Annotated in this window: 49 protein-coding genes (1 of these 49 cut by a window edge); 26 read left to right on the plus strand and 23 right to left on the minus strand. The window is 68.3% G+C overall.

The genetic code is table 11. The features are described from left to right. Both H0X91_RS13390 and H0X91_RS13395 read left to right on the plus strand, forming a co-directional pair. Window positions 1-906, plus strand: a 906-nt coding sequence (locus H0X91_RS13390) for a DMT family transporter (RefSeq protein WP_230877940.1), incomplete at its 5' end; no start/stop codon positions are given. A gap of 283 nt (window positions 907-1,189) precedes the next feature. Continuing rightward, entirely contained in the window at window positions 1,190-1,564 is a 375-nt protein-coding gene (locus H0X91_RS13395) for a COG4315 family predicted lipoprotein (protein WP_006479101.1), read from the plus strand. 128 nt (window positions 1,565-1,692) lie between these two features. Here H0X91_RS13395 and H0X91_RS13400 read toward each other — a convergent pair whose 3' ends face one another. Together H0X91_RS13400 and H0X91_RS13405 are read right to left on the minus strand one after the other, a co-directional pair. Further along, complete coding sequence (locus H0X91_RS13400; protein ID WP_006482837.1) at window positions 1,693-3,210, minus strand: CoA-acylating methylmalonate-semialdehyde dehydrogenase; 1,518 nt, start codon at window positions 3,208-3,210, stop codon at window positions 1,693-1,695. Between the two features lie 49 nt (window positions 3,211-3,259). After that, the gene (locus H0X91_RS13405) at window positions 3,260-4,615 is read right to left on the minus strand and encodes an aspartate aminotransferase family protein (RefSeq protein WP_058903087.1); all 1,356 of its coding nucleotides are present in this window, start codon (window positions 4,613-4,615) and stop codon (window positions 3,260-3,262) included. Between the two features lie 105 nt (window positions 4,616-4,720). On the opposite strand from H0X91_RS13405, the gene H0X91_RS13410 reads away from it, so the two are divergent. Beyond that, entirely contained in the window at window positions 4,721-5,671 is a 951-nt protein-coding gene (locus H0X91_RS13410) for a LysR family transcriptional regulator (RefSeq protein ID WP_006494919.1), read from the plus strand. Between the two features lie 18 nt (window positions 5,672-5,689). On the opposite strand, the gene H0X91_RS13415 is transcribed toward H0X91_RS13410, so the two are convergent. From H0X91_RS13415 to H0X91_RS13425, 3 genes are read right to left on the minus strand one after another with little or no spacing between them, the layout of a single operon-like run. Next, complete coding sequence (locus H0X91_RS13415) at window positions 5,690-6,931, minus strand: MFS transporter (protein ID WP_048985517.1); 1,242 nt, start codon at window positions 6,929-6,931, stop codon at window positions 5,690-5,692. Continuing rightward, complete coding sequence (locus H0X91_RS13420) at window positions 6,928-7,263, minus strand: hypothetical protein (protein WP_006482655.1); 336 nt, start codon at window positions 7,261-7,263, stop codon at window positions 6,928-6,930. The genes H0X91_RS13415 and H0X91_RS13420 overlap by 4 nt, the downstream gene beginning before the upstream one ends. 37 nt (window positions 7,264-7,300) lie before the next feature. Beyond that, complete coding sequence (locus tag H0X91_RS13425; RefSeq protein WP_249189473.1) at window positions 7,301-7,789, minus strand: MarR family winged helix-turn-helix transcriptional regulator; 489 nt, start codon at window positions 7,787-7,789, stop codon at window positions 7,301-7,303. Window positions 7,790-7,942: 153 nt separating this feature from the next. Between H0X91_RS13425 and H0X91_RS13430 the strand changes: the two genes are divergently transcribed. After that, window positions 7,943-8,434, plus strand: coding sequence for a 2,4'-dihydroxyacetophenone dioxygenase family protein (locus H0X91_RS13430; protein ID WP_034202382.1), 492 nt, complete (start codon window positions 7,943-7,945; stop codon window positions 8,432-8,434). Window positions 8,435-8,542: 108 nt separating this feature from the next. On the opposite strand, the gene H0X91_RS13435 is transcribed toward H0X91_RS13430, so the two are convergent. Further along, window positions 8,543-9,691: an epoxide hydrolase family protein gene (locus H0X91_RS13435; RefSeq protein ID WP_058903085.1), complete on the minus strand. Its 1,149-nt coding sequence runs from the start codon at window positions 9,689-9,691 to the stop codon at window positions 8,543-8,545. Window positions 9,692-9,769: 78 nt separating this feature from the next. Continuing rightward, window positions 9,770-10,717, minus strand: a complete 948-nt coding sequence (locus tag H0X91_RS13440; protein ID WP_058903084.1) for a GlxA family transcriptional regulator — start codon at window positions 10,715-10,717, stop codon at window positions 9,770-9,772. Between the two features lie 132 nt (window positions 10,718-10,849). Between H0X91_RS13440 and H0X91_RS13445 the strand changes: the two genes are divergently transcribed. Continuing rightward, a complete protein-coding gene (locus H0X91_RS13445) occupies window positions 10,850-11,650 on the plus strand; it encodes an SDR family NAD(P)-dependent oxidoreductase (protein ID WP_034203351.1) in 801 nt (266 codons plus the stop codon). Here H0X91_RS13445 and H0X91_RS13450 read toward each other — a convergent pair. From H0X91_RS13450 to H0X91_RS13460, 3 genes are all read right to left on the minus strand, one after another. Next, the gene (locus tag H0X91_RS13450; RefSeq protein WP_196433088.1) at window positions 11,632-12,996 is read right to left on the minus strand and encodes an MFS transporter; all 1,365 of its coding nucleotides are present in this window, start codon (window positions 12,994-12,996) and stop codon (window positions 11,632-11,634) included. The two genes, H0X91_RS13445 and H0X91_RS13450, sit on opposite strands and share 19 nt — an antisense overlap. Window positions 12,997-13,090: 94 nt before the next feature. Next, window positions 13,091-14,443 (minus strand): MFS transporter, encoded by a 1,353-nt coding sequence (locus tag H0X91_RS13455; protein WP_034202385.1) that lies wholly within the window; start codon window positions 14,441-14,443, stop codon window positions 13,091-13,093. 186 nt (window positions 14,444-14,629) lie between these two features. Then, window positions 14,630-15,589, minus strand: coding sequence for an MBL fold metallo-hydrolase (locus tag H0X91_RS13460; protein ID WP_006482658.1), 960 nt, complete (start codon window positions 15,587-15,589; stop codon window positions 14,630-14,632). A 177-nt stretch (window positions 15,590-15,766) separates the two neighbouring features. On the opposite strand from H0X91_RS13460, the gene H0X91_RS13465 reads away from it, so the two are divergent. Further along, complete coding sequence (locus H0X91_RS13465) at window positions 15,767-17,422, plus strand: IclR family transcriptional regulator (RefSeq protein WP_058903081.1); 1,656 nt, start codon at window positions 15,767-15,769, stop codon at window positions 17,420-17,422. 795 nt (window positions 17,423-18,217) lie between these two features. Here H0X91_RS13465 and H0X91_RS13470 read toward each other — a convergent pair. Next, entirely contained in the window at window positions 18,218-18,700 is a 483-nt protein-coding gene (locus H0X91_RS13470) for an Lrp/AsnC family transcriptional regulator (protein WP_006479115.1), read from the minus strand. 284 nt (window positions 18,701-18,984) lie between these two features. On the opposite strand from H0X91_RS13470, the gene H0X91_RS13475 reads away from it, so the two are divergent. The 4 genes from H0X91_RS13475 to H0X91_RS13490 all read left to right on the plus strand — a co-directional run bounded on the left by H0X91_RS13475 (window position 18,985) and on the right by H0X91_RS13490 (window position 23,551). Further along, window positions 18,985-19,641, plus strand: coding sequence for a LysE family translocator (locus H0X91_RS13475; RefSeq protein WP_006481932.1), 657 nt, complete (start codon window positions 18,985-18,987; stop codon window positions 19,639-19,641). Between the two features lie 116 nt (window positions 19,642-19,757). Then, a complete protein-coding gene (gene kch / locus H0X91_RS13480; RefSeq protein ID WP_006481934.1) occupies window positions 19,758-20,933 on the plus strand; it encodes a voltage-gated potassium channel protein in 1,176 nt (391 codons plus the stop codon). 61 nt (window positions 20,934-20,994) lie between these two features. Then, window positions 20,995-21,426, plus strand: coding sequence for a YqaA family protein (locus tag H0X91_RS13485; protein WP_048985523.1), 432 nt, complete (start codon window positions 20,995-20,997; stop codon window positions 21,424-21,426). A gap of 139 nt (window positions 21,427-21,565) precedes the next feature. Continuing rightward, window positions 21,566-23,551, plus strand: a complete 1,986-nt coding sequence (locus H0X91_RS13490) for a methyl-accepting chemotaxis protein (protein ID WP_058903079.1) — start codon at window positions 21,566-21,568, stop codon at window positions 23,549-23,551. Between the two features lie 35 nt (window positions 23,552-23,586). Here the strand turns inward: H0X91_RS13490 and H0X91_RS13495 are convergent, their stop codons facing one another. Further along, window positions 23,587-25,239 carry an acyl-CoA synthetase gene (locus H0X91_RS13495; protein ID WP_034202390.1) on the minus strand — a complete coding sequence of 551 codons (1,653 nt, stop codon included), beginning with the start codon at window positions 25,237-25,239 and terminating at the stop codon, window positions 23,587-23,589. Between the two features lie 168 nt (window positions 25,240-25,407). Between H0X91_RS13495 and H0X91_RS13500 the strand changes: the two genes are divergently transcribed. The 7 genes from H0X91_RS13500 to H0X91_RS13530 all read left to right on the plus strand — a co-directional run bounded on the left by H0X91_RS13500 (window position 25,408) and on the right by H0X91_RS13530 (window position 35,178). Next, the gene (locus H0X91_RS13500) at window positions 25,408-26,151 is read left to right on the plus strand and encodes a Crp/Fnr family transcriptional regulator (RefSeq protein WP_006481933.1); all 744 of its coding nucleotides are present in this window, start codon (window positions 25,408-25,410) and stop codon (window positions 26,149-26,151) included. A 185-nt stretch (window positions 26,152-26,336) separates the two neighbouring features. Continuing rightward, window positions 26,337-29,504, plus strand: coding sequence for an efflux RND transporter permease subunit (locus H0X91_RS13505; protein WP_034202391.1), 3,168 nt, complete (start codon window positions 26,337-26,339; stop codon window positions 29,502-29,504). Window positions 29,505-29,540: 36 nt separating this feature from the next. Further along, window positions 29,541-30,770 carry an efflux RND transporter periplasmic adaptor subunit gene (locus tag H0X91_RS13510; RefSeq protein ID WP_058903078.1) on the plus strand — a complete coding sequence of 410 codons (1,230 nt, stop codon included), beginning with the start codon at window positions 29,541-29,543 and terminating at the stop codon, window positions 30,768-30,770. A gap of 5 nt (window positions 30,771-30,775) precedes the next feature. After that, window positions 30,776-32,281, plus strand: a complete 1,506-nt coding sequence (locus H0X91_RS13515; RefSeq protein WP_058903594.1) for an efflux transporter outer membrane subunit — start codon at window positions 30,776-30,778, stop codon at window positions 32,279-32,281. Between the two features lie 33 nt (window positions 32,282-32,314). Continuing rightward, complete coding sequence (locus H0X91_RS13520) at window positions 32,315-33,010, plus strand: heavy metal response regulator transcription factor (RefSeq protein WP_006485649.1); 696 nt, start codon at window positions 32,315-32,317, stop codon at window positions 33,008-33,010. Beyond that, window positions 33,007-34,491, plus strand: coding sequence for a heavy metal sensor histidine kinase (locus H0X91_RS13525; RefSeq protein ID WP_034202394.1), 1,485 nt, complete (start codon window positions 33,007-33,009; stop codon window positions 34,489-34,491). Before H0X91_RS13520 ends, H0X91_RS13525 begins: the two co-directional genes overlap by 4 nt. A gap of 99 nt (window positions 34,492-34,590) precedes the next feature. Continuing rightward, window positions 34,591-35,178, plus strand: a complete 588-nt coding sequence (locus H0X91_RS13530; protein WP_006485658.1) for a LysE family translocator — start codon at window positions 34,591-34,593, stop codon at window positions 35,176-35,178. Window positions 35,179-35,190: 12 nt separating this feature from the next. Here H0X91_RS13530 and H0X91_RS13535 read toward each other — a convergent pair whose 3' ends face one another. Further along, window positions 35,191-36,036, minus strand: coding sequence for a helix-turn-helix domain-containing protein (locus H0X91_RS13535; protein WP_196433089.1), 846 nt, complete (start codon window positions 36,034-36,036; stop codon window positions 35,191-35,193). A 232-nt stretch (window positions 36,037-36,268) separates the two neighbouring features. Further along, the gene (locus H0X91_RS13540) at window positions 36,269-36,826 is read right to left on the minus strand and encodes an inclusion body family protein (protein WP_006485654.1); all 558 of its coding nucleotides are present in this window, start codon (window positions 36,824-36,826) and stop codon (window positions 36,269-36,271) included. A gap of 363 nt (window positions 36,827-37,189) precedes the next feature. On the opposite strand from H0X91_RS13540, the gene H0X91_RS13545 reads away from it, so the two are divergent. The 3 genes from H0X91_RS13545 to H0X91_RS13555 all read left to right on the plus strand — a co-directional run bounded on the left by H0X91_RS13545 (window position 37,190) and on the right by H0X91_RS13555 (window position 39,619). Beyond that, window positions 37,190-37,744: an AidA/PixA family protein gene (locus H0X91_RS13545; protein ID WP_006485650.1), complete on the plus strand. Its 555-nt coding sequence runs from the start codon at window positions 37,190-37,192 to the stop codon at window positions 37,742-37,744. A gap of 122 nt (window positions 37,745-37,866) precedes the next feature. Then, complete coding sequence (locus H0X91_RS13550; protein ID WP_196433090.1) at window positions 37,867-38,421, plus strand: inclusion body family protein; 555 nt, start codon at window positions 37,867-37,869, stop codon at window positions 38,419-38,421. 403 nt (window positions 38,422-38,824) lie between these two features. Beyond that, window positions 38,825-39,619, plus strand: coding sequence for an SDR family NAD(P)-dependent oxidoreductase (locus H0X91_RS13555; protein WP_006485656.1), 795 nt, complete (start codon window positions 38,825-38,827; stop codon window positions 39,617-39,619). Between the two features lie 38 nt (window positions 39,620-39,657). Here H0X91_RS13555 and H0X91_RS13560 read toward each other — a convergent pair whose 3' ends face one another. From H0X91_RS13560 to H0X91_RS13580, 5 genes are all read right to left on the minus strand, one after another. Then, window positions 39,658-40,032 carry a hypothetical protein gene (locus H0X91_RS13560; RefSeq protein WP_048985535.1) on the minus strand — a complete coding sequence of 125 codons (375 nt, stop codon included), beginning with the start codon at window positions 40,030-40,032 and terminating at the stop codon, window positions 39,658-39,660. A gap of 222 nt (window positions 40,033-40,254) precedes the next feature. After that, window positions 40,255-41,325: an AI-2E family transporter gene (locus H0X91_RS13565; protein WP_006485660.1), complete on the minus strand. Its 1,071-nt coding sequence runs from the start codon at window positions 41,323-41,325 to the stop codon at window positions 40,255-40,257. Between the two features lie 138 nt (window positions 41,326-41,463). Continuing rightward, window positions 41,464-42,573 (minus strand): NADH:flavin oxidoreductase/NADH oxidase, encoded by a 1,110-nt coding sequence (locus H0X91_RS13570; protein WP_006485651.1) that lies wholly within the window; start codon window positions 42,571-42,573, stop codon window positions 41,464-41,466. 141 nt (window positions 42,574-42,714) lie between these two features. Continuing rightward, entirely contained in the window at window positions 42,715-43,401 is a 687-nt protein-coding gene (locus tag H0X91_RS13575) for a type 1 glutamine amidotransferase domain-containing protein (RefSeq protein WP_006481723.1), read from the minus strand. A gap of 340 nt (window positions 43,402-43,741) precedes the next feature. Then, window positions 43,742-44,770 (minus strand): substrate-binding domain-containing protein, encoded by a 1,029-nt coding sequence (locus H0X91_RS13580; protein WP_058903073.1) that lies wholly within the window; start codon window positions 44,768-44,770, stop codon window positions 43,742-43,744. A gap of 187 nt (window positions 44,771-44,957) precedes the next feature. Between H0X91_RS13580 and H0X91_RS13585 the strand changes: the two genes are divergently transcribed. Both H0X91_RS13585 and H0X91_RS13590 read left to right on the plus strand, forming a co-directional pair. After that, window positions 44,958-46,520 (plus strand): glycoside hydrolase family 68 protein, encoded by a 1,563-nt coding sequence (locus H0X91_RS13585; RefSeq protein WP_006481721.1) that lies wholly within the window; start codon window positions 44,958-44,960, stop codon window positions 46,518-46,520. Window positions 46,521-46,721: 201 nt separating this feature from the next. Further along, window positions 46,722-48,359: a glycoside hydrolase family 32 protein gene (locus H0X91_RS13590; RefSeq protein ID WP_058903072.1), complete on the plus strand. Its 1,638-nt coding sequence runs from the start codon at window positions 46,722-46,724 to the stop codon at window positions 48,357-48,359. A gap of 66 nt (window positions 48,360-48,425) precedes the next feature. Here H0X91_RS13590 and H0X91_RS13595 read toward each other — a convergent pair whose 3' ends face one another. After that, window positions 48,426-49,175 (minus strand): SDR family oxidoreductase, encoded by a 750-nt coding sequence (locus H0X91_RS13595; protein WP_006481722.1) that lies wholly within the window; start codon window positions 49,173-49,175, stop codon window positions 48,426-48,428. Window positions 49,176-49,297: 122 nt separating this feature from the next. Continuing rightward, complete coding sequence (locus H0X91_RS13600; RefSeq protein WP_080322727.1) at window positions 49,298-50,212, minus strand: LysR family transcriptional regulator; 915 nt, start codon at window positions 50,210-50,212, stop codon at window positions 49,298-49,300. A gap of 165 nt (window positions 50,213-50,377) precedes the next feature. Here H0X91_RS13600 and pdxR point away from each other — a divergent pair, with 165 nt between their 5' ends. The 3 genes from pdxR to H0X91_RS13615 all read left to right on the plus strand — a co-directional run bounded on the left by pdxR (window position 50,378) and on the right by H0X91_RS13615 (window position 52,826). Then, window positions 50,378-51,862, plus strand: a complete 1,485-nt coding sequence (gene pdxR, locus H0X91_RS13605; RefSeq protein WP_196433091.1) for a MocR-like pyridoxine biosynthesis transcription factor PdxR — start codon at window positions 50,378-50,380, stop codon at window positions 51,860-51,862. 96 nt (window positions 51,863-51,958) lie between these two features. Continuing rightward, a complete protein-coding gene (locus H0X91_RS13610) occupies window positions 51,959-52,396 on the plus strand; it encodes a carboxymuconolactone decarboxylase family protein (RefSeq protein ID WP_006479143.1) in 438 nt (145 codons plus the stop codon). Between the two features lie 10 nt (window positions 52,397-52,406). Beyond that, window positions 52,407-52,826: a cupin domain-containing protein gene (locus tag H0X91_RS13615; RefSeq protein ID WP_006485809.1), complete on the plus strand. Its 420-nt coding sequence runs from the start codon at window positions 52,407-52,409 to the stop codon at window positions 52,824-52,826. A gap of 109 nt (window positions 52,827-52,935) precedes the next feature. Here H0X91_RS13615 and H0X91_RS13620 read toward each other — a convergent pair whose 3' ends face one another. Together H0X91_RS13620 and H0X91_RS13625 are read right to left on the minus strand one after the other, a co-directional pair. After that, window positions 52,936-54,135 (minus strand): porin, encoded by a 1,200-nt coding sequence (locus tag H0X91_RS13620; protein ID WP_006494947.1) that lies wholly within the window; start codon window positions 54,133-54,135, stop codon window positions 52,936-52,938. 479 nt (window positions 54,136-54,614) lie between these two features. After that, window positions 54,615-55,682: a squalene/phytoene synthase family protein gene (locus tag H0X91_RS13625; protein ID WP_058903069.1), complete on the minus strand. Its 1,068-nt coding sequence runs from the start codon at window positions 55,680-55,682 to the stop codon at window positions 54,615-54,617. Window positions 55,683-56,052: 370 nt separating this feature from the next. Here H0X91_RS13625 and H0X91_RS13630 point away from each other — a divergent pair, with 370 nt between their 5' ends. Then, a protein-coding gene (locus H0X91_RS13630; RefSeq protein WP_058903068.1) for a glycerophosphodiester phosphodiesterase crosses the window boundary here: on the plus strand, window positions 56,053-56,662 show its 5' portion. The gene runs 548 nt beyond the window's last position; only the first 610 of its 1,158 coding nucleotides appear in the window; the start codon lies at window positions 56,053-56,055; its stop codon lies beyond the right edge, outside the window.

Consider the following 56,662-nt stretch of genomic DNA (forward strand, 5'->3'; position numbering starts at 1 on the left):
GTCGTCGCCCCCCGGCCGCACGCGGCCATCTACGTGAAGCTCACGCTCGTCGCGCTGTTCTGGGGCGGCACGTTCATCGCAGGCCGGATCCTCGCCGCGACGATGTCCGCGACCTCGGCGGCCACCGGACGCTTCGCGATCGCCGCGCTGCTGCTGGTCGTGCTGACCTGGCAGGTCGAAGGCGGGCTGCCGACACTCAGCGGACGCCAGATCGTGACGACGTTCGGCCTCGGCGCGACCGGCATCTTCCTGTACAACGTGTGTTTTTTCGCGGCGCTCGCGCGGATGCCGGCCGGGCGCACCGCGCTGTTCGTCGCACTGAATCCGGTCGCCACCGCCGTGCTGCTGTCGGTCGTCGTGCGCGAACGCCTGTCGCTGTCGCGCTGGGCCGGCATCGCGGTCGCGCTGTGCGGCGCGCTGGTCGTGATCAGCCGCGGCGATTGGCTGCGCGTGCTGACCGATCTCGGCAATACGTTCGGCGCCGGCGAACGCTTCATGCTGTGCGCGGTGCTGAGCTGGGCCGCCTACACCGTGATCGGCCGGCGCGCGCTCGACGGGCTGTCGCCGCTCGCGGCCACCACGTACGCGGCGCTCTGGGGCCTCGCGCTGCTGCTCGTCGCGCACCTGTTCGACGCGACGGCGACTGGCGGCACGCCGCTGACGTGGCAGGCCGTCGCATCGATGCTCTATCTCGGCGCCGTCGGCACGGTGATCGCGTTCGTCTGGTATTCGCAGGGCATCCGCCTCCTCGGGCCGGCCCGCGCGGCCGTGTTCACCAACCTGGTGCCGGTGTTCGGCGTGCTGCTGTCGGTCGTGCTGCTCGGCGAGCCGCTGTCGCCGTCGATGCTGGCCGGCGGCGCACTCGTGATCGCGGGCGTCGCACTGACCAATCGCGCGAACCGCTGATGCGTCGGCGTGCGCCGCGTTCGGGGACGGATGCCGAATACCGGATGCAGGCGCCCGCCATGCCGTTGCGTGCTGCATACGTCGGGCCGATACGCCCCCCGATCTTCTCGCAGCCCCGCCAAAAACCGCCTATCGTGAATGAAGCGCCCCCGTTTGCCGCCGTTCGACCGTGCGTCGCCCGCCGCGGCAACGGCCTTGCGTTCCGGCGCCATTCACCGCGGTCGTCGCGCACGCTCGCCCGTGCACGCGATCGCGCCCGCCCACCGACTACCAGGAGGCACACATGAAAGCTGCGCTGCTCGTCAGCTCCGTCCTGCTCGCCATGGCGTCCGCCTCGGCCTCGGCCCAAGGTTCGATCACGAAAGTCGAGAACGGCGCGCTCGTCGCCGCCAACGGCATGACCGTCTACGCATTCGACAAGGACAAGCCCAACGCCGGCACCAGCGCCTGTACAGGCCCATGCGAAACCCTGTGGCCACCCTACAAGGCCAGCGCGACCGACGTACCGGTCGGGCCCTACACGATCGTCAAGCGCGACGACGGCAGCCCGCAATGGGCGTACAAGGGCAAGCCGCTGTACTTCTTCTCGAAGGACATGAAACAGGGCGAGCGCAACGGCGACAACTTCAAGAACGTGTGGCACGTGGTCGCGCCGTAAGCCTTCTTTCGCCGCCTTCCGCGCATTTCGCGAGGACGTAAAAAAGCCCGCCCCAGATCGTCGATCGGGGCGGGCTCCGGCCGCTTCGCACGTCGCACCGGCCGCATGCAGCCGGTGCGCGCGTGGGCTCAGCGGCTCGACGGGAAGCTGAACACCGTCCCCTCGCGCACGCCGGCCGACGGCCAGCGTTGCGTGATCGTCTTGCGCTTCGTGTAGAACCGCACGGCGTCCGGACCATAGGCATGCAGGTCGCCGAACAGCGAACGCTTCCAGCCGCCGAACGAGTGGTATGCGACCGGCACCGGCAGCGGCACGTTGATGCCGACCATGCCGATCTGGATGTTGTCGCCGAAATAGCGCGCAGCCTCGCCGTCGCGCGTGAACAGGCACGTGCCGTTGCCGTACTCGTGCGCATCGATCAGCGCCATCGCCTCGTCGAGCGACTTCAGGCGGATCACGCCGAGCACCGGCCCGAAGATCTCGTGCTGGTAGATCGGCATGCCGGGCTTCACGTTGTCGAACAGGCACGGGCCGAGGTAGTAGCCGCCGTCATGGCCGTCGACCTTCACGCCGCGACCGTCGACGACGAGCGTCGCGCCGGCTGCCACGCCCGCTTCGACGAAACCCGTCACCTTCTCGAAATGCTGCTTCGTGACGAGCGGGCCCATGTCGACGCCCGCGCCGCTGCCCGGGCCGACCTTCATCTTCTCGATCTCGGCCTTCAACCCCGCGACGACCTTGTCGCCCGTTTCGTCGCCGATCGCGACGACGAGCGGAATCGCCATGCAGCGCTCGCCGCACGAGCCGTACGCGGCGCCCATCAGCGCGTTCACCGCATTGCCGATGTCCGCATCCGGCATCACGACCGCGAAGTTCTTCGCGCCGCCGAGCGCCTGCACGCGCTTGCCGTGCGCGCAGCCGGTCGAGTAGATGTATTCGGCGATCGGCGTCGAGCCGACGAAGCTCACGGCCTTCACGCGCGGATCGGTCAGGATCGTGTCGACCGCTTCCTTGTCGCCATTCACGACGTTCAGCACGCCCGGCGGCAGGCCGGCCTCGAGCGCGAGCTCGGCCATGCGCAGCGTGGACGACGGCGTACGCTCGGACGGCTTCAGCACGAACGTGTTGCCGCAGGCGACGGCCATCGGCCACATCCACAGCGGCACCATCACCGGGAAGTTGAACGGCGTGATGCCGGCCGCGACGCCCAGCGCCTGGAACTCGCTCCACGAATCGATCGCGGGGCCGACGTTCTTGCTGTGCTCGCCTTTCAGCAACTCGGGCACGTAGGTCGCGTATTCGACGTTCTCGATCCCGCGCTGCAGTTCGCCCATCGCATCGGCGAGCACCTTGCCGTGCTCGGCCGTGATCAGCGCGCACAGCTCGTCGGCGTGTTCCTCGAGCAGCGTCTTGAAGCGGCTCATCACGCGGGCACGCTTCAGCGGCGGCGTGTTGCGCCACGCCGGGAACGCGGCCTGCGCGGACGCGATCGCGGCTTCGACGGTCAGCTTGTCGGCGAGCGCGACGCTCTTGTGCGATTCGCCGGTGGCCGGGTCGAACACCGGCTGGACGCGGCTGCCGCCGTCGACGCGCTTGCCGTCGATCAGGTGGCCGACGGTGGAAGTCACATTGCTGTCGTGTTTCATGTTTCGGGCTCTTTCGTGAATTCGGTTATCGCTGCGGGCGAGCGGTGGCTCAGTCCACTTCGTTCAGTGCGTCGGACAGCGCGTTGACCAGGTTGTCGATCTCGCGCTTCTCGGCGATGAACGGCGGCGCGAGCTGGATCGTGTCGCCGCCGTAACGCACGTAGAAGCCCTTCGCCCAGCAGCGCATCGCGATCTCGTACGGGCGCCGTGCCGGCTCGCCCGGCAGCGCGGCGATCGTCAGGCCGGCCGCCAGCCCGTAGTTGCGGATGTCCGCGATGTGGCGCTGGCCCTTCAGCCCGTGCACGGCCGCCTCGAAATGCGGCGCGAGATCGCGCACGCGGGCCACCGCGTCTTCCTTCACCAGCAGGTCGAGCGCCGCGACGCCGGCCGCGCACGCGACCGGATGCGCCGAATACGTGTAGCCGTGCGGGAACTCGAGCATGTACTCGGGGCCGCCCGCGGCCATGAACATGTCGTAGATTTCCTTCGTCGCGATCACGCCGCCGAGCGGCTGCACGCCGTTCGTCACCTGCTTCGCGAAGTTCATGATGTCCGGCACCACGCCGAATGCGTCGGCGCCCGTCATCGCGCCGGCGCGGCCGAAGCCCGTGATGACCTCGTCGAAGATCAGCAGGATGTCGTGCGCGGTACAGATGTCGCGCAGGCGCTTCAGATAGCCCTTCGGCGGCACGACCACGCCCGCCGAACCGGAGAACGGCTCGACGATCACGGCCGCGATGTTCGACGCGTCGTGCAGCGCGATCAGCTCGAGCAGGCGGTCGGCCAGCTCGGCGCCGTGCTCGGGCATGCCGCGCGAGAACCTGTTCTCGGCCAGTTGCGTATGCGGCAGGAAATCGGCATCGAGGCCCTGACCGAACAGCTTGCGGTTCGGTCCGATCCCGCCGACCGAGATGCCGCCGAAGTTCACGCCGTGATACCCCTTCTCGCGACCGATCAGGCGCGTTTTCGTGCCCTTGCCCTTTGCGCGCCAGTACGCGCGGGCCAGCTTCAGCGACGTGTCGGCCGCTTCCGAGCCCGAACCCGTGAAGAATACGTAGTCGAGGCCGGCCGGCGTCAGCTCCTTGATCTTGTTGGCAAGTTCGAACGATTTCGGATGGCCGAACTGGAAGGCCGGCGCGTAGTCGAGCTGCGCGACCTGGCGGCTCACGGCCTCGACGATTTCCGTGCGGCCGTGACCGAGGCCCGTGCACCAGAGGCCCGACAGGCCGTCGAAGATCTTGCGGCCTTCGGCGTCGGTGTAATACGCGCCCTTGCCGGACACGATCATGCGCGGATCGGCCTTGAACTGACGGTTGGCCGTGAACGGCATCCAGTGCGCATCGAGCCAGGCGGCGTCGGTGCGGAGGTTCGTGTCGTCGTGCTGGGCGGTGGTGATGTCGGTCATGTCGGTCGGCGCGGCGCGCCCCTCCTCCTTGTGATGATGTTGCACATTGTCGGGACGACAATTAGTCTTTTGAATATCGCAATATCAATGTTCACTTGCTCAACTATGCAAGCAAAGAAACCGAAGAGCCGCGCGCTGCTCGGGCAGCTCAGCGACATGGATCTCCGTCTGCTGCGGGTCTTCAAGGGCGTCGTGCAGTGCGGCGGGATGGCGGCGGCCGAACTGGAACTGAATATCGGCATCTCGACGATCAGCCGGCACGTGAAGGATCTGGAAACGCGGCTCGGCCTCGTGCTGTGCCGGCGCGGCCGCGCGGGCTTCACGCTGACGCCCGAGGGGCAGACGGTGTACGAGGAAACGCTGCGGCTGCTCGCGTCGATGGAAGCATTTCGCAGCAGGATCGACGGCATTCACGACCGGATGGGCGGAGAACTGCACATCGCGGTATTCGACAAGACGGCCACCAACGCGAATGCCCGCCTCGGCGACGCGATCCGCCAGTTCGCCGACGAAGCGCCCGACGTCGCGCTGAACCTGCACGTCGCGTCGATCAACGAGGTCGAGCGCGGGATCATCGACGGCAGTTACCAGGTCGGGATCATTCCCGTGCACCGCAACTCGGGCAGCCTCGTGTATTCGGAGCTGTTCGACGAACGGATGCTGCTCTACTGCGGCCGCCAGCATCCGCTGTTCGATGCGCCGCACGGCAAGCTTACGTGGACGACGATCCGCAACCACGCGTTCGCCGGGCTGGGTTTCCATTCGCCGAACATGGAGCTGAGCCATCGCGCGAAGCTCACCCGCAGCGCGACCGCGTCGGACCAGGAATCGATCGCAACGCTGATTCTGTCGGGCCGCTATCTCGGCTTCCTGCCCGATCACTATGCGGAGAGTTTCGAAAACAAGGGGCTGATGCAGCCGATCGCGCCGCACCGGTTCAATTACCGTTGCCGGTTCGTGAGCCTGCTGCGGCGCTCGCCGCGGCCGTCGCGGGCGGCGCTGCTGTTCCAGTCGTGCCTCGACGCCGCGCATGCGGCGGCACGGCCGGCGGCGTAGCGGCGGCTTGCGGTCCGGTCAGGCGGCGTCGCCGCCCGTACGCGGCTGTGCCCGCTTGCGCGCGACGAAATGGGTCGCGACGAGCGCGGCCGCAAAGCCGGACGCCGCGCCGACGCCGAGCGCCCAGCGCGGGCCGAGATGGTTTGCCACCCAGCCGGCCACCGGCGCGCCGATCGGCGTGCCGCCCAACGCGACCGCGAGGCGCAGCGCCATCACGCGGCCGCGCATCGCCGGCTCGGTGGACAGCTGCATCAGGCTGTTGGTCGAGTTCATGAAGGTGATCGCGGCGATGCCCGTCAGCACCAGCGCCGCGGCGAACGACCAGTAGCCGGGCGCCAGCGCGGCGAACGTGCAGCCGAGCCCGAACAGCGTCGCGCCGATCCACAGATGACGAAACCGCGGCTGCTCGCGGCGCGCGGCGAGCAGCGCGCCCGAGATCGTGCCGACCGCCATCATCGACGACAGGAACCCGAACCCGCGCGCATCGACGTGAAACACGCTGGCGGCCATCGTGGAAATGAACAGCTGGAAATTGAGCCCGAACGTGCCGATCAGGAACAGCATCACGAGGATCGCCGTCAGGTCCGGGCGACGCCACACGTAGCGGAACCCGTCGAGCAGGCTGCTGCGCGCGCGATCCGCCCGCACGTTCGCGCGCAGTTCGTCCTCCCGCAGCCGCGACAGCGACGCCAGCACCGCGAAGAAGCTGAGCCCGTTCGCGAGGAACGCCCAGCCGGTGCCGACCGATGCGATCAGGAACCCGGCCGCCGCCGGGCCGACCATCCGCGCGGCATTGAACGACGTCGAATTGAGCGCGACCGCGTTCGCGAGCTCGCGGTCGCCAACCAGTTCCGCGACGAAGGTCTGCCGCACCGGCGCGTCGAACGCCGACGCGCAGCCGAACAGGAACGCGAACACATAGACGTGCTCGAGCCGCACGGCGCCGGTGACCGTCAGCACGCCGAGCACGAGCGCCAGCGCGCCCATCAGCGCCTGCGTCGCCATCAGCAGCTTGCGCTGGTCGAAGCGGTCGGCCGCGTAGCCGGTCCACGGCAACAGCAGCAGTTGCGGCCCGAACTGCAGCGCCATCACCGTGCCGACCGCCGAGGCATCGTGATGCGTGAGTTGCGTGAGGACGAGCCAGTCCTGCGCGGTGCGCTGGATCCACGTGCCGATGTTCGACACCAGCGAGCCGATCGCCCACACGCGATAGTTGAAACTGCGAAGCGAGCGAAATACGCCCGCGGCCGGCACGCTCATGGCCGCTCCCGGTCCGGCTCGTTGCCGCCGTGCAGCGCGCCGAAGCGCCGCGCGAGGAACAGGCCGAGCACCAGGATGCCGAGGCCGAGCGCCGCGGCGTCGGCCGTGCGCTTCAGGTCGAAATCGCCGACCCGGCACACGAGCGCATACGCGATGACGAGGTTCACGACGCCCCACACCACGTTCACGGTGGACGACGACAGCCCGCGGCCGGGCGGATTCGCGAACGGCGTCTGGAACGGCTCGCCGCGCAGCCCGCTGACGAGATGCGGCACGACGTTCGCGAGAAACGCACCGCCGAAGAAGTACGACACGAGAGGCAGGAAGTTCATGCGCGGATTGTCCTTGCGGCGAGTGGATCGGAGCGGTTCACTGACGCGCCGGGTCCTGGAATTCGGCGAGCCGCTGCAGCAGTTTCACGGCCGCCGCGAGCTCGGCCTGTTCCGCCGCCGACAGTTGCGCGTGCAGCGCGCGGAACAGCCAGTCGTCCTTGGCCGCGCGGTTGGCTTGCAGCACCTTGCGGAAACCGGGCGTGAGCGCGATCAGCGTCTGCCGGCCGTCGCTCGGATCGGGCGCGCCGGCGACCGCGCCGAGCGCCTCGAGCGTCGCGACCGTCACGCGCATCGATTGCGGGCGCACGCTTTCGGCACGCGCAAGCGCCGACACGGTCGCCGGGCCGTCGCGGTCGAGCCGCAGCAACACCGATTTCTGCGAGGACGTGAGGTCGTTCGGATGGGTCTGTTCCCGCAGCCGCCGCATCAGCTTGCCGACCGAGATGCGGAGTTCGCCGGCGAGACCGGCCAGCGGGAGTGGGTCGGGGGGAGACGATGGTGCGTTCATGAATTCAAGATAGCACATCGACAGTCAAACTGTACAGTTTGACTGTATATTTCACCGTGTAAGGATCGCCCCCGCCGTGCCGGCCTTCGCCGCAGCGCCGCCTCCGTTCGGCCGCGTGATCCGGCTCTGCGATAATGCGGGCTTCTTTCCGTTTCCGCTCCGCCTTCCGCCATGACGCAGCCGTCCGCCCCGCTCTCCACCGACCTGCCGCCGATCTCCTGCCTGCCCGGCGACGCGCTGCCGTGGCTGCCGATGAGCGCCGACCTGCCGGGGCTCGCGATCAAGTACCTGCACATCAATGCGGCCGAGGACACGCTGACCGCGCTGCTGAAGATGCCGGCCGGCGGCACGCTGCCGCGCCATCGTCACGACGGCGAGGTGTTCGTCCATACGCTGCAGGGTGCGTGGCGTTACCGCGAATACGACTGGATCGCGCACGCCGGCTCGACGGTGCTCGAACCGGCCGGCTCGGTGCACACGCCGGAAACCCTCGGCGCGCCGGGCGAGGACGTGATCACGCTGAACGTGATGCGCGGCGACCTCGTGCTGCTCGACGACGACGGCCGCGAAACGGCGCGCGAGAACTGCCGCGTCGCGCTGCTGCGCCAGCGCAAGCATGCGCGTACGGCGCCGGATGCGGCCACGGCGTTCGTCACGCGATAAGACACGCGGCGGCGGCGCGACGCGATTCGCATCGCGCCGGCTCCCGTCACGCCTGAACCGCGCGAGCGCCCTGCGGCCCAGGTTTCCGCCGAGCGGCCTGCCCGCCCGTTACCGGAAACGCCGGAAAAACCGCCGAATATCGTCGGCGAGCAAGTCCGGCTCCTCCAGCGCCGCGAAATGGCCGCCGCTCGGCATGTCGGTCCACTGCACCACGTCGAACACGCGTTCGAGCAAACTGCGCGGCGGACGGCTGATCTCCTTCGGAAAGCGCGCGAAGCCGACGGGCGCCGCCACGCGTTGCCCCGGCGCGAAGCGCATCGGCTGCAGCCGGTTTTCCCAATACATCTGCATCGACGAGCCAATGCAGCCGGTGAACCAGTAGAGCGATATGCCCGTCAGCAGCGTGTCGTGCGAAAACCGCCGCGCGACGTCGCCGTCGCAATCGCTCCACGTGCGGAATTTCTCGGCGATCCAGGCGGCCAGCCCGGCCGGCGAATCGTTGAGCGCGACGGCCAGCGTCTGCGGTTTCGTCGCGTGCACGTGCGCGTATCCGCCTTCCATCGCGACCCAGTCGGTGCGCTGCTTCAGGAATGCCTGCTCTTCGTCGGTCAGCGGCGCGGCCGGGTCGATCGCCGGCTCGTAGCTGCCGGGCAGGTAGTTCAGATGGACACCGTCCACCCTGTCGGCATGTTGCGCGCCGAGCGCCACCGACACGGCCGCGCCGATATCGCCGCCCTGCGCGCCGAAGCGTCGATACCCGAGGCCGGCCATCAACCCGGCCCAGCGATCGGCGACCTGAAACGCCGACATGCCGGGGGCCGCCGGCGCCGGCGAGAACAGGAAACCGGGCAGCGAGGGCACGACCACGTCGAACGCGTCGTCAGGATCGCCGCCGAATGCCGCCGGATCGCACAGCCGATCGAGCAGCGCATCGAATTCGAATACGGAGCCCGGCCAGCCGTGCGTGATGACGAGCGGATAAGGTGTCGGTCCCGCGCCACGTCGATGGATGAAATGCACGCGCTGCCCGTCCACGTCCGCGACGAACTGCGGCAGCCGGTTCAGCGCACGCTCGAGCGCACGCCAGTCGAAGCCCCCGGCCCAGTACGCGACCAGCTCGCGCAGCCATGCGCCGTCCACTCCCTGCTGCCAGGGCTCGGCGGGGGTCAGCGTCGGCGGGCGCGCGTCGCGCAGGCGCCGGCGCAGATCATCGAGCGCTTGATCAGGTATCGCAATGTCGAACGGTACGGCGTGCATCGTGTCTCCTCGCGAAGCATGTCGACGAGATTCTGCGCGCTTTTTCCGACTCGCGCCGGCGGCGGGCGGCCGCGCTCGTCAGCCCGTTTCCCGCGCGTCGCGCCGCAGCGCCTGCGGCGGCACGCCGAACCCGCGCACGAACGCCTCGCGCATGTGCCGGCGGTCGCGAAAACCGTTCTCCTGCGCGATCACGTCGAGCGGATGGCGGCTCTGTTCGATCATCAGCCGCGCCGCTTCGAGCCGCAGCCGCTCGATCGCCTTCGCCGGCGACTGTCCGGTTTCGAGCGTAAATATGCGGCTGAACTGGCGCGGGCTCAGGTGCACGGCCTCGGCCAGATCCTCGACGGTCAGCGCGCGGCCGAGGTTTTGCCGCGCGTAGTTGAGCGCGTTCTGGATCCGGTCGGATTTCGGCGCGAGATCGAGCATTTCCGAATGCTGCGACTGGCCGCCGGCCCGGCGCTGGTGCATCACCAGCTTGTGCGCGACCGACCGCGCGGCATCGGCGCCGAGATCCTTTTCCACCATGGCGAGCGCGAGATCGAGCCCGGCCGTCATCCCGGCCGACGTCCAGATCGGGCCGTCGACGATATAGATCCGGTCGTCCTCGACGCGAATCTCCGGGTAATGCCGCTGCATGTCGCGGCCGAACGCCCAGTGCGTGGTCGCGCGACGCTGCGCGAGCAGCCCGGCCTCGGCCAGCACGAACGCCCCCGTGCAGATGCCGGCGATCCGCCGCGCACGCGTACTCGCGCGGCGCAGATAGGCGACGACGCCGGCCGGCGCCGGCGCGGCGAGCGGATCGTTGACGCCCGCGACGATCCACGTGTCGACGCCGATCCGCCCGCGCAGCGCGCGCGTGGCGACCGGCAGCCCGAGCGACGAGCGCACGTCGCCGCCGTCGACCGAATAGTTGTCCATCGCGTAGAACGGCTTCTCCAGACCCATGTTCGCGTACTCGAACACCGACTGCGCGGCGAGCGCCATGATCTGGAAGCCGTCGCTGATCAAAAAGCCGATTCGGTGCATGTGCGTCCTCCGGTCCCGTGTCGATCGCTGCGATGTCCGGAATCATACCCATCTACGTCATTTGTGTCGAAGCGCTTCGAGGCCAGAATGCTTTCACGCCATCCGGCCATCCTCACCGAAACGGAGTACATCATGACGCAAGCCCATCGCGGTACCGCCCTCATTACCGGCGCGTCGTCGGGCATCGGCGCCGTCTACGCGGACCGCCTCGCGCGCCGCGGCTACGACCTGATCCTGGTCGCGCGCAGCCGCGAGCGCCTGAGCGCCCTCGCCGAGCGCATCACGAACGACACGCAGCGCAGCGTCGAGATCGTCGACGCAGACCTCAACGACCGCGCGGCGCTCGCCGCCGTCGAGGCCAAGCTGAAACAGGACGCGAGCATCACGCTGCTGGTGAACAACGCGGGCATCGGCACGCATGCGCCGCTGCTCGACAGCGACGTCGACGCGATGACGCGGATGATCGACCTGAACGTGACCGCGCTCACGCGCCTGACCTATGCGGCGGTGCCCGGCTTCGTCGCACGCGGCCGCGGCGCGGTGATCAACATTTCGTCGATCGTCGCGATTTCGCCGGAAACGCTGAACGGCGTGTACGGCGGCAGCAAGGCGTTCGTGCTCGCGTTCAGCCAGTCGCTGCATCACGAGCTCGCCGGCAAGGGCGTGCAGGTGCAGGCCGTGCTGCCCGGCGCGACGGCCACCGATTTCTGGCAGACGGGCGGCCTGCCGCTCGAGCACCTGCCGAAGGAAATCGTGATGACCGCGCACGACATGGTCGATGCGGCGCTGGTCGGGTTCGAGCGCGGCGAACTCGTGACGATCCCGTCGCTGCACGCGGGCGACGAATGGGACGCATACGAGGCCGCGCGCCGCACGATGGCGCCGCACCTGTCGGCCGATACGCCCGCGCCGCGCTACACCGCGGCGCGCTGATTGCCGGCGGGACCCGCGTCGCGCGGTGCGGCACGCACGCCCAGCAGCATCGCGACCGCGCACGCGGCCAGCAATCCGGCGATCATCAGCATCGCCGAATCCATGCTGCCGGTGCGCGTGCGGATCACGCCGACGATCCACGGCGTGATCATCCCGCTCGATACGCCGATGCTGCTGATCAGCGCAATGCCGCCTGCCGCACCGGCACCCGCGAAATACGCGGACGGCACGGCCCAGAACACCGGATGCGCGGCGAAGATCAGCATCGCCGCGATCGACAGCAGCGCCATCATCGCGACGATGCTCGGCAGATGCAGCGTCAGCAACGCGAGCGCCACCGCACCGCCGAACGCGCATGCGGCGAAATGCCGGCGGCGTTCGCGCTTGCGGTCCGAGCGCCGCGCGATCGCGATCAGGCCGGCCGCGCCGATCGCATTCGGCACGATCGACAGCAGGCTGATGTGAACCACGTCGTGAATGCCGAATTCGCGAATCATCAGCGGCATCCAGAACAGCAGCATCAGCAGCGCGGTCGTCAGCGAGAAATAGATGAACGCGAACAGATAGGTGCGCGGCTCGGCCAGCACCTGCCGCAGCGACGAAGCCGCGTGCGCGGGTGCCTCCGCGCGATCGGCAGCGAGGTCGGCCGCGAGCCGCCGCCGGTCGTCGTCGGACAGCCAGCGCGCGTGTTCGGGGCGGTCGCACAGCCAGAACCATGCCATCACGCCGAGCACGAGCGCCGGCGCGCCCTCGATCGCGAACATCCATTGCCAGCCGTGCAGACCGAGCACGCCGGACATCCCGCGCATCAGCCAGCTCGACAGCAGTCCACCGACCATCCCGGCCACCGCGACGCCCGCATAGAAGATCGACAGCACCGACGCGCGACGGCGCGCGGGATACCAGTACGTCAGGTAGAACACGACGCCCGGGAAAAAGCCGGCCTCGAAAAGCCCGAGCAGGAAGCGCAGCACGTAGAACTGTCTTGCGCTGTCGACGGTGATCATCGCGACCGACACCGCGCCCCACAGGAACATGATCCGCGCGAACGTGCGTCTTGCGCCGAAGCGGCGCAGCAACGCGTTGCTCGGCACCTCGAACAGCACGTAGCCGACGAAGAACAGCACCGCGCCGAGGCTGTACATCGCGTCGGTGAGGCCGAGATCCTGCCGCATCTGCAACTGCGCGAAGCCGATGTTGCTGCGATCGAGGATCGACACGATGTAGCAGACGAACAGGAACGGCACGATGCGCATGCCGATGCGGCGGTACAGCGCGTCGTGGTCCGACGCACAAGGGCCGGACGCTGCGGCATGCGCGGCGTCTGCCGGGAGAGGGGCTGACATAGATCGTCTCCTCCACGGAGGTCAACAGGGAGCGGGCAGGACGTGCAACGCCGGTCGCCGCCGCCCGCCGACGGCGACCGGTCGAAGCCGACGTTCAGCCGCGCCGCGCGCCCTCACCCTTCACGCCGAGCATCAGCGCCACGCCGCTCGCCACCAGCAGCGCGGCCAGCAGGTACACGGCGAGATCCATGCTGCCGGTGCGCGTGCGGATCATCCCGATCACCCACGGACTGACGATGCCGCTCGTGATCCCGATGCTGCTGATCAACGCGATCCCGGCCGCGGCGGCATTGCCGGACAGGTAGCGGGTCGGCACGGCCCAGAAGATCGGCAGCGCGGCGAAGATCAGCGTGGCCGCGATCGACAGGCACGCGAGCATCGCCGCGAAGCTGTGCAGGTGCAGCGTCAGCGCCGCGAGCGCGAGGCCGCCGCCAATCGTGCAGCACGCGAAGTGCTTGCGGCGTTCGCCGGTGCGGTCCGAGCGGCGCGCGATCAGCACCAGCCCGACCGCGCCCACCGCATTCGGCACGACCGTGTAGAGGCTCACGGCGACGACGTCGGTCACGCCGAAGTCGCGGATCATCAGCGGCATCCAGAAGTTGAGCGTCAGCGACGCGCAGGTCAGCGAGAAATAGATGAACGCGAACAGATACACGCGCGGATTCGCGAGCGCGGTCATCACGCTGCGGCCGTCGTGCGCATTGCCGTGTGCGCGGCCTTCGGCGCACAGCGCGGCAACGCGCGCCTTTTCGTCGGACGTGAGCCACGGCGCGTCCTGCGGCCGGTCGACGAGCAACGTGAACGCAACGAACGCGAGCAGGATCGCCGGCGCCCCTTCGATCGCGAACATCCATTGCCAGCCGTGCAGCCCGAGCACGCCGCTCATGTCGCGCATGATCCAGCCGGACAACAAGCCGCCGAGCACACCGGCCACCGCGACGCCCGCGAAGAACACCGAGATCGCCGCCGCACGCCGGTTCGCGGGGAACCAGTAGGTCAGGTACAGCACGATGCCGGGGAAGAAGCCGGCCTCGAACACGCCGAGCAGGAAGCGCAGCACGTAGAAATGCGACGGCTGCGACACGAACATCATCCCGGTCGACGCGAGGCCCCACAGCAGCATGATCCGCGTGAACGTGCGGCGCGCGCCGAAGCGCGCGAGCAGCATGTTGCTCGGCACTTCGCAGCACACGTAGCCGACGTAGAACACCGCGGCGCCGAGGCCGTACATCGCATCGCTGAAGCCGAGATCGTGCTTCATCTGCAGCTGCGCGAAGCCGATGTTGATGCGGTCGAGAAACGACACGACGTAGCAGAGGAACAGGAACGGGACGATCCGCCACGCGATCTTGCGGAACAGCAACGCGTCGCTGAAGGCGGATGCGGAAGTCGGCGCCGACGCGCTCGCGTGCGCGAGCGTCGCTTCGGCGGGAAGCGATTGGGGCATGTCTCTCTCCAAACGGGCCGCGCGATGTCGAGCGCGCGGCAGTCTCCGAGGGCGTGCATGCGCCCTGCTTTCTTGTGAGACCGGATACGGTTGCCGGCACCGCGGCGCGATGCCGCCGCGACTGCCGCAACCTTCAGGGAAACGGCGAGGCGATCATGTGAGCGCCGCCCCGCCGCCGTGTGCCGCTCAGTCCTGCAGCGCGGCCCACATGTCCTTGTCGCGCTGCGCGGTCCAGATGCGCGGATGCGCGATGCCGCTCGCTTCGTCGAACGCACGCGACACGTCGAACGGCAGACAGTGCTCGTAGATGAACACGTGGCCGAACTTCGGATCCATCGCTTCGCGCGTGAGCGCCATCGCCGCCTTCAGGTCGAGATTGCGCTCGACGGCCTTGCGGCCCTGCGCGAGCAGCGTCGTGACGAAATCCTTCGTGTAGTCGAGGCCCTTGTTCACTTCCGCCGGATTCAGCAGCGCGGGGCCGCGGCCCGGCACGAGCTTCTCGGCGCCCAGCGCGCGCAGCGCCTCGAGCGTGGCCGGCCACTGTTCGAGCTGCGCGTCGCCGCAATAGCACGCGGCGTCGTATTCGACGAGGTCGCCCGAGAACAACACCTTCTGCGACGGCAGCCAGACGATCGTGTCGCCCTTCGTGTGGCCCGAGCCGACGTGCATGATCTTCACTTCGAGCTTGCCGAGGAACAGCGTGATCTCGCGCTCGAACACGAGCGTCGGCCAGGTCAGGCCCGGCACCGTCTCGACGCCGGCGAACAGGCGCGGGAAGCGCTCGATCTCCGACTTCATGTCGGCCTCGCCGCGCTCGACGATCATCTCGTACGTGCCGCGGCTCGCGATCACGTGCTGCGCGCCTTCGTCGAAATACGCGGACGCGCCGAGCACGCGCACCGCGTGGTAGTGCGACAGCACCACGTGCTTGATCGGCTTGTCGGTGACGCTGCGGATCTTCGCGATCAGGTCCTGCGCCATCGCGGGCGTCGCGGTCGTGTCGACGATCAGCACGCTGTCGTCGCCGATGATCACGCCCGAGTTCGGGTCGCCTTCGGCTGTGTACGCGTAGGCGTTCTCGGACAGCTTCGTCCAGGTGACTTTCTTCTCTTCCAGATCGGCTTGGGAGGCGAATGCTTTGGCCATTGTGCGTTCCGTGGCTGCGAGCCATGTGTTGAGGGGTGTCAGCGGATCATCTGCCCGTGCCGAATATTTGTCAATGGCAAACGTGCTTGTTATTGTCTAATACGGGTAAACCTGCGGGCTGGCGCGAGAAATGGCGTCGGATACCATGCGGGGTTTCGTCAACGGAAGAATCATCGCGTGCAGAACCACGAAGTCAGCGCGGACGATGCGCCGCCCAAGGCGCAGCGCGGCATCCAGAGTGTCGAGGTCGGCGGCCGGCTGCTCGACGCGCTCGCGCGCCGGCGCAAGCCGCTCGGGCTGTCGGAGCTGGCCGCGGCGGCCGATCTCTCCACCGCTCAGGCGCACACCTATCTCGTGAGCCTGACGCGACTCGCGCTCGTGAAACGCGACGCGCTCACCGGCAACTACGAGCCGGGCCCGCTGTCGCTGCGGCTCGGGTTGATGTCGATCGAGCGCCAGCCGGCCTACCGCGCGACGCTTCCGCACGCGGTGCGGCTCGCGGAAACGGTCGGCCTGAGCGTCGCGCTGTCCGTGCCGGGCGTGCTCGGCCCGACGATCGTGCGCATCGAGCACGGCGGCTATCCGTTGCACGTGAACCTGCACGTCGGTTCGGTGATGTCGCTCGACACGACGGCGACCGGCCGCGTGTTCCGCGCGTTCGGCGACGCCGCGCAACTCGATGCGATGGCGGCCAGCCAGGCGGGTGCGGGCGATACGCTCACCGGTGCCGAAAGCGAGTCGGTCGCATCGGACGCCGGTGCGCAACCCGCCGAACTCGACGCGATCCGCATGCGCGGCATCGAACGCAGCATCGACCGGCCGAGCCCCGGCGTCAGCGGGATGTGCGTGCCCGTTTTCGATGCGCAGGGGCGCCTGCAACTCGCGTTGACGGTGATCGGTTCGACGGGATCGATCGATGTCGACTGGGACGGCCCGATCGCCGTGGCCTTGCGCGACGCGGCGCGGCAGGCGACCGCGTCGCTCGGCGCCGCAGGTGCGGACCCGGCGCCGGCGTCCGCGCCCGCGCCGGCCGCCGCGCGCGTACCGCCCGCGCTGGCCGACGACGCAAAAGCGCAGCGCGGGATCAATGCGCTCGACAGCACCGGCGAGTTGCTGCTCGCGCTGGTGTCGGCGGGCCGCGCGCTGCCGCTGCGCGATCTCGCGACGGCGGCCGGCATGCCGGCCGCGAAGGCGTTTCCCCATCTGGTCAGCCTGCAGAAGATCGGCCTGCTGAGCCGCGACGACGCCGGCTGCTTCGACGGCGGCCCGCTCGCGCAAGCGCTCGGCCTGATCGCGATGCAGCGCGTGTCGCCGACCCGCGATGCGGAAGCCGAGATCGTCGCGCTCGCCGGCGCGACCGACATGAGCGTGGCCGCCGCGACGCTCGGGCCGCTCGGGCCGACCGTGATCCGGCTCGAAGAATCGGCGCGGCCGCAGCACGTGAGCCTGCAGGTCGGCACCGTGATGTCGCTCGTCAATACGGCGATCGGCCGGATTTTCGCGTCCGGCATGTCCGACGACGTGCTGGCCGACCTGCTCGCCAACGAGCCGGTGCGCCTCGCCGGCGCGCACGCCGCGCCGGACGATGCGGCCTTCCGCGCCCGGCTCGCCGCGATCCGCGCGGACGAACTCGATTTCGCGTTCGACGCGCCGGTGCCCGGCATCGGGACGATCGCCGCGCCCGTATTCGATCACACCGGCAGCATCCGGCTCGTGATCGCGATCATCGGCTCGTCGCGCGGCTTCCCGCGCGGGCCGGACAGCGCGCTGGCGCAAGCGCTGCGGGCCGCGACGCGGCGGCTGTCGTGGCGCTTCGGGTGGATCGGCCGGTAAGCGCACTTTTTTTCCTACGCCCGACTTCGTTGTTTCTCCACGCAAGGCCGTGCCGGCACGGCCTCGTCACGCCTGCCCGGCGTGCCCGGGTGGCCGACATTCATGTTGCGCAGCAGCAACACAAATTGTCAGTAATTCTCATATAACGAAATCGCATTTCACAAGACGGTGCTGCTTCGCTATGATTAGGGTTATCCCTAACTCGCCACCTATATGGGGCTTCGTCATGCAAACGTCTAATGTCTCCGATCGTTCCACCCAATCCACTGGCTGGCTCGCACGTGTTGGCGAGCTGCTGGCAGAGGCCTGGGCGCTCCACCTCGAGAACTGCGAAGTCATCGCTGAAGCACACGCGCGTCTGCCGCGCTGAGCGAACGGCCGGCCGGCTGACGCGTTTGCGCTGACGCACGCCGACCGCGGCGGTCGCGCGGCGTACCCGACGGGCGCGCCGGGCATGTAGAAAGAGGCCGGGGTTCATCCTTCCCGGCCGGATACGCGCACCGCATCGGAAGCGTTTCAAGGTCGTCTCGAGGCCGTGTTTCAGGCCGAGACCGGCGCCGATTCGTGTCGGCGCGGACCGTCAGCCGGTTGCGGCCCGGACGGGATGCCATTCTTCTCGACTTGCGCGCGCTTGCGCCGGGCCATGCCGGACGGAAGATTCATCCGTTTTTGTGCCCGGCGGGCCGTCTGCCCAGCACGCCCTTCCTGTCAACCGTTCGCCGGCTTTCCTCCGCGCCTGCGTCCGATCGCACCCGCCGTCGCTGCAGCGACGGCCGTGCGCCCGTCTCCGCTCCCTCACACCTGAATCGAAGGCACGTCCTTCATGCATCGCAGCGCGAACATCGAGCGGCTGTGGCGGATGCTCGAAATCCGGTACAGCTTTTCGCGCAGGAAGCGCTCGTAGCCGGCCGTGCCGTCCACCGCGACCTTGATCCAGTAGTCGTACTCGCCCGACACCAGATACGCCTCGAGCACCTCCGGCAGCGCCGCCAGTTCGGCGCCGAAGCGCGCCAGCGCGTCGTCTTCATGGCGATCGAGCGTGACTTCGAGGATCACGATGTCCGCGTAGCCGAGCTTGCGCTGGTTGACCAGCGCGACATAGCCGTCGATGTAGCCGTCGAGTTCGAGTTGCCGCGTGCGGTTCCAGCAGGCGGTGGTCGACATGCCGATCTGTTCGGCCAGTTCGGCGTTCGACAGGCGCGCATTTTTCTGCAATGCCCCCAGGATCTTGCGGTCCTGATTGTCGAGCGTTTTCGGCGTGCGTTCGCGGGTAGCCATGATGAGAAGAATCTTCTACTGAAAATCGGCATTCTATCTGAACGGTATTCCGGTTTCAGGCGCGTTTTGCTGGAAAACAGGAAGCCTTTTAACCAGGCCGCTTGATACATTTTCTCCATGCCTGCTGCCCGGCACGCTCCCCGCGACAACCCCTCGCAGCGGGACGCACGGCCGCAATCACGAGTTGCGGTGCCGGCCGGCAGGCATGCGATTCCCCGCCGCCCGCACGCCTATCCGACCGCGTGCGGGGCCGGTGCCTGCTTCCCCGTTCCTGCCCGTCCGTCATGTCGTTCAAGCTTTATCTGTCGTTCCTCGCCGCTTCCGTCGTCCTCATCTACGCGCCCGGCCCCGTCAACCTGCTCACGATGAACCAGGCGCTGCGCACCGGCTGGCGCCGCGCGCTGCCGTGCGTCTGGGGCGGCACGCTCGCCGTGCTGCTGCAACTCGCGCTGACCGCGCTGTGCCTCAATTCGCTGGTCCACCTCGACGAACACGCGCTGACCGTGCTGCGCTGGGCCGGCGCCGCGTATCTCGTCTGGCTCGGCGGCAAGCAATGGCTGAGCCGCGCGCCGGCCGGCGCAGCCGCGGCACCGGCCGACGTCGACGCGGGAACGGCGATCGCCGCGCCGGACGCCGACTCCGGACGCGCGCTGTTCTGGCGCGGCGTCGCGACTTCCGGGCTGAATCCGAAGACGCTGCTGTTCTTTCCGTCGTTCTTTCCGCAGTTCATCAGCCCGACTGCCGACTGGAGCCTGAACCTTCAATACCTGCTGCTCGCCGCGACGTTCGCGCTGCTGTTCGCGGGCGGCGTCGCGTCGATGGCGCTGTTCTCGCACCGGCTGAGCCGCGCGCTGCAGCGGCCGGCGCGGATGCGGGCCATGAACCGCGTGACGGGCGGGCTGCTCGTCGGGATGGGCGCGATCATGGTCGGCTGGAACTGAACGGCCGGCGTGCCGGCTCCGTCGCGGCGACCATCGGGCCCCGCGAAAAAGCAGCCGAACGCCGAATGCTTTAGGGTAGCGGCTGGTTCGTTGGACATGCCCTGCCGGGCGACTGAATGAAGCACGTCACTACCCGCCTGCGGCGCCTGTTCGCGCCGATCGGCCTGCACTGGTATCTCGCCCTCCTGCTCGCGCTCGATGCACTCATGGTGCTGCGCCCCGTCGTCGAACACGCGCGGCTCGGCCTGCATCGCGCCTGGCTCGCCGATGCGCTGAACCTCGTCGACAACATGGGGCTCGTCGTGCTGCCGCAGGTCGTCGTCGCGGCCGGCCTCGCGACGATGGCCATCGGCATCGTGCTGCGCGCCCGCGTCGCGTGGGTGCTGTCGATCCTGCTGCTGGTCGCGGCGGCCGCCATCAGCGTGCTCGGCGGCTATCGCAGCCACGCGGTGTTCGTCTATACGGCCGTGCTGGTCGTCGCGCTGCTGTACTACTGGCGGCACTTCGACCGCGCGAGCATCGCTGCCAGCAGCCTGTTCGCGTTGCTGAGCATCGTGTCGCTGCTGATCTACGCGACCTTCGGCGTGCTCTATCTCGGCGACGAATTCACGCCGCCCGTCCACGATCTCGCCACCGCCGTCTATTTCTCCATCGTATCGATGTCGACCGTCGGCTACGGCGACATCGTCCCGCACGCGCCGACCGCACGCCTGTTCACCGCGTCGGTGATCGTGCTCGGCATCACGGTGTTCGCGACGTCGATCAGCGCGGTCGTCGGCCCGGTGATCGGCGGCAATCTGAAACGGATCGTCAAGGGAGGCATTTCGAACGTGATCCGCAAGCATCATTTCCTGATCGTCGGCGCGACGCCCGTCGCGCATGCGGTGCACGACGGGCTGCGCAAGCGCGGCTACGCGGTGACCGTCGTCGTGCCGGCCGGCGTCGAGCACAACTATCCGGCCGCGACCGACCTGATCGTCGGCGATGCGACCGACCATGCGGTGCTGGAGAGCGCCGGCGCGGCGACCGCCCGCGCGGTGCTCGCGCTGCGTTCGGACGACGCCGAAAACGCATTCATCATCCTCGCGATTCGCGAGATCGCACCGTCGGTGCGCACGGTCGCGCTCGTGAACCAGCAGCGCAACCTCGAACGGCTGCGGCTGTTGAAGCCCGACATGGTGTTCTCGCCGCAGCAGCTCGCGGGCGAACTGCTCGCCAGCACGCTCAACGACGAACCGGTCGACAAGTCGGTGATCTCGCACCTGCTGTTCGGCACGACGGATGCCGCATGAGATCGTGAGCCGATGACCGCGTGACCGGAGCCGGCCGCCGCATGGCCGGTACAATCGCGCGATGTCCGAATTGCTCACTTACGGCGGCCTGTTCGCCGTGTCGATGGTCGCCGCGACCCTGTTTCCGCTCCAGTCCGAAGCCGTGCTCGCCGGCCTGCTGCTCGCCGGGCGCGAACCCGCGTGGGCGCTGGTGCTGGTCGCGAGCGTCGGCAACGTCGCCGGCTCGGCGATCAACTGGGCGCTCGGCCGCGGCATCGAGCATTTTCGCGAGCGCCGCTGGTTTCCGGTCAAACCGTCCGCGCTCGCGCGCGCCGAGCGCTGGTATGCGCGCTACGGCCGCTGGTCGCTGCTGCTGAGCTGGGCGCCGGTGATCGGCGATCCGCTGACGATGATCGCCGGCGTGCTGCGCGAGCCGCTGCCGACCTTTCTCGTCATCGTGACGATCGCGAAAGTCGGCCGCTATCTGGCCGTCGCGTGGCTCGTCACGCACTGACCTCCGCTTCCCCTTCGCCCGCCTGCGGGCCCGTGATCCGCGACATCCGCTAAAGATTTCGCGAAAGTTGCCGTATTAACGGGACCACGAGCGGTGACGCGTGCGTTCCGCCTCCTCTCACTCCCACTCAGGATGTCTCATGAGAATGACCCAATTGGGCCGAGTGAGCGTCGGCGCGCGTCTGGCCGCGCTCGCGTGCGCGCTCGTCGCCTTGCTGTTTACCGTGTTTGCGTGGACGCTCGCCCATTTCGCCGGCCAGCAGCTCGCCGATGAAGCGCATCAGCGGATCGCCGACAAGGAGCAGTCGATCCGCGCGATGGTCGACCTGTTCGACCAGGCATTGAGCGCCGAAGCCAACCGCTCGATGTCGCTGTTCGCGAGTTTCCTGCCGGCCGATTTCACGCTCGACCCGGCGCGCATCGTCGATATCGGCGGCGTGGCCGCGCCGACCCTCCTCGCGGGCGGCCAGCCGCTCGACCTCGATTACTCGATTCCCGACCAGTTCCTGAAGAAAAGCGGCGCGATCGCGACGATCTTCGCGCGCGACGGCGACGATTTCGTGCGCATCACGACGTCGCTGAAGAAGCAGGACGGCGCGCGCGCCGTCGGCACGAAGCTCGACCGCGCCGGCCCCGCGTATGCGCCGCTCGTCGCCGGGCGCAGCTACACGGGCCTCGCGAAGCTGTTCGGCCGGCCGTACATCACGCAGTACAAACCGGTGACCGATGCGGGCGGCCGCGTGATCGGCGCGCTGTTCGTCGGCCTCGACATCGGCGCCGAGCTCAAGCTCGTCGAAGACGGCATCCGCGCACTGAAGATCGGCGACAACGGCTACTACTTCGTGCTCGATGCATCGCAAGGTCCGTCGCGCGGCACCTTCGTCGTGCATCCCGATGCGGCCGGCCAGCGCGCCGACGACACGCGTGCGCCCTACGCGCAGATGCTGGCGACCGGCGAAGGCCGGCTCGCGTACACGTCGACCGATCCCGCCGCGCACGACGGCGGGCCGAGCGCGAAATTCGTGTCGTTCACGACGATTCCGCAGTGGCAATGGCTCGTCGGCGGCGTTGCGCTCGACGACGAGCTGCTTGCCACCATGCGCGCCACCCGCAACCGCTTCCTGATGATCGGCGCCGTGCTCGTCGCGGCGTTCGCGACGCTGTTCGTCATCGTCGTGCGACGCGTGGTGAGCCGGCCGCTGGAAGCCGCCGCGCGCGCGTCCGAACGCTATGCGGCGGGCGACCTCAGCGTGCGCATCCGCGACGGCGCGGGCGGCGCGCCCGGCGGCACGGGCAACGACGAGATCGGCCGGCTCGTGCAGGCGGTCGACGGGATCGGCGACGGCCTCGCGCGGATCGTCGCGCAAGTGCGCAACAGCGCCGCCGACATCGCGCACGGCACGGTCGGCATCGCGGCCGGCAGCGGCGACATCGCCGCGCGGATCGCGACGCAGGCCAGCAGCGTCGAACAGACGGCCGCCAGCATGGAGCAGATCACCGCCGCCGTGCAGCAGAGCGCCGAGCACGCGGCGCAAGCCAACGCGCTGGTCGCGGACGCGTCGGCCGCCGCGACGAACGGCGACGCCGCGGTGCAGCGCGTGGTCGCGACGATGGACGACATCGGCCGCGCGACGCGCCGGATCGCCGAGATCACCGGCGCGATCGAAGGCATCGCGTTCCAGACCAACATCCTCGCGCTGAACGCGGCCGTCGAAGCCGCCCGCGCGGGCGAACACGGCAAGGGCTTCGCGGTGGTCGCGGCCGAGGTGCGCGCGCTCGCGCAACGCAGCGCGGCCGCGGTCAAGGAGATCGACGCGCTGAGCACCGAATCGTCGACGACCGTCGAACAGGGTTACCGGATCGCGGACGCCGCGCGCGGCACGATGCGCGACATCGTCGCGCGGGTCGACCAGGTGCGCACGCTGATCGGCGAGATCAGCGCCGCGTCGCGCGAGCAATCGACCGGCATCGAGCAGGTGAACCTGGCCGTCACGCAGATCGGCGACGCGACGCAGCAGAATGCGCGGCTGATCTCGGATGCCGAGCGCGCGGCCGTCGCGCTGCGCGACCAGGCCGCGCAACTGTCGGACGCGGTCAGCGTGTTCCGGCTCGAACGCGACGCGTGACCGACGGCGGGCGATCGGCCGCGGCCGGGCCTCGACTACTTCTTGTCGCCGGCCAGGTCGATCGCCTTGTCCGAGCCGACCGCGTGGCGCAACTGGAACTTCTGGATCTTGCCGGTCGACGTCTTCGGCAGTTCGCCGAAGCGCACGGCCTTCGGCACCTTGAAGCCCGCGAGCAGTTGCCGGCAGTGCGCGACGATCTCCGCCTCGGTCGCGCTCGCGCCTTCGCGCAGTTCGACGAACGCGCACGGCACCTCGCCCCACTTCGGGTCGGGCATCGCGACGACGGCCGCCACGGCCACCGCCGGATGCCGGTACAGCGCGTCCTCGACCTCGATGCTCGAGATGTTCTCACCGCCCGAGATGATGATGTCCTTCTTGCGATCCTTGATCCGGATATAGCCGTCCGGCATCAGCACCGCGAGATCGCCGGTATGGAACCAGCCGCCGTGGAATGCCTCGTCGGTCGCCTTCGGGTTCTTCAGGTAGCCCTTCATGCAGATGTTGCCGCGGAACATGATCTCGCCGAGCGTCTCGCCGTCGGCCGGCACCGGCGTCATCGTGTCCGGATCGAGCACCGTCGCGCCCGCTTCGAGGTGGTAGCGCACGCCCTGACGCGCATTCAGCCGCGCGCGTTCCTCGTCGGACACTGCGTCCCAGTGCGATTGCTTCGCGCAAACGGTCGCCGGGCCGTAGACCTCGGTCAGCCCGTACACGTGCAGCAGGTCGAAGCCGATCTCCTTCATCTTCGCGATCACGGCCGGCGCGGGCGCCGCGCCCGCGACCATCGCGTGCACCGTATGGTCGATCCCCGCGCGGAACTCGGCCGGCGCGTTCGCGATCGCGCTCTGCACGATCGGCGCGCCGCAGTAGTGCGTGATGCGCTCGCGGCGAATCAGGTCGAACACGGTCTTCGCATCGAACTTGCGCAGGCACACGTTCACGCCCGCGCGCGCCGCGACGGCCCACGGGAAACACCAGCCGTTGCAGTGGAACATCGGCAGCGTCCACAGATACACCGCGTGCTTCGGCATGTCCCATTCGAGGATGTTGCTGATCGCCGCGAGGTACGCGCCGCGATGGTGGTAGACGACGCCCTTCGGGTCGCCGGTCGTCCCCGACGTGTAGTTCAGCGCGATCGCCTCCCATTCGTCGGCGGGCGGCGTCCACGCGTAGTCGGGGTCGCCGCCGGCGACGAACGTCTCGTAGTCGGTCGCGCCCGCGAAACGGTCGGGGTCGGCCGGCAGCGCGTCGGCCACGCTGACGATCTTCAGGCCCGGCACCTCGAGCGCCGCGCGCTGCGCGACCTCCGCGTATTCGGTGTCGACGATCAGCACCTTCGCCTCGCCGTGACGCAGCATGAACAGCACCGACGACACGTCGAGCCGCGTGTTGATCGTGTTCAGCACGGCGCCGGCCATCGGCACGCCGAAGTGCGCCTCGACCATCGCCGGGATGTTCGGCAGCAGCGCCGCGACCGTGTCGCCGCGCCCGACGCCGGCCTGCGCGAGCGCGCTCGCCAGCTGCTTCGCGCGCGTGCAGGTCTCGCCCCACGTGCGCCGCACGTCGCCGTGCACGATCGCGAGGCGCTCGCCGTAGACTTCCGCCGCCCGGATCAGGAAATCGATCGGCGTGAGCGGCACGTAATTGGCATCGCGGCGGCCGAGCCCGGCCTCGAACATCTGCGTCATGATCCTGTCTCCCGTGTTCTGTCGACCGGAGCGCACGCACCCCGGATCGTTTTGATGTGGTTCAATTGCCGACAGCCTAACGGGCGCTATTGTGAGCCGTCTGTCATCGAAACGACAGAGTGCCGCTCGAGCGCTGCGCGTTATCCCTATCCTCGCAAACCCGCACGCATGCACGACCATCCCGACGCGGCCGCCGCCCCGGCCGACCCGCCTCCCGCACCGGGCCCGCTGCCGCCGCTGGCGACACTGTTCGGCCAATGCGCGTGGTTCCGCACGCTGGCGCCCGAGCACCAGGCGCTCGTGCTGGCCCAGTCGCACGTCGAACAGTGCGAAGCCGGCGACGTGATCGCGCACCGGCTCGCGCCTTCCGCATACTGGATCGGCGTCCATCAGGGGCTGCTGAAGCTCGCGATCTTCAACGTGTCGGGGCGCGGCTGCACGTTCTCCGGCGTGCCGTCGGGCGGCTGGTTCGGCGAAGGCAGCGTGATCAAGCGGGAGCTGCGCAAGTACGAGGTCGTCGCGATCCAGCGCTCGACCGTGCTGTTCGTGCCGGTCGACACGTTCCATGCGCTGCTCGACACGAGCCTGCCGTTCACGCGCTTCGTGATCCATCAGTTGAACAACCGGATGGGCGAATTCATCGCGTCGATCCAGAACAGCCGGCTGCTCGACGTCGACGCGCGCGTCGCGCAGGCGCTCGCGCAGCTCTTCAACCCCGCGCTGTACCCGGATACCGGCCCGTCGTTGTCGATCTCGCAGGAGGAACTCGGGATGCTCGTCGGCGTGTCGCGCCAGCGGATCAACCAGGCGCTGCAGCAACTCGAGAAGCTCGGCGCGTTGCGGCTCGCGTACAACCAGATCGACGTCGTCGATCTCGATGCGCTCGCCCGCTTCGGCATGGAGCAGCTGTGAGCGCCGCCCGATACGCGAAACCGTCGCGATCGCGGCGGCGCATTCCGTCTGCGGAATCGGCCGACGGCCCGCGCGCCTCAACCTGACGATTCCGCCAGTTTCGCGACAGTAACCCGTGCCGGGCCGACGCCTATCATTCGGGTTCCCTTCACCGCCGCCCGATCACCGCCTGTCCCGCCGCCTCCATGTGGATCGTCAATCTCGCGCTCAGGCGCCCCTACACGTTCATCGTGATGGCCATCATGATCGTGCTGGCCACCCCGCTTGCGCTGATGCGCACACCGGTCGACGTGCTGCCCGCGATCAACATCCCGGTGATCAGCGTGATCTGGAATTACAACGGCTTCTCCGCGACGGAGATGACGAACCGCATCACGTCCGTGCATGAACGGGTGCTGACGACGACCGTCAACAACATCCAGCACGTCGAATCGACGTCGCTGCCCGGCATCGCGGTCGTGAAGGTGTTCCTGCAACCGGGCGCGAACGTGCAGACGGCGATCGCGCAGACGGTCTCGTCCGCGCAGGCGATCGTGCGGCAGATGCCGCAGGGCGCGACGCCGCCGCTCGTGATCACCTATTCCGCGTCGAGCATTCCGGTGATCCAGCTCGGGCTGTCGAGCAAGACGCTCAGCGAACAGTCGCTTGCCGACATCGCGCTCAACTTCCTGCGCCCGCAACTGATCACCGTGCCGGGCGCGCAGATCCCGTTCCCGTACGGCGGGCGCACCCGCGTGGTCGCGATCGACCTCGATCCGCAGGCGTTGCTCGCGAAGGGCCTCACGCCGGCCGACATCGTCAACGCGGTCAACGCGCAGAATCTCGTGCTGCCGACCGGCACCGCGAAGATGGGCCAGACCGAATACCGGATCGACACGAACGCGTCCGCCGATACCGTCGCCGACATCAACGACCTGCCGGTCCAGACCGTCAACGGCGCGACGACCTACCTGCGCGAGGTGGCGTCGGTCCGCGACGGCTTCGCGCCGCAGACCAACGTCGTGCGCCAGAACGGCCAGCGCGGCGTGCTCATCTCGATCCTGAAAAGCGGCGACGCGTCGACGCTCAAGGTCGTGTCGGACCTGAAGGCGCTGCTGCCGAAGGTGATCCCGACGCTGCCCGAGGGGCTCACGATCACGCCGCTGTTCGACCAGTCGGTGTTCGTCAACGCGGCCGTCCAGGGCGTGATCCACGAGGCGCTGATCGCCGCCGTGCTGACCGCGATGATGATCCTGCTGTTCCTCGGCAACTGGCGCAGCACGCTGATCATCGCGATCTCGATTCCGCTGTCGATCTTCACGTCGCTGATCGCGCTGTCCGCGCTCGGCGAGACCATCAACATCATGACGCTCGGCGGGCTCGCGCTCGCGGTCGGCATTCTCGTCGACGACGCGACCGTCACGATCGAGAACATCGAGCGGCACCTCCATCTCGGTACGAACCTGCACGACGCGATCCTCGAAGGCGCGGGCGAGATCGCGGTGCCCGCGCTCGTGTCGACGCTGTGCATCTGCATCGTGTTCGTGCCGATGTTCTTCCTGACGGGCGTCGCGCGCTTCCTGTTCGTGCCGCTCGCGGAAGCCGTGGTGTTCGCGATGCTCGCGTCGTACGTGCTGTCGCGCACGCTGGTGCCGACGCTCGCGATGCTGCTGTTCCGCCCGCAGCAGGCGCACACCGGTGCCGACCATTCGGCGTCGCGCTTCGCCCGCATCCATCACGCGTTCAACCGCGCGTTCGAGCGGCTGCGCGCGTGGTACATCGTGCTGCTCAGCATCCTGCTCGTGCGCCGCCGCTTCTACGCGCTGTGCTTCCTCGGCTTCTGCGTGCTGTCGACCGGCCTCGTGTTCATGCTCGGCCGCGATTTCTTCCCGAACGCCGATTCCGGCAACATCCGGCTGCACATGCGCGCACCGACCGGCTACCGGATCGAGGAAACCGCGCGCCTCGCCGACCAGGTCGAGCGCGTGATCCGCGAAACCGTGCCGCCCGACGAGCTCGGTGCGATCGTCGACAACCTCGGCCTCCCGGTGAGCGGCATCAACCTGTCGTACAGCAACGCGGGCACGATCGGCACGCTCGACGGCGAGCTGCTGATCGCGCTGAAGGCCGGCCACCGCGCGACCGGGCACTACGTACAGACGCTGCGCACGCTGCTGCCGCAACGCTTCCCGGGCGTCGAGTTCTTCTTCCAGCCGTCGGACATCATCACGCAGATCCTCAACTTCGGGCAGCCGGCCGCGATCGACGTGCAGGTGCTTGGCAACGATCTCGCGAGTAACATGACCATTGCGAGCAGCCTGATGAAAAAGATCAGGCAAATCCCCGGCGCCGTCGACGTGCACGTGCTGCAACGCAACGACGAGCCGACCCTGCTGGCCGACATGGACCGTACGCGCATGCAGCAGCTCAATCTCTCCGCGCAGAACGTCGCGCAGAACATGCTGATCTCGCTGTCGGGGAGTTCGCAGACGACGCCGTCGTTCTGGATCAACCCGCGCACCGGCGTCCAGTACCCGCTGCAGATCCAGACCCCGCAATACAACCTGTCGTCGGTCGACGACCTGCTCGGCACGCCGATCTCCGCCAGCGGCCGCGCTGGCGCGCCGCTGCAACTGCTCGGCAACCTGGTGCAGGTCCGCAGTACCGTGAACCCGGCCGTGATCACGCACTACAACATCCGCCCGGCGATCGACGTGTACGTGAGCGTCGAGGGCCGCGACCTCGGCGCGGTCGCGGGCGAGATCGACCGCATCGTGTCCGACGCGCGCGCGACGCTGCCGCGCGGCACCGCCCTCGCGATGCGCGGCCAGATCGAGACGATGCGCACGTCGTATCTCGGCCTCGGCGCGGGCGTCGCGATGGCGATCGTGCTCGTCTACCTGCTGATCGTCGTCAATTTCCAGTCGTGGCTCGACCCGCTGATCATCATCAGCGCGATGCCGGCCGCGCTCGCCGGCATCGCGTGGATGCTGTTCGTCACCGGCACGCACCTGAGCGTGCCCGCGCTGACCGGCGCGATCATGACGGTCGGCGTCGCGACCGCGAACAGCATCCTGGTCGTGTCGTTCGCGCGGCAACGGCTCGCGGCCGGCGCGCCGCCGCTCACGGCCGCGCTGGAGGCCGGCGCGACCCGGATCCGGCCGGTGCTGATGACGGCGCTCGCGATGATCATCGGGATGGTGCCGATGGCGCTCGGTCTCGGCGAAGGCGCCGAGCAGAACGCGCCGCTCGGCCGCGCGGTGATCGGCGGGCTGCTGTTCGCGACCGTTTCGACCTTGCTGTTCGTGCCGCTCGTGTTCGGCGGCGTGCATTCACGGCTGGCCCGTCGGCGCGCGCGCCAGGCCGGACACTGACTTTCGCCCCACTACCCGGTTGAATTGGTTGAATTCATGGAAGAGAAACATCACAGCGCCGTCGGCATCCAGGTGGACGAACACGGCATGCACCTGCCGACGCGCGCGTCGGTGTCGCGACGCGGACGGGTCGTCCTGATCGTGATCGGCGTACTGCTGGCCGCCGGCGCCGCGCGCACGCTGATCGTCAACGGGCTGAACCGCAACCGGCTCGACGCGGTCGCCGAGCAGAACACGCGCCAGTACGTGAACGTCGTGCATCCGGTCGACGCGGCCACCGGCGGCAAGCTGACGCTGCCCGGCACGCTGCGCGGCTTCGTCGAGGCGCCGATCCATGCGCGCGCCAGCGGCTACGTGCTGCGCTGGCAGGCCGATATCGGCGCGCACGTGAAACAGGGGCAAACGCTCGCCGAGCTCGATACGCCGGAGCTGAACCAGGAACTGGCGCAGGCCACCGCGCAACGTCAGCAGGCGCAAGCCGCGCTCGCGCTCGCGAAGACGTCGTTCGACCGCGCGCAGCAGTTGCGCCAGCGCGATGCGGTGTCGCAACAGGAACTCGACGACCGGCAAGGCGCGTTCAACCAGGGCACCGCGAACCTCGCGGCGGCCGATGCGAACATGCGCCGCCTCACCGAACTGAAGGGCTTCCAGCGGATCGTCGCGCCGATCGACGGGATCGTCACGCAGCGCAACGTCGACGTCGGCGATCTCGTCAATTCCGGCAACGCGGGCCGCGCGCTGTTCACGGTCGTGCAGGCCGACCGGCTGCGCCTGTACGTGCAGGTGCCGCAGGCGTATGCGCAGCAGGTGAAGGTCGGCCAGCACGTGAGCGTCGCGCAGGCCGAGCTGCCGGGGCGGACGTTCGACGGCACGATCACGCGCACGTCCGAGGCGATCGACGTCGCGACGCGCTCGCTGCAGATCGAGATCACGCTGCCGAACCCGGACGGGCGGCTGCTGCCCGGCGCGTACGTGCAGGCGACGCTGCCGATGACGCCGGTCGGCCGCCTGCAGGTGCCGGCCAATACGCTGCTGTTCCGCGCCGAAGGCCCGACGGTCGCCGCCGTCGATGCGAACGGCCAGGTCCGGCTGAAACAGGTGACGGTCGTGCGCACGATCGGCCAGACGCTCGAAGTCGACGGGCCGATCACGCCGAACGACCGCCTCGTCGCGAACCCGAGCGACGCGCTCGCGAACGGCGACCGGGTCGTCGTGCAGGCGCCGGCCGCGCAGCCGGCCTCCGCGGTCGCGGGAGCGAAGTCGTGAGCGCGATGCGCACGCGCGTGCGGCCCGTGGCGCTCGCCGCCATCGTCGCGGCCGCCGTCGCCGCCGGCTGCACGGTCGGCCCGGATTACCGGCGCCCGCCCGTCGATACACCAGCCGCGTGGCGGCTCGATCCGGCCGACCAATACTGGCAGCCGGCCGCGCCGGCCCGCGCGCCGCTCGATCCGGTCTGGTGGACCGCGTTCGGCGACGCGCAGCTCGACGCGCTGGAAGCCGACGCGCTGCGCAACAACCAGAACCTGAAGGCGGTGGCCGCGCGCTACGACCAGGCGAAGGCGACGCTCGCGTCGGTCGCGTCCGCGCAGTATCCGGCCGTCGGCCTGAACGCGAGCGGCCAGCGCTTCAAGATCTCCGCCGACCGGCCGCAGACCAACTACGCGACGCGCAGCATGTCGACCGTGCAGAACGAGATCCAGGTCGGCGCGGCGGTCAGTTACGAACTCGACCTGTTCGGCCGCGTGCGGCGCAGCGTCGAAGCCGCGCAGGCCAGCTCCGAGCAGGCGCGCGACGATTTCGCGAATGCGCGCCTCGTGCTGAGCGCCGATCTCGCGTCGAGCTATTTCGCGTTGCGCGAACTCGACACCGAGATCGACGTCGTCAAGCGCTCGATCGATCTGCAGCAGAAGGCGCTGGATTACGTGAGCGCGCGCCACGACCTCGGCGCGGTATCGGGGCTCGATCTGCTGCAGCAGCGCGCGCAGCTCGACGCGACGCGCACGCAGGCGCAACTGCTGATCCAGCAGCGCGCGCAGGTCGAAACCGCGATCGCGACGCTGGTCGGCGCGCCCGCCCCCGAATTCTCGCTGCCGCCGCGCGTGGTGCCGATCAATGCGCCCACGCTGCCGACCGGCATGCCGAGCGACCTGCTGCAACGGCGCCCCGACGTCGCGTCGGCCGAGCGCGCGATGGCCGCCGCGAACGCGCAGATCGGCGTCGCGCGCGCCGCGTATTTCCCGCGCATCACGCTGTCGCCGGACCTCGGCTGGGACGCGACGCGCTTCGCGGGCCTGTTCACCGTGCCGGCGCTGCTGTGGTCGGTCGGCGGGTCGCTCAGCCAGCCGCTGTTCGAAGGCGGCAAGCTGAAGGCCGGCGTCGATTTCGCGCAGGCCGGCTACGTCGCCGCGCAGGCCAGCTACCGGCAGACCGTGCTCACCGCGTTCCAGGAGGTGCAAAATGCGGTGACCGGCCTGTCGGTGCTCGCGCAGGCCGCGCAGCAGGCCTCCGCGGCCGTCGACGACGCGCGCAAGCTCGTGTCGCTCGCGCAGGATCGCTACGCGGGCGGCCTGACGCCGTTCATCGACGTGCTGACGGCCCAGCAGCAACTGCTGACGAGCGAGCGCCAGGCCGTGCAGATCCAGGGCCAGCGCGCGGCGCTCGTCGTGTTTCTCGCGAAGGCGCTCGGCGGCGGCTGGGACGGCAATGCGGCGAGCGGCCCGGCGCCGTCCGACGTCGCGTCGGCGGCCCCGCAGCGCGGCGCCGGTGTCGGCCCTTGACCTGCCCTTAACCCGGTTACGCGGAAAGCGAACATGAAAGTGCTGATCGTCGAAGACGAACCGAAAGTCGTCGAATACCTGAAGAGCGGCCTGACCGAGGAAGGCTGGGTCGTCGACACCGCGCTCGACGGCGAGGACGGTGCGTGGAAAGCCGTCGAATTCGACTACGACGTGGTCGTGCTCGACGTGATGCTGCCGAAGCTCGACGGCTTCGGCGTGCTGCGTGCGTTGCGCGCGCAGAAGCAGACGCCCGTCATCATGCTGACCGCGCGCGATCGCGTCGACGACCGCGTGCGCGGCTTGCGCGGCGGCGCCGACGATTACCTGACCAAGCCGTTCTCGTTCCTCGAGCTGATCGAACGGCTGCGCGCGCTGACGCGCCGCGCCCGCGTGCAGGAATCGACGCTGATCTCGATCGGCGACCTGCGCGTCGACCTGATCGGCCGCCGCGCGACCCGCGACGGCACGCGGCTCGACCTCACCGCGCAGGAATTCCAGCTGCTCGGCGTGCTCGCGCGGCGCAGCGGCGAGGTGCTGTCGAAGACGACCATCGCCGAACTCGTGTGGGACGTGAACTTCGACAGCAATGCGAACGTCGTCGAAACGGCGATCAAGCGCCTGCGCGCGAAGCTCGACGGCCCGTTCGCGGACAAGCTGCTGCACACGATCCGGGGGATGGGCTACGTGCTCGAAGCGCGCGAGGACGGCGACGCGGAGCGGCGCGCATGAAACGCTCGATCATCCTGCGGCTTTCGGCGATGTTCGGCATCGTGTCGCTGCTCGTGTTCACGCTGGTCGGCTGCGGGCTGTTCGTGATGATGGAGCGCCAGCTGTTCGCCGAGTTGCGCGCGACGATCGACACGCGCGCCAAGGTCGCCCAGATGATCGTGTCGCACGCGACCACGGCCGCGCGCGGCCGCCTGATGCAGGAAAAGCTCGCCGATCTCGAGCCGCCCGACGGCTCGACGCACTACCAGGTGATCAGCGACAACCCCGCGTTCCGCTTCGGCAGCCCCGTCGACGGCGTGCCGCTCGACCCGCCGTTCGGCGCGTTCCAGCGCTACCAGCTCAACGACAGCAGCTACGCGGTGATGACGAAAACCATCACGCTGGCCGGCGCCGGCGAGCGGCCGACGCTACAACTGGTGGTCGCGACGTCGTGCGAACGGACGCAGCGGATGCTGCGCCGCTTCGGCTGGACGCTGGCCGCGCTGATCGCGACGGCCACCGTCATCACGCTGCTGCTGAGCCGCGCGGTCGCGCGCTTCGGGCTCGCGCCGCTCGACCGGCTCTCGCAGGACGCGGCGAGCGTGAGCGCGACGAACCGCCGCCAGCGGCTGCACACCGACGCGCTGCCGCCCGAGCTGCGCGATCTCGCGACGTCGTTCAACGGCGCGCTCGAACGGATCCAGCAAACCTACGCGCGGCTCGAAGCGTTCAACGCGGACGTCGCGCACGAGCTGCGCACGCCGATCAGCATCCTGATCGGCCAGACCCAGGTCGCGCTGACGAGCCGCGACCGGTCGGTCGACCGGATGCGCCAGACGCTGCAGTCGAACCTCGAGGAATTCGAGCGGCTGCGCGTGATCATCAACGACATGCTGTTCCTGTCGCGCAGCGACCGCGGCGAACGCGCGACCGACCTGAAGGACGTATCGCTCGCCGACGAGGTGCGGCGCATGCTCGACTTCCTCGAAATCCCGCTCGACGAGGCGCGGTTGCGCGCCGAACTGCACGGCGATGCGCGCGCGGCCGTCGATCCGTCGCTGTTCCGCCGCGCGATGACGAACCTGCTGATCAACGCGATCCAGCATTCGGCGCCCGGCGCGACGCTGAACGTGACGATCACGCGCCGCGACACGCTCGTCGAAATGGCCGTGTCGAACCCCGGCGAGCCGATCGACCCGGTGCTGCGCTCGCATGTGTTCGAGCGCTTCTACCGGCTCGAGGAAGCGCGCGCGAACAGCAAGGAAAACCACGGGCTCGGGCTGTCGATCGTCAAGGCCGTGGCCGAGATGCACGGCGGCGGCGTGTTCGTCGCGTGCTCGGGCGGCGTCAACACGTTCGGCTTCTCGGTATCGACGCAACCCTGCTCGGGCGGGCCGCTGCGGCCGGCCGATGTCGCCGGCGCGGTGGATTCGGCCGATTCGGCCAATCCGTCTGGTCCGCGCGACGCGCGGCCGGCGCACGCGCCGCGCGCGCTGCACTGACGGCGGTCGCGCGCCGCCGAGGGCAGTTTTCTTCAATACGGGCCGACGCGGCGCCCGTAGTCTCGATACGACTTTCGACATGTCGCATGGAGACACCTGATGAGCATGCTGGTTTCGATGGCCGCGTTCGCGCTCGCCTCGTCGATCACCCCCGGTCCCGTCAACATCGTCGCGCTCAGCGCGGGCGCCCGCCACGGCCTCGGCGCGAGCCTGCGCTACGCGGCCGGCGCGACGCTCGGCTTCGTCGCGCTGTTCCTGCTGATCGGCCTCGGCCTGCACGCGGCGCTCGCGCGCTGGCCCGTGCTGACGACGGCCACGCAGTGGTCGGGAATCGCGTTCCTGCTGTACATGGCGCTGCGGCTCGCGCTCGACGACGGCCGGCTGTCGGCCGATCCGCACGTGGCCGGCCCGTCGGCGGCGTCCGGCGCGGCGATGCAGTGGCTCAATCCGAAGGCATGGCTCGCGTGCGTGGCCGCGATGGGCGCATATGCGGCCGATGGCGACCGCGCGCAGGTCTGGCAGTTCGCCGCGCTGTATCTGGTGATCTGCTTCGCGTCGATCGCATGCTGGGGCTATGCGGGCGCGTCGTTGCGGCACCGGCTCGCGAACGCACGGCGCATGCGCGTGTTCAACCGGCTGATGGCGCTGCTGCTCGCGGGCAGCGCGCTGTTCCTGCTGGACGTGTAGCGGCTTCGCCGGTCAGCGCATCGCGCTGCGATACTGTCCGGGCGTCGCGGCCGCGATCCGACGGAATGCGCGCTGGAAATGCGCCTGGTCCGCAAAGCCGGCGTCGAGCGCGACTTCGGCGATCGGCCGGCCGCGGCGCAACTCGGTGCGGCCGTACTGCACGCGCCGATCGATCAGGAACGCATGGGGCGTCATCCCGTAACGCGCATTGAACGCGCGGATCAGGTACGACGGCGACAGGTCGGCCGCCGCGCAGATCGCATCGAGCGTGACGGACTCGCGGCAATGGGCGGCGATGTAGTCGGCTGCGCGGGCGAGTTTCGCGTTGTCGTCTCCCGGCCGCCGGTCGGGCAGCTCACGGTCGAGCGCGCCGTGCAGCGCCGTGAAGAATTCGACCGCCGCACTTTCCTTGCCGAGCGCATCGATGCCGGGCGACACGAGCGTGCGATAGAAGCCGCCAAATTGCGCGAACAGGTCGCCGCGCTCGGTCCACTTCGGCGAAAACCCGTGGAAATCGCGGTTCGGATCGTGCCCCAGCGAGTGTTGGAGCCGCGCGAGCCACGGCACGTCGACATAGACCATCCGGTATGCCCACGCATCGGGGCCGTAGGGATTGCAGGCGTGTACCTGCTCCGGATCGATGATCACGAGCACGCCGCGGCCGACGTGCGCGTTCGTCGCACCGTTTACGTACGTGCTCGTGCCGCCGACGATCGCGCCCACCGACAGCGTGTCGTGCGTGTGCTTCGCATAGCAGATCGCACGCCCGTCGTCGACCGTGCGCGCCTCGATGAACGGCAGCGCGGTATCGCGCCAGAACGGCGACGGTACGGTGGATCGGTTGGCGGTACGGTTCACGCGGCGGGCTCCGGTTCGGACGAATGCTCACCGTACAAGACTGTGCGGCGCCGCGCAACCGCACCGTCCGGCTTCGATGTTCGGTTGAATCGTGCCCACGACGATGATCGTGGGCACGATCCTGCCCGTCGCCGGCGCCCGACACGATGTCGCGCCTGGGCCGGGACATCGCTCCCTGTACCCGCCTACAGGCGTTTCCGCCTGCTCGGGCGCCGACGTCGAGACGATCGGGTCAGGCCGGCACGTAGATCTTCGGATCCCACCAGTAGTAGCCGAACAGTTCCTGGTTCTGCCCGCCGACGAGCTTGTAAAGCGCGAAGCAAACGCCGAAATATTCGGTGCCGCTTTTCCGGACCGACGAGTCGAAAGTCGCGAACGTGAGTTGCTTCTTCAGCGGCGGGAGGCCATTGCGGCTCCCCGAATCCGGGTTGGGTTCCACCGCGCCATTGCGGACGACGGTGTTGCAGACGAACGGGTTGAATACCTCGTCGCCTTGATAGCGCGGGATGTTGTAGATGATCACGGCATCGTCGGAGTTGTCGTAGATCGACACGCCGGTGAACTGGACGCGGTCACCCGGATATGCGGTGATTTCCAGGTCGGCCGTACCCTGCCCCTTGACGCCACGCGCGCCGGTGCAAATCAGGAACTGGCCATTGTGGGCGATGCCCGTCGGCTTGTTCGGATCCTGGCTCGGATTCGGATACGTTTTCTTGACCCATTCCGTATCGATCACCGCGATGATGTTGATGTCCTGTGCGCTCGATGCAAGAGTGACTTCGGTAGCCATGGCTGATCTCCATTCATTAAGCGTTATGAATTTAAATCCGACGACGCGTCATTGGCGCGTCAAGGACAATATCGTCCTCTTCGGCAATCGAAATCAATTACAGTCGATTACGCGGCGACGAACGTTTTAATTCACACCTGACAACCCGATTCCAGACCGAAAAAATCCATAAAAATCAATTACAGTCGATTACACCGCGACATCGACCCCACCTCGCCCGCGAAAAGCAATTTTCATTAAAATAAATCCCCCATCAAACCTGACAGGTACTAAAACCAATATAAATGGCCAATACTGAAAAAGCGCATCGCCGATGCGCCACGCGCACCGCACGGGCAATTGGCCCACCACGGAGGCATTCCAATGAAAGTCGATCCGAACAGTATCAATCTGGAAAAAGCCGCTCAGTCCATTCAAATTCTTGCAGTTATCGACACGAATTACATAAAGAGAAGTCACCCCAATCCGAGCCTGAACGCGCAGAACCCGACCAGCATCCCCAGCACTGCGTTGTTCATGCTCAACGGCCACGCGCCCGGCGTGAGCAGTTCGGAGGGAAACGGTAATCTGGGCCTGAAATTGAATGTCGGCGACAAGGTATCCCTGATGGGGACGTCGCTGGCCGACAATTCCGGAGACGCTGCGCTGATTTACCACGTCCAGCAATACTCGGGCGCTCAGGTGTTCGCTCCGTTTACCGCGGTGACCATCGAACAGGCTGGCGCGGCGAGCGCTGCCGAAACGCCGGACCTCATCGCGACCTCGGCGCAATCCCAGGTCTTCCAGGCATTCGAATCCGTCGCAAAATCCGCCGGATCCGAGTACCTCGCCACGTCTTTTGCGCTTTATACGCGGAGCCAGAACAGGAAATCCTTGTTCGGCTACTTCTTCTGGGTCTGGCAAGCCGCCGCTGCTTGACGCGAGCGCCGCCGACAACTCGCTCCGAAGCGATACGGGAGCGATTCAAGTCGGCAGATCTTGCGCGGCGCCCCGGAGGGTGCCGCGCCTTTTCCGCGACAAAACCAAAATGGAGCACCCGTATGACAGCCGATCTTGGAAGCCTCACGCTCGACCCGAGCGCGCAGCAAATCGACATCCTTGCGGTAATCGACACGGAATACGTCAAGTGGAGATACCCGCATCCGAGCAGGCAGCCCGAATTACCGATCGCCGTCGATCACCGCGCCGTGCGCCTGCTGTATACCGGTGCGCGGGGCGGGTCGATCGGAAACGGCCCGGCCGACCCTGTTCTGACGCTGTATCCGGGCGACACGGTTTCACTGAGGGCAGTCTCCCTCTATGGGAACGTGGACGACGCGGTGCTGATTTATCAGGTTTCGCACCTGTTCGGCCAGCAGGTATTCAACCCGTTTTCGCAGGACTTCCTCGACGTGAACGCCGTGCAACTGAATCCTGAAACGCGCGACGGCCTGCCGCCGGTGACGAAGCCGCAGACTTTCGTCAGCATTGGCTCCAAGGCAAGAGAGAGCGGGATAGAAACGCTTGGCGCGTGCTTCGGGCTCTATACGCTGGAAAGAAGCACCCAGGAGCTGGTCGGATACTACTGGTGGGACTGGTTCGTCACGTGCTCCTGATATTCGCCTTCCGGCGTTGACGGCTCACCCGTTCCGCGGGCAATAGTCACGAAATGGGCTGGCGGCATGCACGGCATCCGCCAGCATCGGCAGTGGCGCCGACTCTTTCCGGCCGACATTCGACCTGCTGCCATCGCGGCCGGCGAATACGTCGTCGGTCGGGTACCGCGCGGGTGAAGCACGCGCGGTACCCGATCTCACGCGTGGTTGCCCCGAGCCGGCACGGATCTCTCGCGACCGAGATCCACGCCGGCACTTCACGACTTCCCTCCCCGGCATTCCTGCATGACCGCCGCCGACGCGCTCGCGAGATGGCCTATTGACCGGAATTTGCCTAAGCTTTGAATTCCGTCCGCCGCGGCACGCGCGGCGCTTCCCGTTCACTCTTCCCCCCGCCACGCTCATGCAGATCGATCTGAAAGGCAAGACCGCGGTCGTCACCGCTTCCACCGCCGGCATCGGGCTCGCGATCGCCGAAGGGCTCGCGCGCGCCGGTGCGCGCGTCGTCGTCAACGGCCGCAGCGACACGTCGGTGCAATCCGCGCTCGAGAAACTGCGCGACACCGTGCCCGGCGCAAGCTTCGACGGCGTCGCCGCCGACCTGTCCGATGCGGCCGGCGTCGCGCGTGTCACGCAGCACACGCCGGATGCCGACATTCTCGTCAACAACGCGGGCATCTACGGCCTGAAGCAGTTCTTCGACATCGACGATGCCGAATGGGAACATTATTTCCAGATCAACGTGATGTCCGGCGTGCGGCTCGCGCGGCATTACCTGAAAGGGATGATCGAACGCAATGCCGGGCGCATCGTGTTCATTTCGTCGGAATCGGGCCTGAACATTCCCGTCGACATGATTCATTACGGGTTCACGAAAACCGCGCAGTTGTCGATCGCGCGCGGCCTCGCAAAACTCGCGGCCGGCACCAACGTGACCGTCAATTCGGTGCTGCCGGGGCCGACGATGTCGGAAGGCGTGCGCGCGATGCTGAAGGCGCAGGCCGACGAAACGGGCCGCAGCATCGACGACGTCGCGGTGGATTTCGTGCGCACCGAGCGCGCGACGTCGATCATCCAGCGGCCGGCGCTGCCCGAGGAAATCGCGAACCTGGTCGTGTACGTGTGTTCGCCGCTCGCCTCGGCCACGACGGGCGCCGCGCTGCGCGCCGACGGCGGCGTGCTCGATACGATCGCGTGACGCGTGCGTGACACGCTCGCGCGGCGCAGGCGGCCGCGCTAGCGCGATGCGGCCTTGCCCGACTGGAGCGTGCCCTTGCGGTCGGCGTCCATGCACGAATCGAAGCCGTACTGCGTGACGACGCCGGCCTTGTCGAACACGACGAAGTACGACCGGTGATCGTTGCCGTGCTCGATGAAATAGTTGTAGCAGACACCGCTGCCGTTGCGGACCATCCAGACGCTGCGCGGGTTGCCGGCGGCGCGGACGACGTCGGCGCGCGTCGCGCCGTGCCTCGACGCGGCCCGTGCCAGCGGCGTGCGCGAATACGAAAACGGCAGCCACGAGTCGAACCACGCACACCCATGCAACATCAGGCAGCTGGCGGCCAGGGACAGCGTCGCTGCGGGACGGGACATCGAAATCAATCGCATGCTCGGGGAATCTGCTGCGCCATGCCGGCGTGATCGAAAGCCCCATGCTACTCGACCTTTGGGTCCGGATCGAAAAGAAATGTAGAGATCGTTATCCGGATCCCTGCGATCGCAGGCGTCCTCGCCCGCCGAATCGTCAGCGATCGTTGCAGCCGTCACCCGCGTGCGTGTGCATCCGCGTCGTCGCACCGCTGCGTCGAGCCGACGCCACGGCATGCGCGCTCAAGCGATCCATTCGGCCCACAGCATCGTGAGCACCGTCATCAGCGCCGGGCCGACGAACAGCCCGATCAGGCCGAACGTCTCGGCGCCGCCGAGGATGCCGAACAGCACGAGCAGGAACGGCAGCCGTGTCGAACCGCCGATCAGCACCGGCCGCACGAAATGCTCGGCGACGAACACGACGATGAACCCGAGCGCCGCGACCACGACGGCCCACATGGTCGCCCCCTGCACGAACAGCCAGAGTGCCGCGCCGCAGAACACGACCGGCGCGCAGAACGGCAGCATCGCGGCGACCGCCGTGACGAGCCCGAGCAGCGCCGCATGCGGCACGCCCGCGAGCGCATACGCGACGCCGAGCAGCGCGCCCTCGCCGAGCCCGACGACGACGAGCCCCGTCACCGTGCCGTACACGGCCGCGACCATCCGCTCGATCAGTTCCGCGCCGTTGCGCCCGAACGCGCGCCGCGCGCCCTGCAGCAACGCACCCGACAGCTTGTGGCCCGCGCGCAGGATCACGAACAGCGTGACGAGCATGAAACCGAATTCGAGCAGCACGTGCGCGAGCTTCGTGCCGAATTGCCGGCCGAACGCGATGAATTTCTCGCTGTTGACGCCGTGCATCGCGGTGGCCGCATGCAGCGGATGGCCGAGATTGGCCTGCCACCATTCGGTGATCTGCGCCGCGCCGTACGGCAACCGGCTGACCACGTCCGGCAACGGAATGCCGTTGTCCTGGACCGTGTGCAGCCACTCGCGCAGGTCATGCGCCTGCGCGATCGCCTGGGTCGTCGCAACCGCCACCGGCAGCACGACGAGCAGCGAAATCGCCGCCGTGATGACGGTCGCGATCAGCGTCGGCCGGTCGCGGAACAGCCGGTGCGATTCGAAGCGCTTCAGCAGCGGCCACATCGCGATGGCGATCACGCAGGCCCACGCGATGGCGGGAATGAAATCGCGGATCACCCACAGCGCGAGCACCAGCAGCGCCGCATACAACGCGACGCGGGCGATCTGTTGCGCGCGCGGCCGCGCGGCGGAATCGTGAGACGACGGCACATGTGCGCCCATGGCACCTCTGTCGAAAAGAAAAAATGGCGGTTCGCGCAGGCCATCGGCCTGGACGAACCGCCATTCTATCCATCGGCGCCCGACCGGCGCCGCGCGCGATGCGCGGAGCGCCGCGGCGCGGCGTCGACGTGCCCCCGCTTACGCCACCTTGTCCGCGACCCGGTAGCGTTCGAGCCAGTGCGCGTACGGCGCGGGCAGCGTCCACGACGGACGCTCGACGCCGAGCTGCTTGGCCGCGTAGTACGGCCAGTGCGGATCGGCCAGGTGCGCGCGGCCGACCATCACGAGATCGAGTTGCTGTTCCGCCACCACGCGGTTCGCCAGTTGCGGCGTGTCGATCCCCCACGCGGACGACACCGGCAGCCCGGCCTCACGGCGCACGCGCTCGGCGATCGGCGCGAGGAACGCCGGGCCCCACGGAATCTGCGCGGTGGGCGTCGAGAAGCCGACCGACACGCTCAGCATGTCGAGCCCTTCCCGCTTCATCCGCTGCGTGAGCGCGATCGACTCGGCGAGCGTCTCTTCGTCGCGGCCGTCGTATTCGATCACGCCGAGGCGCGCGGTCAGCGGCAGATGCTCGGGCCAGACCTTGCGAACGGCGGCCAGCGTGTCGACGAGGAAACGGCCGCGGTTTTCGGCCGAACCGCCGTATTCGTCGGTGCGCTGGTTCGAATGCACCGAGAAGAAGCTCTGGCCGAGATAGCCGTGCGCGAAGTGCAGTTCCAGCCATTCGAAACCGAGGTCGCGTGCGCGCTGCGCCGACGCGACGAAGTCGGCCTGCACGCGGGCGATGTCGTCGTGCGTCATTTCACGCGGCACCTTGGGCAGATGCGCGCCGAACGGCACGGCCGACGGCGCGATGGTCTGCCAGCCGCGCGGATCGCCGTCGGCGATATGGTCGTCGCCTTCCCACGGGCGGTTCGCGCTCGCCTTGCGGCCCGCGTGCGCGATCTGGATGCCCGGCACCGCGCCGGCCGCCTTGATCGCCGCGACCGACGGCGCGAACGCCTCGGCCTGCACGTCGTTCCACAACCCGGCGCAGCCCGGCGTGATGCGGCCTTCCGGCGACACGGCGGTCGCCTCCGCGATCACGAGGCCCGCGCCGCCGCGCGCGATGCCGGCCAGATGCACGTGATGCCAGTCGTTGACGACGCCGTCTTCGGCGACGTACTGGCACATCGGCGGCACCGCGATGCGGTTGCGCAGCGTGACATCCTTGAGTTTGAACGGTTCGAACAGGGCAGACATCCACGACTCCTTTGCTTGGTTCTGCAAAACGGCTGGGAATGCGCCGCGCGGTGCGCACGACGCAACGATGCGGGCCGTCGGCGGGCCGGCAGCGCCCGGCGACGGCAAGGACGCGGCGCCGGCCCGGCCGGCGCCATGCGGTTAGCGATGGCCGAGCTTCGCGAGCAGCGCCTCGGCCGCGGGCGCCGACGACGCGGGGTTCTGCCCGGTGATCAGCAGCCCGTCGGTGACGACATGCGGCGCCCAGTCGGCGCTGCGCTCGAATTCGGCGCCGTTGGTCTTCAGCATGTCCTCGACGAGGAACGGCACGACCTCGGTCAGCTCGACGGCCGCCTCCTCGCTGTTGGTGAATCCCGTCGCGCGCTTGCCGCGCACGACCGATTCGCCGGTCTGCGGGTTCTTCACGTGGCGCAGCACGCCCGGCGCGTGGCAGACCGCCGCGACCGGCTTGCCGGCCGCGAGCGCGCGCTCGATCAGGCCGATCGAATGCAGATCCTCGGCGAGATCCCACAGCGGGCCATGGCCACCCGGGTAGAACAGCGCGTCGTAGTCGTCCGCCGATACCTCGGCCAGCTTGCGCGTCGACGCGAGTTCAGCCTTGGCCGCCGCATCGGCGTCGAAGCGGCGCGTCGCGTCGGTCTGCGCGGTCGGATCGCTGCTTTTCGGATCGAGCGGCGGCTGGCCGCCCTTCGGCGACGCCAGCGTCAACTCGACGCCCGCGTCCTTGAACGTGTAGTACGGCGCGGCCAGTTCCTCGAGCCAGAAGCCGGTCTTCTTGCCGGTGTCGCCGAGCGTGTCGTGCGAGGTCAGGACAACCAGGATCTTCATGATCGGACACTCCTTCGAAAATGAACGGGGGAACGGGGCCGCACGTCGGCGCGCCACGCCTGTCGGTTAGTCCGCCGGCGCGCGGCAACGTGCGATTCATTCATCCGCATGCGATATACGCCTATTAGACCAGTCGTCTAGAAGCGGCCGAAATAAAACGACGGCGTCCCCTGCTTGAGCCCGCCGGAGACGTCGCCGCACGCTTGAGGACGGATGATAGCGCTGGATTAGACCGGTCGTCTAGAAGAATGCGCGTTCGCCCCTGCCGTCGTCATGGCCTTTGCGACGGGGGCGCAGTCCGGTCGCGCCCGCCGTTGCCTCGCCGCCGTCGCCGGGCGGGCTACCCGCGCACCGGTCCGTCCGTGTCCCCCGCCTCGATGGCCGGCGCCTCGAGCCGGTGGTCGTGCACACCGTCGTCCAGCAGCCGCAGCATCAGTTCCGCGAGCGCGCGCCCCGATGCATGCCCGGTCGGCTGCACGACCGCCGTGACGCGATACGGATGCGCGAGATCGGGCGGCACGCCGTCGTAGACGATCAGCGACATGTCCGCGCCCAGGCGCAGTCCGCCGTCGACCAGCGCGCGAAACGCGCCGCCGCCCGCGATGTTGTTGTCGACCAGCAGCGCCGTCGGCGGCTCGGCCCGCGCGAGCAACGCCCGCGCCGCCTGCAGCCCGCCGTCGTGCGTGAACGCGCACTCGACGAGCAGCGCCGGATCCGCGTCGATCCCGGCTTCGCGCAAGGCCGACAGATAACCGGCGCGCCGCTGCGCGGCGAAATTCAGCGCCAGCGGCGCGCTGATCATCGCGATGCGCCGATGCCCGAAGCCGATCAGCCGGCGCACCGCGTCGCGCGCGCCCGCCTCGTTGTCGAAGTCGAACCACGCATACGGGCCGGCCGTCTGCGTGCGGCCGTACGCGACATACGGAAACGCGCTCCCTTGCAGGTACGCGATACGCGGATCGTCGACCCGCGTGCGCGCGACGATCAGCCCGTCGACGAGCTTGCCGTCGACGATCCGCCGATAGGTGTCCAGCTCCGCGTTCGGCCGCGCGGACGCGATGATGAAATCGAGATTGCGCTCGGCGAGCCGCTCGGTGATGCCCGCGACGACTTCGCCGAACCGCGGATCGCCGAGATCGCCCGCGCCGAACGGATAGACGATCCCGATCATGTCGGCCCGCCCGGTCGCGAGCCGGCGCGCGGTCGGATCGGCCACGTAGCCCATTTCCCGCGCGGCCCTCGCCACGCGCTCGCGCGTCGCCTCGCTGACGTCGTCGTAACCGTTCAACGCGCGGCTGACCGTCGTCCGCGACAGACCGAGCGCGTCCGACAGCGCCCTCAGATTTACCTTCACCGTCATTCCTCGCATGCGTCGATCCGCCCGGCTGCCCGAAGCCCGGGACGCGCCGACCGGGTAATTATTTCCAATTGGTAACGATTACCGTCAAATAAATATCTTTTGCGTTCCAAACCGGTTTGAAATAGCATCCAAACCGGTTTGGACATCGATGCCCACTCAGCCGTTCACTTTCACCTTCCCAGGAAACGACGACGAGATGACATACTTTCCCCTTTTCCGTCCGGTCGCGGCCAAACGTCTGCTGCTCGCTGGCGGCGCACTCGCCGCCCTCGCGTCCGTCGCGCACGCGCAGTCCGGCGGCACGGGCGCGCCCGTGCCCACGCCCCATACCCAGCAAGCCTACGATCCCGAGGGCAACTTCACGATGCGCTGGACGCGGGCGGACATCCGCCAGATCGTCGCGCAATCGCACACTGCCGGCGCCGACAGGAACTCGCTGCCGCAGGCGCTGACGATGCCGGACATCCCGCAGGATTTCCCGCTGATCAACTCCAACGTGTGGGTGTGGGACACGTGGCCGCTGGCCGACCTGCAAGCGAACCAGCTCAGCTACAAGGGCTGGGAGGTGATCTTCTCGCTCACCGCCGATCCGCACGCGGGCTACACGTTCGACGACCGTCACGTCCACGCCCGCATCGGCTTCTTCTATCGCCGCGCCGGCATCCCCGCGTCGCAGCGCCCCGCGAACGGCGGCTGGACCTGGGGCGGCCATCTGTTCCCGGACGGCGCGAGCGCCCGGGTGTTCGGCACCGCGCCGATGACCAACAACGCCGAATGGTCGGGTTCCGCGCGCCTTACGAACGGCAGCAACGTCAGCCTCTACTACACCGCGACGTCGTTCAACCGCTCGGCGCCCGGCGGCGCCGACATCACGCCGCCGCAGGCGATCATCACGCGCGCCGACGGCCACATCCACGCCGACGACAAGCACGTGTGGTTCACCGGCTTCGACGATCACAAGGCGCTGCTGGAACCGGACGGCAACTACTACCAGACCGGCCAGCAGAACACCTACTTCTCGTTCCGCGATCCGTTCGTGTTCACCGACCCCGCGCATCCGGGCAAGACCTACATGGTGTTCGAAGGCAACACCGGCGGCCCGCGCGGCGCACGCACCTGCACCGATGCCGATCTCGGCTACGCGCCGAACGATCCGAACCGTGAAGATCTCAACGCGGTGATGAATTCGGGCGCAGTGTATCAAAAGGCCAATGTCGGCCTCGCGGTCGCGACCAACCCGCAGTTGACCGAATGGAAGTTCCTGCCGCCGATCCTGTCGGCGAACTGCGTCGACGACCAGACCGAGCGTCCGCAGATCTATCTGAAGGACGGCAAGTACTACCTGTTCACGATCAGCCACCGCACGACGATGGCGGCCGGCGTCGACGGCCCGGACGGCGTGTACGGCTTCGTCGGCAACGGCATCCGCAGCGACTTCCTGCCGCTGAACGGCGGCAGCGGCCTCGTGCTCGGCAACCCGACCGACTTCTCCGCGCCGGCCGGCGCACCGTATGCGCAGGACCCGAACCAGAATCCGCGCGAATTCCAGTCGTATTCGCACTACGTGATGCCGGGCGGGCTCGTCGAGTCGTTCATCGATGCGATCGGCCCGCGCCGCGGCGGCACGCTCGCGCCGACGGTGAAGGTGAACATCAACGGCACGTCGACGGCGGTCGACCGCGCGTATGGGCGCGCCGGCCTCGGCGGCTACGGCGACATCCCGGCGAACCTGCCGGCGACGGGGGCCGGTCACAACTGACGGCAACGGCCAGCGTAATCAGGCCAGGCCACGATAACGATCGTCAATCAAGGCACGAGGTTCGGGAGGCGCGTATCGCGCGTGTCGCGTGTGCGCCTCCTCTTTTTCTTCCGCCGTTTCTTTTGACCTTTGCGCATGTCGTCGGTACAGGCGGCAGATGCGCTCCTTACCCGCTTCGCCCGACGAAGCGCCCGGCCCCGCATGAAATCGACGTCTTTCCGCTGTTCCGTCCGGCTCGTTCGCCTGCTGTTCGCCTGCCTGGCCTGCACGCAGGTCGTCGCCGCCCCGTGCCACGCGCCGCCCGAAACCGGCACGCCGCAATGGCGGCCCGCCCTCCACTACACGCCGCAGCGCAACTGGATGAACGATCCGAACGGGCTCGTCTACGAGAACGGCCGCTATCACCTGTTCTATCAGTACAACCCGCTCGGCAACGACTGGGGCAACATGTCGTGGGGGCACGCGACCAGCACCGATCTCGTCCACTGGCGCGAGCAGCCGGTCGCGATGCGCGCGAGCGCCACCGAGGAAATCTTCTCGGGCTCGATCGTCGCCGACACCCTGAACACGTCCGGCCTCGGCACGCCGGGTCACACGCCGCTCGTCGCGCTTTACACGAGCGTCTACAAGCCCGGCTCGGGTCACGCGCCCGGCATCCAGGCGCAGTCGCTCGCGTACAGCCTCGATCAGGGCACGACCTGGCAGCCGTATGCGCACAACCCGGTGCTGACGCTCGATCCCGAATCGAAGGAATTTCGTGACCCGAAAGTGTCGTGGTATGCGGCGGGCGGCTACTGGCTGATGACGACGGTCGTCGCCGATGCGCAGGTCGTGAAGCTCTATCGTTCCGACGACCTGATCCACTGGTCGTTCCTGAGCGACTTCACGCTGCCGGACGTGCCGCATGCGGGCGCGCTGTGGGAAATGCCGGACCTCATACCGCTGCCGCTCGACGGCGATCCGAAGCGAATCAAGTGGGTGATGATCGTCAACGTGAATCCGTGGTCGATCGCGGGCGGTTCCGGCGCCATGTATTTCGTCGGCGATTTCGACGGCCGCACGTTTACGCCCGACCGCGTCGCGCCGGCGGGCTCCGATCCCGCGCAATTCCGCTGGGTCGACCATGGCGCCGACTTCTATGCGGCCGGCACGTTCTCCGGCGCATCGGGCGCCCGGCCGGTCGCGATCGCATGGATGAGCAACTGGGATTACGCGGCCAAGGTACCGACCACGCCATGGCGTGGCGCGACCACGCTGCCGCGCGAACTGTCGCTGAAGGCGATCGACGGCGAGCCGACCCTCATCGTCGCGCCCGCCGCCGCGTTCGACGCATGGGCCGACGGCCGGCCGGCCGTGCATGAAGGCGACCTGACGGTCGACTCCGCTACCCGACCGTTATCGGCCGCCACACGCGGTGTCGTCCAGCGCATCACGGTGACGATCTCGCCCCAACGTGCCGCGCGCGCGGGGCTGATCGTGCGGCGCTCGGCCGACGGCTTGATCGGCACCCGAATCGTGTACGACACCGCGAAGCGCACGCTGACGCTCGACCGTGCGCGATCCGGCGAAGCGAATTTCGCCGGCACGTTCAGCCGCGAGCACATCGTCGATCTGCCGCTCGAACGCGGGCAACTGCGGCTCGAGATCGTCGTCGATCGCGGGTCGGTCGAAGTATTCGCGAACGGCGGCCGCGTCGCACTGACGGACCTGATCTTTCCGCCGCGCGATGCGGATCGCGTGGCCGTGTTCGCCGAGCAAGGCCGCGCGACGTTCGCGGGGCTGACGGTGACGCAGTTGCAAACCGGCGACGACACGCGCGGCGCCTGCACTGCCCGATAGCCACGGGTGCGGGGGCCGATCGCCCGGCATCGCAACGCCGGTGACGGCCCCCGCCCGTGTCGCCCGTCAGAGCAACCCCATCCCGCCCGACGCGATGATCTCCGCGCCGACGATGAACGCGGATTCCGGCGCGCTCAGGTGCAGCACCGTCGAGGCGATTTCGTCCGGCGTGCCGAACCGGCCGATCGGCACGAGGCCCTTGATCTTGTCGGCCGTCGCGTCGAGCGTCGCCGCATCGAGGCCGAGCTTGCCGTACAGCGGCGTCTGCACGGGCCCCGGGCTCACCACGTTCACGCGCACGCCGTGCGGCAGCAGTTCCGTCGACAGCGTCTTCGCGAACGAATTGACGGCCGCCTTGCTCGCCGCGTACACCGACGAGCCGGGCATCCCGATATGCGCGTTGATCGAGCCGTTGATCACGATCGATGCGCCGCGATTCAGCAGCGGCACGAGCGACTGGATCTGGAAATACGCGCCCTTCACGTTGGTGTTGAACACGAGATCCCACATCGCTTCGTCGCTGTCGGCGAACGGCGCGAGCTTCGCGACGCCCGCGTTGACGAATACGGCGTCGAGCCGCACGCCGGCGGCGGCGAGCGCGTCGGCCAGCGCGCGCGCCGACGCGACGCTGCCGGCTTCGTTGCGAATCGCGAGCGCGCCTTCGCCGAGCGTTTGACGGGCGGCTTCCAGCGTTTCGGCGTCGCGCCCGGTGATGACGACCCGCGCGCCTTCGGCCGCGAATCCCTTGGCGGCCGCCAGGCCGATGCCGCTGTTGCCGCCCGTGACGAGGACCGTCTTTCCTTCGAAGCGTTGCATGATGTTCTCCTGTGAACCGGTGAGTTGACCGTGAACACAGGATGCGCGCGGCGCGCGGCGTTGCCGTACGACGGGCGCGACGGACATGTTCGAAAACGTCGAACATGTTGGCCCGAGCGTGCTCAGCCGACCACGTCGATCCCGTCGAGCAGCCGCTGCGCGAGTCGCGGCTCGCGCAGTTGCTCCAGCCACCATTGCAGCGCGCGGCCATCGCGGTCGCCGTGCCACGCGACGTACAGCCGGTTCGGCTCGCGCGGGTCGGCCGTCGGCTTCTCGACCAGTTCGCCGCGCGCGAGCAGCGACGCGACGCGCCGGCGCGGCACCCAGCCGACGCCGAGCGCATCGCGCTGCGCGAGGATCTTCGCGCGCATCGACGGCACCGCGAGCACCGCCTGCCCGCCGAGCAGGCCATACGCGCGACCGGCCCGCCGCGACGAATCGGCGACGACGACCGCGCGGTGCGCGCCGATCGCATCGCGCGTCAGCACCCCGCTCGCGGACCCCAGCGGGTGGCGCGGCGACACCGCGAACACCCACTCCATCGCGCCGAGTTCGAACCACTTGAAGCCCGGAATCGCCGGCGGCTCGTTGGTCGCGCCGACGACCAGGTCCGCGCGGCCGTCGCGCAACGCTTCCCAGGTGCCGCCGAGCACCTCGTGCGTGAAGCGCAGCGACACGCCGGAATCGAGCGCATCGAATGCGCGGACGACCGGCAGAAGCGTATCGAACTCCAGCACCTCGTCGCTGACGATCCACAGCCGGTCCTCCCAGCCGCTCGCGACCTGCCGCACGCGCTGCGTCAGCCGGGCGACGTCGAGCGCCAGCCGCGCGGCCTCGTCGGCCAGCAATTGCCCGGCCGGCGTGAGCTGCAGCCGGTAGCCGCGCCGGTCGAACAGCAGCGCGTCAAAGCGCGTTTCGAGCTGGCGCGCCGCGTGCGACACCGTCGACGGCGCCTTGCCGAGCCGCGCGGCGGCGCGCGACAGGCTGCCGGTGGCGCGGATCGCGTCGAGCAGCGCCAGTTCGTCTTCGGACAGCATGAGGTCGCTCCACGGTGACGGTGTCGTCGATCGTAAGGCAGCGACGGGCGGCGGTCCAATCCGGCGAGGGCGGCTGCGGCGGCGAGCCGTCGAACCGCCGCTAGCGCGCCGGACTTCCGGTATGCTGATCCACGCGAAATTACACGAATCGAGGTAACCACTGCGATGGACATCGCGATCCGCATCGAAGGCCGTCACGACCTGACGGGGCAAATCTTCCGGCAACTGCGCACCGCGATCGTCGACGGGCGTCTCGAAGGCGGCGCGCGGCTGCCGTCGACGCGCGACCTCGCGAAACAGCTCGGCGTGTCGCGCAAGACGACGCTCGACGCGTTCGAGCGACTGGTGGCCGAGGGCTTCCTGAATACCCGCGCCGGCGACGGCACGTTCGTCGCCGACGGCCTGGCGCGCGTGCCGCACGCCGCCGCGATGTCGGCGCCGTCGATCGTCGACGACGTGCCGCGCATCGACGCGGTCGATGCGCGCGCGCTGTGGAACGCGCTGCCCGACGCGCTCGCGATGCCCACGCCGCAAGACTCGCTCGGCTTCGACTTTCGCGGCGGCGTGACCGACAAGACGTTGTTCCCGTTCGACGCATGGCGGCGCTGCCTGCATCACGCACTGCGCCAGCAGGCGCGCGGCCCCGGCCAGTATCACGATCCGGCCGGCGACCCGCAGTTGCGCGGTGCGATCGCGCGCTACGTCGCCTTCAGCCGCGCGGTCGCCTGCAGCTGGGACGACGTGCTCGTCACGCAAGGCGCGCAACAGGCGCTCGACCTCCTCGCGCGCGTCGTCGTGCGGCCGGGCGACGTCGTCGCGGTCGAGGATCCCGGCTATCCGCCCGCGCGCGCCGCGTTCGCGTCGCTCGGCGCGACGGTGATCGGCGTGCCGGTCGACGCGCAGGGCCTCGTCACGGACCGGCTGCCCGACGACGCGCGGCTCGTCTACGTGACGCCGTCGCACCAGTTCCCGCTCGGCATGCCGATGACGCTCGAGCGCCGCGTCGCGCTGCTCGAATGGGCGCAGCGCCGCCGCGCGGTGATCATCGAGGACGACTACGACGGCGAATTCCGCTTCGAAGGCCGGCCGGTCGAATCGCTGAAGAGCCTCGACCGCACGGGCCTCGTCGCGTACGTCGGCACCTTCTCGAAGACGATCTTTCCCGAGCTGCGGATCGGCTACGCGATTCCGCCGCGCGCGCTGCGCGGCGCGCTGGCCAAGGCGAAGCAGATCGTCGACTGGCACACCTGCACGCTCACGCAGGCGGCGCTCGCCCGCTTCATGCACGAAGGCGATTTCGCGCGGCACCTGAAACGCGTGCAGAAGCACTACGACGCGCGCCGCAAGATGCTGATCGCACACTTGCGCGGCGCGCTCGCGCCGTGGTTCGACGCGATCGTGCCGACCGCCGGCATCCATCTCGCCGCGCACCTGAAGCCGGGGCTCGACGAAGCGGCGCTGGTCCGCGCGGCGCGAGCGCAGGACGTCGGCCTGTACGGGATCTCGGCGTTCCACGTGGGCGTGCCGGTGCGCCCCGGGCTGCTGTTCGGCTATGGCGGGATCGACGCGCTGCGCATCGACACGGCGCTCGCGAAGCTGGCCGCGCTGCTGGATGCCGGCATCGCGGGCGGGTCGCCACTGGTCACCTGAATTTCGATGGAATTGGCTATTCAAGCAGGCCAGTGCACGACCTAAAGTAGGTCCTGTCGCGCCACCCTGGCGCAACCCGACCGAAAAGGACCTGCCATGCAACCGCGCCTGAACTTCTATGCCGCCAGCCCGAATGCCATCAAGGTGATGCGCAATGCCGAGGAATTCCTCGCGAAAAGCTCGATCGAGAAGCCGCTCGCCGAACTCGTCCGCCTGCGCGCGTCGCAGATCAACGGCTGCGCGTTCTGCGTCGACATGCACACGACCGACGCGCGCAAGGGCGGCGAAACCGATCGCCGTCTCGCGACCGTCGTCACGTGGCGCGAAACGCCGTTCTTCACCGAGCGCGAACGCGCGGCGCTGGAATGGACCGAGGCGCTGACGCTGGTGGCCAGCAATCATGTGCCCGACGCCGTCTGGGAAGCCGTGAAGCCGCATTTCACCGACGAGGAACTGTTCGACCTGTCGATGCTGATCGCGACGATCAACTCGTGGAACCGCTTCGCGATCGCGTTCCGCAAGATGCCCGAGTGAGGAGCCGACGATGATCCGCTCTCCGCACCCTCGCGTCGCGCTGTACGCCGGGCTCGCGCTCGCTGCGGCACTGCCGGCCGGCGCCCACGCGCACGACGCCGGCGACAGCGTGCACGCGATCATGCAGCAGGCCGTGCCCGAAGCGCCGGCCAAGCGCGTCGTCGTCGCGACCGTCGACTATGCGCCCGGCCAGGCCTCCGACGCGCACAAGCATCTCGGCTCGGTGTTCGCCGTCGTGTCGAAAGGCGAAGTGCTGTCGCAGGTGAACGGCGGCCCGCTGCGCCGCTATCGCGCCGGCGAAGGCTGGTACGAGCCGCCCGGCTCGCGCCATCAGGTGTCGCGCAACGCGAGCGCGACCGAACCCGCGCAGCTCGTCGTGTTCGGGCTGACGGGCGAGCATCAGCCGCTGAAGTCGCCGATCGATCAGTGATCCGACACGACGCATCGTGCATCGGCTCGCGACGTAAACGGAAAAACCGGCCCGAAGGCCGGTTTTTTCATACCGCATGCCGTGAGCGGCGCTTGCGCGCCGCGCGACATCAGAAGCGGTGGATCATGCCGACGCCGACAGCGATCTGGTTCTGCTTCGAACCTGCCGCCACGCCGTCGCCGATTTGCGTCGTCGCTGCCTGGATGGTGCCAGCCTTGCTCAGCGTATTGCCGGACGCGTGCTGGTAAGCCTCGAGTGCGTACAGGCCCGTGCGCTTCGACAGGCTGTAGTACTGCGACAGCGTGACCTGATGGTACTTGGCCGCGCTCGTGATGCCGTTCGACTGCGTCGCCGCCGTGTACGAGTAGCCCACTGCGAAGTCCCACTGAGCCGCTGCCTTCCAGTGCAGCACGGCGCCAGCCGTGTTGAAGATCGCACTGTTGTGGAACACCGAGCCGATGCCCGGCGTGTACTTGACGTTCGTGTACGACGCCGACACGTCCCACGCCGGCGTGAACTGGTAGCCGGCCGTCACGCCGATGCGCTGCTGCGACTGCGCCGTCTGGTAACCGTTGTTGATCGCGGACACCGCCGGCTGGCCGCCGCTCGTGACCGTCGAGTTGTCGCCCCACGCGCCGCCGCCGAGCGTCGAGTTGTTGACCTTCTGGTAGCCGACCGCGATGCCTGCCGGGCCATTCAGGTACTGGACCGCCGCGCTCCACGTCGAGCCGCGATTCACGCTGCCCGGCACGCCGCCGAACGAGTACGAACCGCCGACCGTGAAGCCGTAGAACTTCGGCGACATGTAGACGAGCGAGTTGTTCGCGCGGTAGCTGGTATCCAGCGAATCGATATCGCCCGGGTGCGCGCCGTATGCGCCCGTCAGCCACGTCGTCGGGCTATACGGCGACAGCAGCGTGTAGTACGCCGTGTACTGACGGCCGGCCGTCAGCGTACCGTACGCCTGGTTCGTCATACCGACCCATGCCTGGCGGGTGAAGATACCGCCCGTCCATTGCGATGCACCGGTCGCGGAGTTCACGCCCGCTTCCAACTGGAAGATCGCCTTCGTGCCGCCACCGAGATCTTCGCTGCCCTTCAGGCCGAAGCGGCTGCCTGCCCATACGCCGCTGGACATCGACACCTTCGAGTGACCGCCGGTCGTCGCGCCCGTCGACGGGGCTGCGTTGTTCTGGTATGCCAGACCGTTGTCGACGATACCGTACAGGGTCACGCTGCTCTGGGCGTGGGCGGCGGTAGCGGCTGCAAGGCCCACTGCCGTCATGGCGAAAGCGACGCGCTTTTTCATTGATTCTCCGTCCTCAAAGAATGATTTCTTTTCTGGTGTGGTTTTATGACTGACACATGTGCGAGTACATGCCGACGCGATTCTGACGGATTACCAATTGTTTCCCAATACGAGCAGTCGGTCATCGTATGATCGACGCAACGCGCGGGTTCACCAAACGGTTACATAACACCTCGAAATGCTTGTGCGGCGGGCCTTTCCGGCATTTCCCGGTGAAAACCCTAGCTTTACATTTTTACGGGTGCAACGCGGCCGTCCAATGTCGTCAGACGCCTTCGGCAAAAAATCATCTTACAAATGCGCGATCGAAGCTGACGCCGCGATTCACGCCGCCGCGCAGGATCGCTGACGTTCGTGACACCCACATTTCGAGACACGAAATCATGAAAACGTTTTAGTCGGCGTGCCGGAGACTGGACGGGAACGGCCCGGCGAACGCGGGCCGGAAGCGATGCCGGCGCCTGTCGCGCCGGCGCGCTTCAGTGCTGCGCTGCGGGGCGCGCGAGCCGCGCGGACACCGCATCGGCGAGCGCGGTCAGACGTGCGCGGATCGCCGTGTTCGAACCGGCCAGCGCAAGCGACGCCGCCATGATCCGGTAGATGCGCTTTCTCGGCACCTTGGCCGGCTTCGCCGGGTCGAGCCACGCAGCGTGGCCGGCCAGCAGTTCGAGCGTTTCGAGGCCGATCATGATCGGCCACAGGCACGCGAGCCGCAGCCGCACGAAGCGGCGCGGGATCGCGAGCGTATACAGGCAGGCGTCGCGATACTGGTCGAGTGCGACGCGCAGCAGGTCGACCAGCACGCCGCGCGCACGTTCCGATGCTTCCGGCTGCATCAGGTCGGCCACGACGAGCCCGTGTGCGCGCAGCACGTCGTCGGGCAGGTAGCAGCGACCGATGCGCAAGTCCTTCGCGCAGTCGCGCAGGATGTTGGTCATCTGCAGCGCCTTGCCGAAACGAATGCCCTTCTCGCGCATGTCCGGCAGATCCCAGCCGCGCGCGGCGCGCGTGTGCGCACCCGTCATGTCGGTCCAGAACTCGCCGACGCAGCCCGCGACGAGATACGTGTAGCGGTCGAGCACGTCGCGGGTCGGCAGCGACGCGACCTGCCCCGACTGCTCGTCCGGAAACGTGCGCAGGTCGAATTCCATCCCCGCGGTGAGCGTCGCGACGACCTTGCGGATCGACGCGCGATCGGCCTCCGGTTGCGCGCGCAGCAGCGCGAGCATCGGCTCCATCGAGCCGAGCAGCACGTGCTCGTGCGAATCGGTCTGCAACCGCGTCACGTCCTCGAGCGAACGCGACAGCGCCACGCCGTCGCCGAGCCGCTCGATGTCGTCGCGCAGGTCGGTCAGCAGCGCCGCGCGGCGGTCGGGCGCGACGAGCGCCGTGTCGGCGATCGTGTCGGCTGCGCGCGCGAGCAGATACGCGAGGCCGACCGGGTCGCGCATGCCGTCGGGCAGCACGCGCAGCGTCAGGTAGAAGGAGCGGGAAACGTTCTTCAGCAGCTCGCCGAGCAGATAGGCGGGATCGGTATGGGTCGTCATGGGTCGGAAAAAATCGGCCGGCGCGGGCCCGGACGCACACGGGCGCCGGGCGCCCGCGCCGGCCCGCGAGTCGCCGCATCGTCGCGCCAGGCGGGCGTCGGCCCCGCGGCGGCGATGCAAAATTCCCGCAAGTTTAGTGCATCCGGCGCGCGGGCAGCCCGAGGCGGCCGGAATGCGGGGCGGGCAAGCCCCGGATCAACCGCCTGGCGCGTGCCTCGCCGCCGAAAAACGAACGGAAAGGTCGAAGTAATACATATGTAATCATTCGGTGCGACGATCGCGCACCGTTCGATTCCGCGTAGCCCGGCGCCCTGCCCGGCCACCGGCGCGAGCGCCCTCTTTTCCGACTCCGTTTCGAAGGTTCATCGACATGCTCCTCAAGCGCCCGACCTCCCTGCGCTACGTCCCGTTCGCCTGCGCCGCCACGTTCCTGCTCGCCGCGTGCGGCGGCGACGACGACCTGACGCGCGATCCCACGCAGCCGATTTCCGCGAAGGTCCAGGTGGTCGGCCATCGCGGCGCGAGCGCGCTGCGCCCCGAACACACGCTGGCGTCGTACCGCAAGGCGATCGAGGACGGCGCGGACGTGATCGAGCCCGACCTCGTGTCGACCCGCGACGGTGTGCTGGTCGCGCGCCACGAGAACGAGATTTCGGGCACGACGAACGTCTCGACGCTGCCGCAGTTCGCGAGCCGCAAGGCGACCAAGACGATCGACGGCGCGCAGTTGACCGGCTGGTTCACCGAGGATTTCACGCTCGCCGAGCTGAAGACGCTGCGGGCGCGCGAGCGGATTCCGCAGGTGCGCCCCGCCAACACCGCGTACAACGACCAGTTCGAGATTCCGACGTTCGACGAGATCGTCGCGCTCGCGAAGCAGATGTCCGCGCAGACCGGCCGCACGATCCACCTGTATCCGGAAACCAAGCATCCGACCTACTTCCAGTCGATCGGCCTGCCGCTCGAGGACCGCCTCGTCG

The organism is Burkholderia sp. 9777_1386, from assembly GCF_015712265.1.
In the GTDB taxonomy this organism is placed as follows: Bacteria; Pseudomonadota; Gammaproteobacteria; order Burkholderiales; family Burkholderiaceae; genus Burkholderia; species Burkholderia cenocepacia.

Excerpts from the sequence above, each read along its gene's own strand:
- H0X91_RS13395 (WP_006479101.1), top strand. The coding sequence starts at position 1,190 with ATGAAAGCTGCGCTGCTCGTCAGCTCCGTCCTGCTCGCCATGGCGTCC.
- H0X91_RS13400 (WP_006482837.1), bottom strand. The coding sequence starts at position 3,210 with ATGAAACACGACAGCAATGTGACTTCCACCGTCGGCCACCTGATCGAC.
- H0X91_RS13405 (WP_058903087.1), bottom strand. The coding sequence starts at position 4,615 with ATGACCGACATCACCACCGCCCAGCACGACGACACGAACCTCCGCACC.
- H0X91_RS13410 (WP_006494919.1), top strand. The coding sequence starts at position 4,721 with ATGCAAGCAAAGAAACCGAAGAGCCGCGCGCTGCTCGGGCAGCTCAGC.
- H0X91_RS13415 (WP_048985517.1), bottom strand. The coding sequence starts at position 6,931 with ATGAGCGTGCCGGCCGCGGGCGTATTTCGCTCGCTTCGCAGTTTCAAC.
- H0X91_RS13420 (WP_006482655.1), bottom strand. The coding sequence starts at position 7,263 with ATGAACTTCCTGCCTCTCGTGTCGTACTTCTTCGGCGGTGCGTTTCTC.
- H0X91_RS13425 (WP_249189473.1), bottom strand. The coding sequence starts at position 7,789 with ATGTGCTATCTTGAATTCATGAACGCACCATCGTCTCCCCCCGACCCA.
- H0X91_RS13430 (WP_034202382.1), top strand. The coding sequence starts at position 7,943 with ATGACGCAGCCGTCCGCCCCGCTCTCCACCGACCTGCCGCCGATCTCC.
- H0X91_RS13435 (WP_058903085.1), bottom strand. The coding sequence starts at position 9,691 with ATGCACGCCGTACCGTTCGACATTGCGATACCTGATCAAGCGCTCGAT.
- H0X91_RS13440 (WP_058903084.1), bottom strand. The coding sequence starts at position 10,717 with ATGCACCGAATCGGCTTTTTGATCAGCGACGGCTTCCAGATCATGGCG.
- H0X91_RS13445 (WP_034203351.1), top strand. The coding sequence starts at position 10,850 with ATGACGCAAGCCCATCGCGGTACCGCCCTCATTACCGGCGCGTCGTCG.
- H0X91_RS13450 (WP_196433088.1), bottom strand. The coding sequence starts at position 12,996 with ATGTCAGCCCCTCTCCCGGCAGACGCCGCGCATGCCGCAGCGTCCGGC.
- H0X91_RS13455 (WP_034202385.1), bottom strand. The coding sequence starts at position 14,443 with ATGCCCCAATCGCTTCCCGCCGAAGCGACGCTCGCGCACGCGAGCGCG.
- H0X91_RS13460 (WP_006482658.1), bottom strand. The coding sequence starts at position 15,589 with ATGGCCAAAGCATTCGCCTCCCAAGCCGATCTGGAAGAGAAGAAAGTC.
- H0X91_RS13470 (WP_006479115.1), bottom strand. The coding sequence starts at position 18,700 with ATGGCTACCCGCGAACGCACGCCGAAAACGCTCGACAATCAGGACCGC.
- H0X91_RS13475 (WP_006481932.1), top strand. The coding sequence starts at position 18,985 with ATGTCGTTCAAGCTTTATCTGTCGTTCCTCGCCGCTTCCGTCGTCCTC.
- kch (WP_006481934.1), top strand. The coding sequence starts at position 19,758 with ATGAAGCACGTCACTACCCGCCTGCGGCGCCTGTTCGCGCCGATCGGC.
- H0X91_RS13485 (WP_048985523.1), top strand. The coding sequence starts at position 20,995 with ATGTCCGAATTGCTCACTTACGGCGGCCTGTTCGCCGTGTCGATGGTC.
- H0X91_RS13490 (WP_058903079.1), top strand. The coding sequence starts at position 21,566 with ATGAGAATGACCCAATTGGGCCGAGTGAGCGTCGGCGCGCGTCTGGCC.
- H0X91_RS13495 (WP_034202390.1), bottom strand. The coding sequence starts at position 25,239 with ATGACGCAGATGTTCGAGGCCGGGCTCGGCCGCCGCGATGCCAATTAC.
- H0X91_RS13500 (WP_006481933.1), top strand. The coding sequence starts at position 25,408 with ATGCACGACCATCCCGACGCGGCCGCCGCCCCGGCCGACCCGCCTCCC.
- H0X91_RS13505 (WP_034202391.1), top strand. The coding sequence starts at position 26,337 with ATGTGGATCGTCAATCTCGCGCTCAGGCGCCCCTACACGTTCATCGTG.
- H0X91_RS13510 (WP_058903078.1), top strand. The coding sequence starts at position 29,541 with ATGGAAGAGAAACATCACAGCGCCGTCGGCATCCAGGTGGACGAACAC.
- H0X91_RS13515 (WP_058903594.1), top strand. The coding sequence starts at position 30,776 with ATGCGCACGCGCGTGCGGCCCGTGGCGCTCGCCGCCATCGTCGCGGCC.
- H0X91_RS13520 (WP_006485649.1), top strand. The coding sequence starts at position 32,315 with ATGAAAGTGCTGATCGTCGAAGACGAACCGAAAGTCGTCGAATACCTG.
- H0X91_RS13525 (WP_034202394.1), top strand. The coding sequence starts at position 33,007 with ATGAAACGCTCGATCATCCTGCGGCTTTCGGCGATGTTCGGCATCGTG.
- H0X91_RS13530 (WP_006485658.1), top strand. The coding sequence starts at position 34,591 with ATGAGCATGCTGGTTTCGATGGCCGCGTTCGCGCTCGCCTCGTCGATC.
- H0X91_RS13540 (WP_006485654.1), bottom strand. The coding sequence starts at position 36,826 with ATGGCTACCGAAGTCACTCTTGCATCGAGCGCACAGGACATCAACATC.
- H0X91_RS13545 (WP_006485650.1), top strand. The coding sequence starts at position 37,190 with ATGAAAGTCGATCCGAACAGTATCAATCTGGAAAAAGCCGCTCAGTCC.
- H0X91_RS13550 (WP_196433090.1), top strand. The coding sequence starts at position 37,867 with ATGACAGCCGATCTTGGAAGCCTCACGCTCGACCCGAGCGCGCAGCAA.
- H0X91_RS13555 (WP_006485656.1), top strand. The coding sequence starts at position 38,825 with ATGCAGATCGATCTGAAAGGCAAGACCGCGGTCGTCACCGCTTCCACC.
- H0X91_RS13560 (WP_048985535.1), bottom strand. The coding sequence starts at position 40,032 with ATGCGATTGATTTCGATGTCCCGTCCCGCAGCGACGCTGTCCCTGGCC.
- H0X91_RS13565 (WP_006485660.1), bottom strand. The coding sequence starts at position 41,325 with ATGGGCGCACATGTGCCGTCGTCTCACGATTCCGCCGCGCGGCCGCGC.
- H0X91_RS13570 (WP_006485651.1), bottom strand. The coding sequence starts at position 42,573 with ATGTCTGCCCTGTTCGAACCGTTCAAACTCAAGGATGTCACGCTGCGC.
- H0X91_RS13575 (WP_006481723.1), bottom strand. The coding sequence starts at position 43,401 with ATGAAGATCCTGGTTGTCCTGACCTCGCACGACACGCTCGGCGACACC.
- H0X91_RS13580 (WP_058903073.1), bottom strand. The coding sequence starts at position 44,770 with ATGCGAGGAATGACGGTGAAGGTAAATCTGAGGGCGCTGTCGGACGCG.
- H0X91_RS13585 (WP_006481721.1), top strand. The coding sequence starts at position 44,958 with ATGACATACTTTCCCCTTTTCCGTCCGGTCGCGGCCAAACGTCTGCTG.
- H0X91_RS13590 (WP_058903072.1), top strand. The coding sequence starts at position 46,722 with ATGAAATCGACGTCTTTCCGCTGTTCCGTCCGGCTCGTTCGCCTGCTG.
- H0X91_RS13595 (WP_006481722.1), bottom strand. The coding sequence starts at position 49,175 with ATGCAACGCTTCGAAGGAAAGACGGTCCTCGTCACGGGCGGCAACAGC.
- H0X91_RS13600 (WP_080322727.1), bottom strand. The coding sequence starts at position 50,212 with ATGCTGTCCGAAGACGAACTGGCGCTGCTCGACGCGATCCGCGCCACC.
- pdxR (WP_196433091.1), top strand. The coding sequence starts at position 50,378 with ATGGACATCGCGATCCGCATCGAAGGCCGTCACGACCTGACGGGGCAA.
- H0X91_RS13610 (WP_006479143.1), top strand. The coding sequence starts at position 51,959 with ATGCAACCGCGCCTGAACTTCTATGCCGCCAGCCCGAATGCCATCAAG.
- H0X91_RS13615 (WP_006485809.1), top strand. The coding sequence starts at position 52,407 with ATGATCCGCTCTCCGCACCCTCGCGTCGCGCTGTACGCCGGGCTCGCG.
- H0X91_RS13620 (WP_006494947.1), bottom strand. The coding sequence starts at position 54,135 with ATGAAAAAGCGCGTCGCTTTCGCCATGACGGCAGTGGGCCTTGCAGCC.
- H0X91_RS13625 (WP_058903069.1), bottom strand. The coding sequence starts at position 55,682 with ATGACGACCCATACCGATCCCGCCTATCTGCTCGGCGAGCTGCTGAAG.